Source organism: Streptomyces sp. NPDC086835 (assembly GCF_044745705.1).
GTDB lineage: Bacteria > Actinomycetota > Actinomycetes > Streptomycetales > Streptomycetaceae > Streptomyces.
Genome location: NZ_JBIVAU010000005.1, coordinates 1 through 57,006, shown reverse-complemented (window position 1 = coordinate 57,006; position 57,006 = coordinate 1). Strand labels below are relative to the sequence as shown.

Below are 57,006 nucleotides of genomic sequence, written 5' to 3'. Positions count from 1 at the left end.
CCCGCAAGGTCGGCGACGCCATGCTCGCGGCCGGCTTCACCGAGGACGACGTCGACCAGGTCCTGTGGCGCAACCCGGTCGCCTTCTACGGCCTCAGCGGCCGCCTCCAGCTCGACGTCCCGGAGCAGGAGGGCCTGCACGAGGGCAACTCCATCCTCCGCGGCGGGGAATGAGGGGAGCCGAGGATGCGCTTCCGTCACCCCGACGGCTCGACCGTCCACCTCTCCTACTGCACCAACGTCCACCCCGCGGAGACCCTGGAGGGCGTCCTCGCCCAACTGCGTGACCACTGCGAACCGGTGCGCAAGCGCCTCGGCCGCGACCGGCTCGGCATCGGCCTGTGGCTCGCCAAGGACGCCGCCCGCGCCCTGGTCACCGACCCGGCGGCACTGCGGGGACTGCGCGCCGAACTGGAGCGGCGCGGCCTCGAGGTCGTCACACTCAACGGGTTCCCCTACGAGGGCTTCGGCGCGGAAGAGGTCAAGTACCGCGTCTACACACCGGACTGGACCGACCCCGAACGCCTGACCCACACCACCGACCTCGCCCGCCTCCTTGCGGCGCTGCTGCCCGACGACGTCACCGAGGGCACCATCTCGACCCTCCCGCTCGCCTGGCGCACCGGCTTCGACGAGGAGGCAGCCGCCACCGCCCGCACCGCGCTCACCACCCTCGCCGAGCGGCTCGACGCCCTCGAGGAGCTGACCGGCAAGTCCGTCCGGATCGCCCTGGAACCGGAACCCGGCTGCACCGTGGAGACCACCGCCGACGCGATCGGACCGCTCACCGCCGTCCCGGGCGACCGGATCGGCGTCTGCGTCGACACCTGCCATCTCGCCACCTCCTTCGAGGACCCGGAATCCGCCCTCGCCGCCCTCGCCGCGGCCGGCGTCACCGTTCCGAAGGCGCAGCTGTCCGCCGCGCTGCACGCGGAGAACCCGCACCTGCCGGAAGTGCGCGAGGCGCTCGCCGCCTTCGCGGAGCCGCGGTTCCTGCACCAGACCCGTACCCTCACCGCCGCCGGTCTGCGCGGGACGGACGACCTGGACCAGGCCGTCGCCGGCGGCGCGCTCCCGGACGGCGGTCCCTGGCGGGCGCACTTCCACGTCCCCCTGCACGCCCCGCCCGCGGAGCCGCTCACCTCGACGCTGCCCGTCCTCCAGGACACCCTGACCCGGCTCGTGGGCGGCCCGGAGCCGCGGACCCGCCACCTCGAGGTCGAGACGTACACCTGGCAGGCCCTCCCGCCGGAGCTGCGGCCCCGTACCCGCGGTCAGCTCGCCGACGGCATCGCCGCCGAACTCATGCTGGCCCGCGACCTGCTGACCGACCTCGGCCTCAAGGAACTGCCATGAGCGACACGCGCCCCACCCCGCTGCTGGTCCTCGACGTGGTGGGCCTGACCCCCCGGCTGCTGGACCACATGCCCCGCCTGGGGGCGCTCGCCGCCTCCGGCTCGCAGGCCAACCTGACCACCGTGCTGCCGGCCGTCACCTGCGCGGCCCAGTCGACGTTCCTGACCGGTGTCCTCCCGTCCGAGCACGGCATCGTCGGCAACGGCTGGTACTTCCGCGAACTCGGCGACGTCCTGCTGTGGCGCCAGCACAACGGTCTGGTGGCGGGCGACAAGATCTGGGACGCGGCCCGCCGCGCCCACCCCGGCTACACCGTCGCCAACATCTGCTGGTGGTACGCGATGGGCGCCGACACGGACATCACCGTCACCCCGCGGCCCGTCTACTACGCCGACGGCCGCAAGGAACCGGACTGTTACACCCGCCCGCCGGCCCTCCACGACGAACTCACGGAGAAGTTCGGCACGTTTCCCCTTTTCCACTTCTGGGGGCCGGGCGCCGACATCGTCTCCAGCCGGTGGATCGCCGACGCCACCCGGCACATCATGCGCACCCGACGGCCGGACCTGACCCTGTGCTACCTGCCGCACCTGGACTACGACCTCCAGCGCTACGGCCCCGACGACCCCCGCTCGCTGCGGGCGGCCGCCGACCTCGACGCCGTCATCGGCCCGCTGCTCGACGACGCCGAGCGCGAGGGCCGCACGGTGGTCGCCCTGTCGGAGTACGGCATCACCCGGGTCAGCCGCCCCGTCGACATCAACCGCGCGCTGCGCCGGGCCGGTCTGCTGGAGGTCCACACCCAGGACGGCATGGAGTACCTGGACCCGATGACCTCCCGTGCGTTCGCCGTCGCCGACCACCAGCTCGCCCACGTCTACGTGCGCCGCCCCGAGGACCTGGACGCCGTCCGTGAAGCGCTCGACGGGCTGCCCGGCCTCGGGGAACTCCTCGACGACGAGGGGAAGAAGGCCCACGGTCTCGACCATCCCCGCTCCGGCGAGCTGGTCGCGGTCGCCGAACCCGACGCCTGGTTCACGTACTACTACTGGCTCGACGACGACCGCGCCCCCGACTTCGCGCAGCTCGTCGAGATCCACCGCAAGCCGGGCTACGACCCCGTCGAGCTGTTCATGGACCCGCACGACCCGTACGTACGGCTCAAGGCCGCCAAGGCCGTGGCCCGCAAGAAGCTCGGTATGCGCTACCGCCTCGCGGTCGTGCCGCTCGATCCGTCACCGATCCGCGGCAGCCACGGCCGCCTCCCCGCGAGCGACGAAGAAGGTCCGCTCCTCCTGTGCTCCACCCCCCGCGCCGTCACCGGCCGCGTCGCGGCCACCGATGTGAAGTCCCTGCTGCTGCGGCTCGCCGGCCTCGACTGAGGCGGCGACCGTCACGCGTCCGCACCCCCGTGAAGGAAAGAGAGATCATCGTGACCGCGTTCAACGACGATTCCGTCACCGGCGACAGCCTGCGCCGCTCGCTCGGCGTCAGCCGCCGCCGCTTCCTCAGCACCTGCACCGCCGCCGCTGCCGCTGCGATCGCCGCCCCCGTCTTCGGAGCCTCGCCGGCCCTGGCCGCGGACACGGCGGACGACAGAGCCGAGGACCACGGCCGTTCCGCTCTGATCCCGCCCCACAAGCGCGGCATCATCCTCTACACCGTCCGTGACGCGACCGGCCGCGACCCGCTGTCCACGGACCTGCCCTCCGGCTTCCGCGAGGTCTTCAAGCAGCTGTCCCGCTACGGCTACAAGCAGGTCGAGTTCGCCGGCTACCGCCAGCATGCGAACGCCCCGGGCGGCGCGAGCCTGGAGACCGTCGCGGGCGCGAAGCTCATGCGGTCCTGGCTGGACGAGTACGGGTTGACGGCGCAGGGCAACCACGGCTTCATCCCGGGCTCCTGGCCGCTGACCCCGTCCGACCTCGACACCTTCAAGCGTCATCTGGAGATCGCCAACATCCTCGGCATGGGTCACATGGGCACCGGCGGCGACCCCACCGGCAGCTCCTACCGGGCCGACTGGGACGTCGCCGCGGAGAAGTGGAACGCGCTGGGAGCCATCGCCCGTCGCGAGGGCATCAAGCTCTACACCCACAACCACGACTCGGCGTACGGGTTCCTGCTCGACGGCGGCCCGCTGGACGCCCAGGGCCGGCCGACCCGCAGTTCCGGCATCCGCAAGCTGGAGTACTTCCTGGAGGTGACCGACCCCCGCGCCGTCTGGCTGGAGATGGACATCTACTGGGCGCACGTGGCGCAGTACAAGTTCCACACGTACACCGCGCACGACGGCTCCACGGTGGAGCAGGTCTTCGACCCGGCCGGTCTGGTGGTCCGCCACAACGTGCGCTACCCGCTGTTCCACGCCAAGGACGGCACGGTCAACACCCAGAACGGCCAGGGCTACGACATGGTGACGTTCGGCGAGGGCGACATCGACTACCGCAGGTTCTTCAGGCGGGTGGGGGCGAAGAACTACCACAACCCGATGATCGAGCACGACGGCGCGCCCAGCGCCACGGTTCCGGGGCAGTCCCTCGAGGTCGCCCGCAAGAGCTACGACAACCTCGCGGCTCTGCGCGCCCGGCACTGACGGCACGTCATCGTTCCGCCGGCGCGCCCGGCGCCGGCGGAGCGGTGACGTCCGGAACCGCCGCAGAAAGACGCTACCGACCAGTAGTGAGAATGTCGTCTCCCGGCCATCATTAAGCGCGAGCATGTCAAACCGTCCGCCCTGTCAGGGCGGACGGCACTCCTCGAGCTGCCAGAAAACCCAGGAGACCCCCCATGCATGCACGCAGCACCCGCACGGCCGGCGCGGCCGCCGGCGCCCTCGCCCTGGCCTTCACCGTGGCCGTCCCCGCCGCGACCGCGCAGGCCGCCACGACCACCGCCGCACCCGCTCAGGCAGAGGTGCAGGCGCAGAGCGTCGACTACGACACCTGGCGGCGCGACGTCGCCGCGGTCGTCGCCCAGGCCCGCCCCTACATCGAGGACCGCACCGCCGACCCGGCCGGCGAGAAGCAGGCCATCGTCCTCGACATCGACAACACCTCGCTGGAGACGCACTTCCATCCGTTCTGGAAGCTGCCCACCCCCGCCATCCAGGAGATGCGTGAGCTCGCCCGCTACGCCGACTCCCGTGGCGTCGCCGTCTTCTTCGTGACCGCCCGCCCCGGCATCATCCACTCGCTCACCGACTGGAACCTGAAGCAGACGGGCTACCCGGTCGACGGACTCTACGTCCGCGACCTGCCGGACCTCTTCGGTGAGGTCAGCGCCTACAAGACGGAGAAGCGCGCGGAGATCGAGGCCAAGGGCTACACGATCATCGCCAACATCGGCAACAACACCACCGACCTCGTCGGCGGGCACGCGGAGCGGACCTTCAAGCTCCCCGACTACGGCGGCCGGCTGTCCTAAGGCCCTCGCAGTCACTCCGTACGACGGCCGGACGGCCGCGGTGACCGGTCTCCCGGCCGCCGCGGCCGCCCTGGCCGCACCGTCCCACCGTGGTCCGCTCAGCCCATGTCCCGGCTGATCGGCTGCGGATTGGCCGTGATCCGGCCCTTGCGCGGCCGCCCCGGCGGATGCAGGAACGTCGCCACGAAGCCCGCGAACAGCGAGATGGAACCGGCCAGGACGAACGCTCCCGCATAGTCCCAGGCGCCCACGACCACGGCGCCCATGCCGGAACCGAGCAGGCCCGACACCAGCTTCGAGCTGTAGACGAGGCCGTAGTTGGAGGCGTTGTTGTTCTCGCCGAAGTAGTCCGCCGTCATCGCCGCGAACATCGGGAAGATGGCGCCGCCGCCGAACCCCGAGATGCTGGAGAACAGCAGGAACAGCGGCAGGTTGTGGATGTTGCCCGACCACAGGATGCCGTACTGCGAGAGGCCGAGCACGATGCAGACGAAGATCAGGCACTGCTTGCGGCCGTAACGGTCGGAGAGCCAGCCGATCACGCCGCGCCCGGTGCCGTTCACGATCGCCTTGAGGGACATCGCCGTCGCCACGATGCCGCCCGCGAATCCGGCCTCGTCACCGAACGGCACCTGGAAGGCGATGCCGAAGATGTTCACACCGGACGTGCACAGCAGACAGAACCACATCAGCGCCACCCGGCCGGTCTGCCACGCCTCCCTCGGCGTGTACTGCTTCACCGCCGGCGGGTTCTTCTCCAACGCCCGGCGCGCCCGCGGGTCGTCGGGCTTGCGCAGCGGGTCGACCTCCGCCGGCCACCAGTTCTTCGGCGGGTCCTGGAAGAAGTAGCCCGCGACGGCGACCGTCGCGGCCAGGAACAGACCGACACAGACGAGCACCCAGCGGAAGTTCGTCAGGTCCATGTAGCCGGTGAAGATGAAGACGAACGGCACCGAACCGTAGGCGAAACCGCCGTTGACGAAGCCGGTCTTGCCGCCCTTGCGCTCCGGATACCACTTGCCGACCATGTTGACGCAGGTCGCGTAGACCATGCCCGCGCCCATGCCGCTGAACATGCCGAAGCCGATGTAGGCGACCACGACATGAGGGGCGAACGCCAGCGAGAGATACCCCAGCAGGGTGCCCACCGCGCCCAGCATCATCGCCCACCGGGCCGGCAGCTTGCCGCTCTCGCGCAGCTTGCCGGCCGGGAAGGCCACCGCCGCCTGGAAGAAGACCCACACGCCCAGCATCCAGAAGATGTGCGCACTGCTCCAGCTGTGCGCCGTGTGCAGGGTGTCCTCGGCGGACGCGAACGCGTACTCCGCCGAGCTGATGCCCATCATGCCCACCCACGGCAGGATGACCATCCACTTGCGCTTGCGGCCCATGATGTCGATATCGGTCTCGCCGATCCGGTACATGCGCCCGTTGGCGTCCGTCACCTCCCTGAAGGGGACGGATGTGGAGATGTCGGTTGTCGTCATGGTGATCGAACCCCTCGCGTGGAAGAAGTCTGGCCAGCGCCCCCTGTCCGTTTCTCTTCGCACCGGGGTCCGCGGCGAGCGGTCACCGCAGACCCCGTGGTTCGAGCCGTCGCTCAGGTCATCGACCGCCCCCCAACAGGCCCGCGGCCCGGGCCCAGGCGTACTTCGCGCCGAGCGCCGCGACCGGCTTCTCCGTCGTGTACGGGTAGGCGACGACACCGCGCTCGAAGAGGTACTGGCACGCCTCCTCGACCTCGACGTCCCCGGCGAGCGACGCCACCACCGGCTTCTCGATCCCGCGCGCCCTGAACTCCTCCACCACGCGCGCGGTGAGCTCCGCGAACACCATCGGAGGGGTGACGATCGTGTGCCAGTAGCCCAGCACCAGCGCGTGGATCCGGGGATCCTCCAGCCCCAGCCGGATCGTCGCCTCGTACGTCGAGGGCGGTTCGCCGCCGGTGATGTCGATCGGGTTCCCGGCAGCGCCGAACGGCGGGATGAAGGCCTTGAAGGAGGCGTCCAGGTCCGGCGGGATCTCCATGAGGGACATCCCGCCCGCGACGATCGCGTCGGAGAGCAGCACCCCCGAGCCGCCGGCCCCCGTGATGATCACGATGTTGTCGCCCTGCGGTACGGGGAGGACGGGCAGCGCCCGCGCGTACTCCAGCATCTCGTTGAGCCCCGGCGCGCGGATCACCCCCGCCTGCCGCAGCACGTCGTCGTAGACCGCGTCGTCGCCGGCCAGCGCGCCCGTGTGCGAGCCTGCCGCCTTCGCGCCCGCCGCCGTACGGCCCGCCTTGAGGACCACCACCGGCTTCTTCCGCACCGTCTCGCGTGCGGCCTCGACGAACGCCCGCCCGTCCTTGAGGTCCTCCAGGTGCATCGCGATGCACTGGGTGTTGGGGTCCTCACCGAACCAGGTGAGCAGGTCGTCCTCGTCCAGGTCCGACTTGTTGCCGAGACCCACGATCGCCGAGACACCCGTGCGAGTGGTCCGCGCGAAGCCGAGGATCGCCATGCCGATGCCGCCCGACTGCGAGGTGAGCGCCACACCGCCCTTGACGTCGTACGGCGTGCAGAACGTGGCGCACAGGTCCTGCCAGGTGGAGTAGTAGCCGTAGATGTTCGGCCCCAGCAGCCGCACGCCGTACCGCTCGGCGATCGCCACGATCTCCGCCTGGAGTTCGTGCTCGCCGGTCTCCGCGAAGCCGGACGGGATCAGCACCGCGTTGGGGATGCCCTTGCGGCCGACCTCCTCGAGAGCGGACGCCACGAACTTCGCGGGGATCGCGAAGACCGCCACATCGGGCTCGCCCGGAACATCCATCACGCTCTTGTACGCCTTACGGCCGAGTATGTCATCGGCCTTGGGGTTCACCGGGTGGATCTCGCCCGGGAATCCGCCGTCGATCAGGTTCCGCATGACCGAATTGCCGATCTTGCCCTGCTCGTTGGAGGCGCCGATCACCGTCACGGACCGGGGCTGCATCAGCCGCCGCATCGAGGTGAGAATCTCCTCGCGCGAGTACTTGCGGCGCTCGGCGGGGACCTCGGTGCTGAGCAGGATCCGTACGTCGGCGGCCATCGCCCCGTCCGCGGAGGCGAACACCGGGTTGAGGTCGACCTCCGCGATCTCGGGGAAGTCGGCGGCCAGTTCGGAGACGCGGACCACCACGTCGGCGAGTGCCTCCCGGTCCACGGCCGCACCTCCGCGCACCCCCCGCAGGATCTCCGCGGCGCGGATGCCGTCCATCATCGACAGCGCGTCGTCCCTCGACGCGGGCGCCAGCCGGAAGGTGACGTCCTTCAGCACCTCGACCAGGACACCGCCGAGGCCGAACGCCACCACCTTCCCGAACGTGGGGTCGGTGACGGTGCCGACCAGTACCTCGGTCCCGGCCGGCACCATCTGCTGCACCTGCACACCGAGGACGCGGGCCTCGGGGTCGTACGCCTTCGCGTTGGACACGATGGCGGTGAACGCGCCGCGCACCTCGGCGCAGGACGTCAGCCCGACCTGCACGCCGCCCGCGTCCGTCTTGTGCGGGATGTCGGGGGAGACGATCTTCATGGCGACCGGGAACCCGATCCGGTCCGCCAGCGCCACCGCCTCGTCCGCCGTCTCCGCGAGCCCCTCGGTCGGGGTAGGGATCCCGTACGCGTCGGTGACCGCCTTGCCCTCGGGGGCCGTGAGTGCCGTGCGGCCCTCGGCGAGCGCGCCCGCCAGGATCGCCCGTACCGCCGCCTGCCGCTCCGCGTGCTCCGCCACTAGATGACTCCGTTCGACTTGAGCAGGCTGAGCTCCTCGTCGCCGAGGCCCAGCTCGCCGACGTACACCTCTTCGTTGTGCTGACCGAGCAGCGGGGAGGTGACCACGTCCACGGGCGAGTCGGACAGCTTCAGCGGGCTGCCCACCGTGGTGAACGTGCCGCGCTCCGGATGGGCCACCTCGACGACCATCTCGTTGGCGACCAGCGACGGGTCCTCGATGATCTCCCGGGTCGAAAGGATCGGCCCGCAGGGGATGTTGTGGGCGTTGAGCTTCTCCAGCACCTCCCACTTGGGGAGCGTGGCGGACCACTCCTCGATCAGCTGGAACATCTTGCCCAGCTTCGGCAGCCGCGCCTCCGGGGTCGCCCACTCGGGGTCGTCCGCCAGCTCGGGCCGGCCGATGAGCTCCGAGAGCGGCCGCCAGCCGACCGGCTGCACGATGACGTACACATAGTCGTTGGGTCCGCCCGGCGAGCACTTGACCGCCCAGCCCGGCTGGCCGCCGCCGGAGGCGTTCCCGGAACGGGGCACCTCGTCGCCGAAGTCCTCGTTGGGGTACTCGGCCAGCGGGCCGTGCGCGAGCCGCTGCTGATCGCGCAGCTTCACCCGGCAGAGGTTGAGCACGGCGTGCTGCATCGCCACGTTGACCCGCTGGCCGCGCCCGGTGCTCTCGCGCTGGAACAGCGCGGCGAGTATCCCGGCGACGGCGTGGATGCCCGTGCCCGAGTCACCGATCTGGGCGCCCGTCGCCAGCGGCGGCCCGTCCTCGAAGCCGGTGGTCGACATGGACCCGCCCATCGCCTGCGCCACCACTTCGTACGCCTTGAAGTTGGTGTACGGGCCCTCCCCGAACCCCTTGATGGAGGCGTACACGATCCGGGGGTTGATCTCCTGGATCCGTTCCCAGGTGAAGCCCATCCGGTCCACGGCGCCGGGGCCGAAGTTCTCCACCATGACGTCGCTGCGGCGGATCAGCTCGGTGAGGATCTCCTTGCCGCGCTCCGACTTGGTGTTGAGGGTGATGCTGCGCTTGTTGCAGTTGAGCATCGTGAAGTAGAGCGAGTCGACGTCCGGGATGTCGCGCAGCTGCTTGCGTGTGATGTCGCCGCTCGGGGCCTCCAGCTTCACCACGTCCGCGCCGAGCCAGCCGAGCAGCTGCGTCGCGGAGGGCCCGGACTGGACGTGCGTCATGTCGAGGACGCGGACGCCCTCAAGAGCCTTGGTCATGGTCCTGGTCGTGTTCTGGGTCATGGCCGGCGCTCCTCACTTGTACATGGTCTGGTTCATGGTTCCGGGGGCGTACGCGTCGGGGTCCACCCACACGTTGATCAGCGACGGCAGTCCGGACTCGCGGGCGCGGCGCAGCGCGGGCGCGATGTCGGCGGGGTCGCGGACCTCCTCGCCGTAGCCGCCCAGCATCCGGGCGAACTCGTCGTAGCGGACGTCCCCGAGGGTGTTGCCGACGCGCTCGCGCTCCAGGCCGTACTTCTGCGCCTGGCCGTAACGGATCTGGTTCATGGAGGAGTTGTTGCCGACGATCCCGACGAAGGGGAGGTTGTAGCGGACGAGCGTCTCGAAGTCCCAGCCGGTCAGCGAGAACGCGCCGTCACCGAAGAGAGCCACCACCTCCTTGTCGGGGCGGGCCTTTTTGGCGGCCAGGACGAACGGGACACCGACGCCGAGGGTGCCGAGCGGTCCCGGGTCCATCCAGTGGCCGGGGGACTTGGGCTGGACGACCTGACCGGAGAAGGTGACGATGTCGCCGCCGTCGCCGATGTAGACAGAGTCCTCGGTGAGGAAGTCGTTGATCTCGCTGACCAGGCGGTACGGGTGGATGGGTGAGGCGTCGGAGCGCAGCTGCGGCAGTCGCTTGTCGAGCGCGGTCTGCTCGGCGGCGCGCAGCTCCTCGAGCCACGCCTTGCGCTTGACGGCGCCGCCGTTGAGGCGTCCGGAGACCGCTTCCGTGACGGACCTGAGGATCAGGCCGGCGTCACCGACGATCCCGAGGTCGATGTCCCGGTTCTTGCCCACCGTCCGGTAGTCCAGGTCGATCTGTACCACCGTGGCGTTTGGCGACAGCCGCTTGCCGTATCCCATCCGGAAGTCGAACGGGGTGCCGACGATGACGATGACGTCGGCGTTCGAGAAGGCGTAGCGGCGCGAGAGCTGGAAGTGGTGCGGGTCGCCGGGCGGCAGCGTGCCGCGTCCGGCGCCGTTCATGTACGCGGGCATGTTCAGGGTGCGCACCAGCTCGACGGCGGAGTCGGTGCCGCGGGTGGTCCACACCTGGCTGCCGAGCAGGATCGCCGGCTTCTCGGCGTGGACCAGAAGGTCGGCGAGCTTCTCCACGGCCTCCGGGTCGCCGGCGCTGCGCGTCGAGGCCCGGTAGTGGCCGGCCTTCGGGACGCGCGCCTTCTCGACGGGGACCTTGGCGTCGAGCACGTCGCGCGGGATCTCCAGGAAGGAGGGGCCGGGCGCGCCGTGGTAGCACTCGCGGAACGCCATCGAAACCATGTCGGCGGCGCGCGCCGTGTCCGGCACGGTGGCGGCGAACTTGGTGATCGGCGTCATCATGTCGACGTGCGGGAGGTCCTGCAGGGAGCCCATCTTGTGCTGGGTGTGCGCTCCCTGACCACCGATCAGCAGCATCGGTGACTCGGCGCGGAAGGCGTTGGCGACGCCGGTGACGGCGTCCGTGGTGCCCGGCCCCGCGGTGACGACCGCGCATCCCGGCTTGCCCGTGATGCGGGCGTAGCCGTCGGCGGCGTGGGCGGCGACCTGTTCGTGGCGTACGTCGACGACTTCGATGCCTTCGTCCACGCAGCCGTCGTAGATGTCGATGATGTGGCCGCCGCAGAGGGTGTAGATGACCTCCACGCCCTCGGCTTTGAGCGCCTTGGCCACCAGGTGTCCACCCGAGATGAGTTGTTGGCTGTTGTCGTCGGGCATGGCGAAGTCCTGTCCCTTCGTAGGGGAGTCGGTGTGCTGGTCAGGGGGCGCCGGTGCGCCGCCCTGGTGTGCTTCGCGGTAAATTGCATACAGTCGACGAATACTGTATGAAGCTTGTTATCCCGCATCCGGTGGGTGGTGTCCAGGGGGCGTGCGGCACTTTCATTCGTTTCGGACGAAGCACTGGGAGCCCGGCATGGATCTGTACGAGCACCAAGCAAGGGAACTCTTCGGGGAGTACGGCATCCCCGTACCGGAAGCAGAGACCGCACAGACCGCCGCGCAGGCCCGCGCGGCCGCTGAACGGCTCGGCGGCCGCGTCGTGGTCAAGGCCCAGGTGAAGACCGGAGGCAGGGGCAAGGCCGGCGGGGTGAAGCTCGCCGCCGACGCCGCGGCCGCGGAGGTGACCGCCCGCCAGATCCTCGGCATGGACATCAAGGGCCACACCGTGCGCACGGTGATGATCGCCCAGCCGGTCGACATCGAGGCCGAGTTCTACGTCTCCTACGTCCTCGACCGCGCCGCCGGCTCCTTCCTCGCCATCGCGTCCGCAGAGGGCGGCATGGACATCGAGGAGGTCGCCGCCACCCGGCCGGAAGCGGTCGCCCGCATCCCCGTCGCCCCCGCCGAGGGCGTCACGGCCGCCAAGGCCGCAGAGATCGCGGCGGCGGCCGGCCTGCCGCGGGAGACCGCGCCCGTACTTCAGGAGCTGTGGCAGGTCCTGGTCCGTGAGGACGCCCTCCTGGTCGAGGTCAACCCGCTCGTGCGCACCACGGCCGGCGACATCCTCGCCCTCGACGGCAAGGTCACCCTCGACGACAACGCCCGCTTCCGGCAGGCCCGCTGGGGCAACGACGACGCCACCCTGCACGAGGACCCGCTGGAGGCGGTGGCCGCCGCCAAGGGCCTCAATTACGTCAAGCTCGACGGAACCGTCGGCGTCATCGGCAACGGCGCCGGCCTGGTCATGTCCACCCTCGACGTCGTCGCCGGCTGCGGCGCCAGGCCCGCGAACTTCCTCGACATCGGCGGCGGAGCCTCCGCAGCGGTGATGGCCGACGGGCTCTCCGTCATCCTCTCCGACCGGGACGTGGGCAGCGTGCTCGTGAACGTCTTCGGCGGCATCACGGCCTGCGACGCCGTCGCCGAAGGCATCGTGCAGGCCCTCGACTCCGTACGCCTGACCAAGCCGCTCGTCGTGCGGCTCGACGGCAACAACGCCGCCCGTGGCCGCGCCATCCTCGAGGAACGCGCCCATCCCCTCGTCCAGCAGTCCACCACCATGGACGGCGCCGCCCGCCGGGCCGCCGACCTCGCCATCTGATCGGGCCGAAGGGGCGCGACGGTGTCGAAAAGGGAGTGCGGCCCCTCCCGGTGAACCACGATCGACCGTCGACGCCGACTTGGGCGCCCCGTGGGGGTCCCCCCGGCGAAGTCAGGGGGAGAGTCGAGCTGCAACAGAAAGGACCGGGAACCATGGCAGTGTTCCTCACCAAGGAGAGCAAGGTCCTCGTCCAGGGCATGACCGGCGCCGAGGGCATGAAGCACACCCGCCGGATGCTGGCGTCCGGCACCGACGTGGTCGCGGGGGTCAACCCGCGCAAGGCGGGCCAGGTCGTCGACTTCGACGAGCGTGTCGTCCCCGTCTTCGGGGGCGTCCGCGAGGCGATGACGGCCACCGGCGCGGACGTCGCCGTGGTCTTCGTACCGCCCCCGTTCGCCAAGGCCGCCGTCATGGAGGCCGCCGACGCCGGCATCGGGCTCGCGGTCGTCATCACCGAGGGCATCCCCGTCCATGACGCCGTCGCCTTCCAGGCGTACGCAGCCGAACGCGGCACCCGGATCATCGGGCCCAACTGCCCCGGCCTCATCAGCCCCGGCCAGTCGAACGCCGGCATCATCCCGGCGGACATCGCCCCCGAGCCCGGCCGTATCGGGCTCGTCTCCAAGTCCGGCACACTCACCTACCAACTCATGTACGAGCTGCGGGACATCGGCTTCTCCTCGGCGGTCGGCATCGGCGGCGACCCGGTGGTCGGCACCACCCACATCGACTGCCTCGCCGCCTTCGAGGCGGACCCCAACACCGAACTCATCGTGCTGATAGGCGAGATCGGCGGTGACGCGGAGGAACGCGCCGCCGCCTACATCACCGAGCACGTCACCAAGCCCGTCGTCGGCTACATCGCCGGCTTCACCGCCCCCGAGGGCAAGACCATGGGGCACGCCGGAGCGATCGTGTCGGGCTCCAGCGGGACCGCCGAGGCCAAGAAGCGGGCCCTCGAAGCGGCCGGCGTACGGGTCGGCTCCACACCGACCGAGACGTCACGCCTGGTGCGCGAGCGGCTCGCGGTGTCCGACGGCTGAGAGCTCACCCTCATTCACAGCCGATTGTGAGTAACCGGGTTACTTACGGGTAACCCATCCGCCGACCGGGATGCCCGGGCGGCCGGCGTGTGCGAGCCGGCCGCCCGTCCCCGTCGCCGAACGTCCTCCCGCCCCGTACGACACGTCACGAGCGGAGTTCCTTCATGGCAGCACCCACCCTCACCCTCAAGCCGGGCACGGCCTGGACCGACGCCTGGCAGCGCTGCGCCGCCGTCGCCCCCGAGGCGTTCCAGGACGACCGTGTCCTCAACCTCTGGGCCGCGCGGTGGCATGCGGACGGCCGAGCCCTCCCCGCCACCAGCCCCGTCGACCAGAGCCCCATAGCCGGCCCGCCCCGGCTGGACACGACCGCCGCCCGACACGCCGTCCGCGCCTCGCTCGACCAGCACCGCGCCTGGCGCCACATCCCCCTGCCCGAACGCCGCGCCCGCGTCGCCGCCACCCTCGACGCCCTCGCCGAGCACCGCGAACTGCTCGCCCTCCTCCTCGTCTGGGAGATCGGCAAGCCCTGGCGGCTCGCTCAGGCCGACGTCGACCGCGCCATCGACGGGGTCCGCTGGTACGTCGAGGGCGTCGAACCCATGCTGGACGGCCGCTCACCCCTCGCCGGCCCGGTCTCCAACATCGCCAGCTGGAACTACCCCATGTCCGTCCTCGTCCACGCCATGCTCGTCCAGGCGCTGGCCGGGAACGCGGTGATCGCCAAGGCCCCGACCGACGGCGGCGTCGCCTGCCTCACCCTCGCCTGCGCGCTCGCCGCCCGCGAAGGCGTGCCCCTGACCCTGGTCAGCGGCAGCGGCGGGGAGCTCTCCGAGGCGCTCGTCCGCTCCCCGGAGATCGGCTGCGTCTCCTTCGTCGGAGGGCGCGACACCGGCGCCCGCATCGCCACCGCCGTGGCCGACCTCGGCAAGCGCCACATCCTGGAGCAGGAGGGTCTCAACACCTGGGGTGTCTGGAACTACACCGACTTCGCCGCCCTCACCGCCGTCATCCCGAAACTCTTCGACTACGGCAAGCAGCGCTGCACCGCCTACCCCCGGTTCGTCGTCCAGCGCGAGTCCTTCGCCGACTTCCTCGCCGCCTACCTGCCCGCCGTACGCTCGATCCGCACCGGCCACCCCCTCGCCGTCGAACACCCCGACGACCCGCTGCCCACCCTCGACTTCGGGCCGCTCATCAACGCGGCCAAAGCCAAGGAACTGGCCGACCAGGTCGCCGAGGCCATCGACCGCGGGGCCGTACCCCTCCACCGGGGGACGCTCGCCGACGGCCGCTTCCTCCCCGGACAGGACACCTCCGCCTACCTCCCGCCCGTCACCCTCCTGGGCCCGCCCCCGTCCTCCCCGCTGCACCACGCCGAACCCTTCGGCCCGGTCGACACCATCGTCCTCGTCGACACGGAGGCGGAACTGCTCGCCGCGATGAACGCCTCGGGCGGCGCGCTCGTGGCGACCCTCTCCACGGACGACCCGGCGACCTTCCGGCGTCTCGCCCCGCAGATCCGCGCCTTCAAGACCGGCCACAACAAGCCCCGTTCACGCGGCGACCGCGACGAGCTGTTCGGCGGCTTCGGCGCCTCCTGGCGCGGCGCGTTCGTCGGCGGCGAGCTGCTGGTGCGAGCCGTGACGGAAGGCCCGGCGGGGGAGCGGCTGCCGGGCAACTTCCCCGACTACCAGCTCAACGCCTGACGGGGCGTCTGCTCCCCCTGGCAGGACGCTCGCACGTCCCGGTCCGCCCTCTTCGACGCGCCCGGGACGGGCGAGCCTTAGCCCGTTCGCACCTTTCACGTCGGCACGTTCGCCGCGGCATGTCCGACGCGGCGACCTGCGGCAGTGCCGGATGGAGACCGGATCCTGCGCCCTACCGGGTGACCCCCGTGCCGGGACCTCGCATTGCGATGATCACCGAGTGTGGGTTGCCTCGTACACGGAGCACAGCAGAGGAGCCGCGCAGAGGGCCGGACACTGCTCCGCTGGAGGAAGACATGCGCATCGCCCGTACCGGTCTCAAGGTCGCCGTGATCGTCGGCACCCTCGCACTCTCCGCGCCGGTCGCCGCGGCCGAGGGCGGCGACATCGAGATCAGCCCGCGTAACGCCCCGGGGACCACGGTCACGGTCACCACCACCGCCTGCGGCAAGGAGACCTACGGCAAGGGGGAGTCGGAGGCGGGTGGGAAGTTCCACCTCTTCGAGGGGGACCGGAAGGGCGTCCTGGTGGGCGAGTTCGAGCTGCCCGACGACGCCGCTCCGGGAACCGACACGGTGACCCTGAAGTGCCCTCCGCGTACCAAGGTCACCGGTACCCACCGGATCGGCGACCGCCCCAGCGGAGGGGTCGAGGCGGGCTTCGGTGACGCCACCGGCAAGAGCGCACAGCTCGCACTCGGCGGGCTGCTCCTCGCCGGAGCGGTCGCCGGCGGGGTGGTCAGGACGCGCCGCGGCTCCGGTGGCGTCCGGACCTGACGCCACCTCTCTGCCCACCGGCCCTCGGCCACCGTCACGGTGACCGGGGGCCGGCCGGGTCCCCCCGCACACCTCCGCCCCGCTGCCGAGCAAAGGCCCGCCCTCGATGGACGACACCCCGACGACCCGGACCACCGATGCGGCCCGCCTCCCCTCCTGCAAGCTGCTCGTCTGCGCCGGGATCGCCGGGGCCGTGCTGGTGGGCGGCGCGCTGCACGAGGACCGCCCACCGCAGCCGTCGCCGGCGCAGCAGCGCGCCGCCGCCGCGCGGCCCGCCCCGGAGCGCGCGGCGCCGCAACCCCCGGCCGTCGAGCCTCTCGCCCCCGCGGATCCCGTCCGCCTGCTGATCCCGGCCATCGGCGTGAACGCCCCGCTGACGCGCCTGGAGTTGAACAAGAAGGGTGCGCTGCAGCCACCGCCGGCCGGCGCGCCCGCTCTCGCCGGCTGGTACGGCGACGGTGCGACCCCGGGGGAGAGCGGCACGGCCGTGACCGCCGGACATGTGGACACCCCCGCCGGGCGGGGAGTCTTCTACCGGCTGGGGGCGCTCGGCAAGGGCGACACCATCGACGTCGTGCGCAAGGACCGGCGCACAGCCGTCTTCACCGTCGACGCGGTGGAGGTCCACGACAAGAACGACTTCCCGGACGAGAAGGTCTACGGCGATTCCGGCCGGCCCGAGCTGCGGGTGATCACGTGCGGCGGCGACCGGTCCGCGAAAGGCGGCTACGAGGGCAACGTCGTCGTCTATGCGACGCTCAGCGCCGTGAAGTAGCGATCCGCGCCCCGCCCGCCCGCCGGTCCGTGAGCCTTCCGAATGTCCTCATGGTCGGCGGCAGCGGCCGGCCGGCCGGACCTGCCTGTCCGCGCCCGAAGGCCCACCGGGTCCGCGCTCGAATGCCGGCCGGACCTGCCTGTCCGCGCCCGAAGGCCCACCGGGTCCGCGCTCGAATGCCGGCCGGACCTGGCTGTCCGCTCACGAAGGCCGGCCGACCAGGCCGGACCGCGACTGCCGGTCAGCCGATGCCCTGGCGGTCCGGTTCGAGGGCGAAGTCGCCTTCGGCCGGTTCCCGTACCGACTGCCGCACGGCGCGGACCAGCATGTCCCGGTGCCGTTCGAGCGGCGCGCGCCGCTCAGGAGGTACGAGCTGGAGCAGATCCTCGAACCCGGCCATCATGCGCCGCGTGACCTGAGGGTTGCCCACCGCGCAGCCCCGCAGCTCGGCGAAGCCGAGGTCGACCAGGTCCTCCCACTCGGACACGTGCTGGACCAGCCGCACCCGGCCCTTCCCGTCCTGGTGGTACACCGTGCCGAGCGGGCGCTGGGCGACGACGGCGAGATACTGCACGATCCGGTCCAGGCACTGCACGGCCGTGGTCGGGTCGTTCACGGACGACGACAGGGCCCGCAGCCCGATGTCGGTCAACTGCCGCAGTCCGAAGGTCAGGTCACGTCGGAACGTGCGCTCCACGCCGACCGACACGGCCGACTGCAGCGCACGCCGGGCCGCGAACGGCAGCGGCTGTCCCGCGCCGCCGTGGACCGTGAGCACGGGCGTCCCGGGTACGACGAAGTCCCCGACGCGGGGGATGAGTCGCAGCACCACGTCATGGCGCCGGGCCACCCGCACCAGCCGGGCGACCTCGACGTCCCGCAGGGCTCCCGACCGCCCCTGGTGACTGATGCGGACGGTCTCGTCCCCCAGCGGCTCCCCGGGCGCGTCGGACCTCGGCATACGCGCCAGTGCCCCGAACGCCTCCCGGGTGACCCGGTCCACCACGGGACCCACTTTCATCAGCTGAAGCGTCTGTGTCACGTAGGCGATGAACAGCAGCAGACTCAACGCGACCATGAGCAGCGTCAGGATGCTCTGCATCACCGGCACGGACGTCACCTCCCGTGGGTTGCGTTCGCTCTCGAAGGCCGTCAGCACCAGCAGCGACAGCAGGAACGTGGAGAGGAAGACGGAGAAGGTGAGCTTGCTGATACGGCTCCTGATGAAGATGCGCACCACGCGGGGGCTGAAGTTGCCGGCCGCCATCTGCACCGCGACGAGCGAGATGCTGAAGACCACACCGATGAAGGTCATCATCGCGGACGCGATCGTGGTGACGATGGTCTTGGCGTCGTCGGCGATCGCCATGAGCTCGCGAAGGCTCCGGAAGTCCTCTTCGTCCCGCAGTGTGTCGACGATCAGGGTGTCGACGGCGTCGGCGAGGGCCCAGACGACGAAGACGAGGACCAGCGCCACGGTGGGGGCGAACCAGAACGTCTCGCGCAGATGCTCGCGCAGCACGGACAGGGCGCGGGGCGGACGGTAGGTGCGACGTTGACTCACACGGCCGACGGTAACCAAACGCAGCGCGTCTGCTCGGATACACGCTGTAGCGTCTCTCTCCGCGTGCCGCTCGCACCCCACTGACCACGCAATATGCAGGTGAGAGGCACTGCGAACCCCTGGTATTGTTGTCCATGTCGCCGCGGGAGACCGGGGCGAATCACCTGAGTCCGGGTGGCGGAATGGCAGACGCGCTAGCTTGAGGTGCTAGTGCCCTTTATCGGGCGTGGGGGTTCAAGTCCCCCCTCGGACACCAGCGGGACCCCAGTTCATCTGGGGTCCTTTTGCTTTTCCGGGAGCATGTGACGGAGTCCGGCACGACCCGGAAGAGAGCCTTTACTGTGATCGCCGTGACCTCTCAGCGGCTCGGCGGATCCTCGCGCACCCGGATGGCCGCCGCCGCGGCCGCGGTCTTGACGGTCGTGGCGGGGCTCGCGGTCAGAGCCGTGGCGCAGGGGAGTGTCGCGAAGTACGCGGGGGACGCGCTGTACACCGTCCTGATCCTCGCTCTCGTCGTGCTCGTGGCTCCTCGGTCCCGGCCCCTCGCGGCCGCCGGGGCGGCGCTCGCGTTCAGCTGGGCGGTCGAGTTCCTGCAACTCACCGGCGTGCCGGCCGAGTTGTCGGGTCGGAGCGTCGTCGCCCGGCTCGTCCTGGGGTCCACCTTCAACGCGCCCGACCTTCTTTGGTACGCCGTGGGCGCCGCCCTGGGAGGGCTCGCCCACGCCTCGCTCGCACGCCGGTCCGGCCCGCCGTCCCCTCCGGTCTCCGCCCGCGCGCAGGTGTGAAGGCCGACGCCCGGCACCCGCCCCCGGCCCGTCAGCTCGTCTGAGCGCCCTCGTCACGATCTGATCTCGCCCGCCGCCGGGGCCTTGCCAACCCGGCCGTGTAAACGTTTCCATCTCTTCGTGTAAACGTTTCCATGCGACGCACCGCATGGGGTCGAAGGCTTTCGGGATCCACAAGGAGGTGGTCCGGACATGGCCGGCATCAAGGATGTGGCCGCCGCCGCGGGACTGTCCGTCGCGACGGTCTCACGGGCGCTCAACAACCATCCCTCCGTCAGCCCGGAGGCCAGGGCCCGCGTCCTCGCCGCCGTCGAGGCGCTCGGCTACCGGCCCAACGCGGTCGCCCGTTCACTGCGCACGGACCAGACCCGCACCATCGGTCTCGTCATCAGCGACGTCCTCAACCCGTACTTCACCGAGCTGGCCCGTTCCGTCGAGGAGGAGGCCCGCACCCGCGGCTACAGCGTCATCATCGGCAACGCCAACGAGCAGCCGGACCTCCAGGACCACCACGTCCGCACCCTGCTCGAGCGCAGGATCGACGGTCTGCTCGTCTCGCCCGCCGACGGGCGCTCCCCGCTGATGCTCGACGCGGCCGGCGGCGGCACCCCCATGGTCTTCGTCGACCGGTGGATCCCCGGCGTCGACGTCCCCGTCGTCCGCGCGGACGGCCGCGCCGCCGTCCGCGACCTCGTGGCCCACCTGCACGGTCTCGACCACCGGCGGCTCGCGATCATCGCAGGACCGGCGGCCACCACCACCGGGCAGGAGCGCGTCGACGCCTTCCGTGAGGCGCTGCACGCCTACGGACTGCCGCTGCCCGACGAGTACATCGGCCAGGGTGACTTCCAGGCCGACAGCGGACGCCGCGCCACCGAGCGCTTCCTCGACCTGCCCCGGCCGCCCGAGGTCGTCTTTGCCGCGGACAACCTGATGGCCCTCGGCGCACTCGACGCCATCCGCGCCCGCGGGCTGCGTGTCCCCGACGACATCGGACTCGCCGCCTTCGACGACATCCCGTGGTTCGTCCACACCGACCCGCCGATCACGGCGATCGCCCAGCCGACCGCCGACCTGGCCAGAGCGGCCGTACGGGCGCTGGTCGACCTGATCGAAGGCAGACCCCCGCAGTCCGTGACCCTCCCCGCCACCCTCGTCGTACGCCGTTCCTGCGGCGAGCCGCCGGCCCCCGCCCCCACCCCGACCCAGCAAAGGAGCAACTTGTGAGCAGCCCGGACGAGTTGCTGCGCATCGAAGGCATCCGCAAGACCTTCCCCGGTGTGGTCGCCCTCGACTCCGTCGACTTCGATCTGCGCCGCGGCGAGGTGCACGTCCTCCTCGGCGAGAACGGAGCCGGCAAGAGCACCCTCATCAAGATGCTCTCCGGCGCCTACCGGCCCGACAGCGGGCGCATCCTCGCCGAAGGGCGCGAGGTGCGCATCCACAGCGCCCAGGACGCGGAACGCCTCGGCATCGCCACCATCTACCAGGAGTTCAACCTGGTGCCCGACCTGACGGTCGCGGAGAACATCTTCCTCGGCCGCCAGCCACGGCGCTTCGGCATGATCGACCACTGGACGATGGAGGCCCGGGCGCAGAAGCTCCTCGACCGCGTCGGCGTCCAGGTGTCCCCGCGGGCCCGCGTACGCGAACTCGGCATCGCCCGCCTCCAGATGGTGGAGATCGCCAAGGCCCTCAGCCTCGACGCCCGCGTCCTGATCATGGACGAGCCGACCGCCGTGTTGACCACGGAGGAGGTCGACAAGCTCTTCCGTATCGTGCGCCAACTGCGCGAGGACGGCGTCGGCATCGTCTTCATCACCCACCACTTGGAGGAGATCGCCGCCCTCGGCGACCGCGTCACCGTCCTGCGCGACGGCCGCTCCGTCGACCAGGTGCCCGCCTCGACGCCCGAGGACGAACTCGTACGGCTCATGGTGGGCCGCTCCATCGAGCAGCAGTACCCGCGCGAACGACCTGAGGCCGGCGAGCCCTTGCTGTCCGTGCGCGGACTGACCCGCGACGGCGTCTTCCACGACGTCAGCTTCGAGGTGCGGGCCGGTGAGGTCGTCGGCCTCGCCGGGCTGGTCGGCGCCGGCCGCACCGAGGTCGCCCGCGCCGTCTTCGGCGCCGACCCCTACGACCGGGGCAGCGTCCAGGTCCTCGGCCGCACGCTGCCCACCCACGAAGTGGGCGCCGCGATGGGAGCCGGGATCGGACTCGTACCCGAGGACCGCAAGGGTCAGGGCCTGGTCCTCGACGCCTCCGTGCAGGAGAACCTCGGCCTGGTCACCCTGCGTTCGGCGACCCGCGCCGGACTCGTCGACCTCAAGGCGCAGCGCACGGCCGCCGCCCGCATCGCCGAGCAGCTCGGCGTCCGGATGGCGGGCCTCGGCCAGCATGTACGCACCCTGTCCGGCGGCAACCAGCAGAAGGTCGTCATCGGCAAGTGGCTGCTCGCCGACACCCGCGTGCTGATCCTCGACGAACCCACCCGAGGCATCGACGTCGGCGCCAAGGTCGAGATCTACCAGCTCGTCAACGAGCTCACCGCCTCCGGCCACGCCGTCCTGATGATCTCCAGCGACCTGCCGGAAGTGCTCGGCATGAGCGACCGGGTGCTGGTCATGGCCCAGGGCCGGATCGCCGGCGAACTCGACGCAGAACAAGCCACCCAGGACGCGGTGATGGCCCTCGCCGTCACCACCGCCACTCCTGCGAACGACCCCGCAGTGAACGAAGAGGAGAGCCCCCGTGGCCACTGACACGCTGAAGAACGACAGGGGCGCGAGCGGCGCCCCGGCGGGAGGCTCCGCGCTCCGTCGCATACTCCTCGACAACGGCGCCCTCACCGCTCTCGTCGTCCTGCTCGTCGCGATGTCGCTGCTCTCCGGCGACTTCCTGACGACGCAGAACCTGCTCAACGTCGGCGTCCAGGCCGCCGTGACCGCGATCCTCGCGTTCGGTGTCACCTTCGTCATCGTCTCCGCAGGCATCGACCTGTCCGTCGGCTCCGTCGCCGCGCTGTCCGCCACCGTGCTGGCCTGGACGGCGACCAGCGAGGGAGTGCCGGTGTGGCTGGCCGTGGTCCTCGCCGTCGCGACCGGCGCTGCCTGCGGCCTCGTCAACGGCGCGCTCGTCTCGTACGGCAAACTGCCGCCGTTCATCGCCACGCTCGCGATGCTGTCGATCGGCCGCGGACTGTCCCTCGTCATCTCCCAGGGCAGCCCCATCGCGTTCCCCGAATCCGTGTCCGGCCTCGGCGACACGCTCGGCGGCTGGCTCCCCGTCCCCGTCCTCGTGATGATCGCGATGGGCCTGCTCACCGCGCTGATCCTCGGCCGCACCTACATCGGCCGCTCCATGTACGCCATCGGCGGCAACGAGGAGGCCGCCCGCCTCTCCGGCCTGCGCGTCAAGCGGCAGAAGCTCGTCATCTACGCGCTGTCCGGTCTCTTCGCCGCCGTCGCCGGTGTCGTCCTCGCCTCCCGGCTCGCCTCCGCCCAGCCGCAGGCCGCGCAGGGCTACGAACTCGACGCCATCGCCGCCGTCGTCATCGGCGGCGCCAGCCTCGCCGGCGGCGTCGGCAAGGCGTCCGGCACCCTGATCGGCGCGCTGATCCTCGCCGTGCTGCGCAACGGCCTCAACCTCCTGTCCGTGTCCGCCTTCTGGCAGCAGGTCGTCATCGGTGTCGTCATCGCCCTCGCGGTGCTGCTGGACACGCTCCGCCGCCGCGCCGGCGCCACGGGAGGCGGTGCGGCCGCGGCCGGGACCGGAAGCCCCGGCGGGAAGAAGAAGGGCGCGGCGAAGTTCGCCGTCGCCGCGGCGATCGTCGCCGCCGTCGTCGGCGCGGTCTCGCTCCTCAACCCCGGCCCGTCGTCGACGAACACGAAGATCGGCATGTCGCTGTCCACGCTCAACAACCCCTTCTTCGTGCAGATGAAGGAAGGCGCGCAGGCGGAGGCCGAGGCCGCGGGCATCGACCTCACCGTCACCGACGCGCAGAACGACGCCTCCCAGCAGGCCAACCAGCTCCAGAACTTCACCAGCTCCGGAGTGAAGTCGGTCATCGTCAACCCGGTGGACTCCGACGCCGTCGGCCCGGCCGTGCGCGGCGCCAACAAGGCCGACATCCCGGTCATCGCCGCCGACCGCGGTGTGAACAAGGCCGAGACCACCGCCCTGGTGGCCTCCGACAACGTGGCCGGTGGCAAGCTCGCCGCGAAGACGCTGGCCGAGAAGCTCGGCGGCGAGGGCAGGATCGTGATCCTCCAGGGCACGGCCGGCACCTCCGCCAGCCGCGAGCGCGGCGCGGGCTTCGCCGAGGGCCTCAAGGCCTACCCGGGCATCCAGGTGCTCGCCAAGCAGCCCGCGGACTTCGACCGCACCAAGGGCCTCGACGTCATGACCAACCTGCTCCAGGCCAACTCCGGCATCAACGGCGTCTTCGCCGAGAACGACGAGATGGCACTGGGCGCGGTCAAGGCGCTGGGCAGCAAGGCCGGCAGCTCGGTCTCCGTCGTCGGCTTCGACGGCACACCCGACGGCCTGAAGGCGGTCGAGGCGGGCACGCTGTACGCGTCGATCGCCCAGCAGCCCGCGGAACTGGGGAAGATCGCCGTCCGGAACGCGGTCAGGGCGGCGCAGGGCAAGAGCGTCGAGAGCGTGGTGAAGGTGCCGGTCAAGGTCGTCACCCGCGAGAACGTCGCCGACTTCTCATGACGCCGCAGGAAGGTGGCCGGCCTCTCATGACGCCGCAGGGAGAGGGTCCCCGCATGGACGAGTACGCGGAGACGCACCCGCAGGAAGACGTTCGGCAGCGAACGGGCGACTACGACCTGCTGGTCGTGGGGTCGGCCAACGCCGACCTGGTCATCGGCGTCGAACGCCGCCCCGCCGCGGGCGAGACGGTCCTCGGCTCCGACCTGGCCGTCCACCCGGGCGGCAAGGGCGCCAACCAGGCCGTCGCCGCCGCCCGCCTCGGCGCCCGTACCGCGCTGCTGGCCAGGGTCGGCGACGACGCCCACGGGCGGCTGCTGGTCGACTCGCAGCGGGCGGCCGGCGTCGACACGGGTGGTGTCCTGGTCGGCGGGGCGCCCACCGGCGTCGCGCTGATCACGGTGGACCCGTCGGGCGACAACAGCATCGTCGTCTCACCGGGCGCCAACGGCCGGCTCACCCCCGGCGACATCCGGGCCGCGGGCGAACTGCTCGCCCGCGCCCGGGTGGTCTCCCTCCAGCTGGAGATCCCCCTGGACACGGTCGCCGAGGTGGCCCGCACGCTGCCGTCAGGGACCCGGCTCGTACTGAACCCGTCCCCGCCGGCGCCGCTGCCCGCGGACGTGCTCGCCGCGTGCGACCCGCTGGTCGTCAACGAGCACGAGGCGCGGTACGTGCTGGGTGAGGCGGGCGACCGCCCGGAGGACTGGGCGCGCGACCTGCTGGCCCTCGGCCCGCGCTCGGTCGTCGTGACGCTGGGCGCGCAGGGGGCGCTCGTCGCGGAGGCGGGCGGCTGCGTGCGCGTACCGAGCCCGAAGGTCGACGCGGTCGACACGACGGGTGCGGGTGACGCGTTCACGGCGGCCCTCGCCTGGCGGCTCGGACTCGGCGAAACCCTGGCCGAGGCGGCCGGTTTCGCGGTCCGGGTCGGCGCCGCGGCCGTCACCGGCAGGGGCGCGCAGGAGTCGTTCCCGAGCGCGGGGGACTTCCTGCCGGCCGTGGGGGAGCCCGTGCGGTCCGTCGAGGGGTCCGTGCAGTTGATGAAGGAGACCGGGGCACGGTGAAGAAGACCGGCATCCTCAACCGCCGTCTGGCGGGTGCGCTGGCCGAGTTGGGCCACGGCGACACCGTCCTCGTCTGCGACGTCGGCATGCCGGTCCCCTCTTCGGGCCCGCGCGTGGTCGATTTGGCCTTCCGGGCCGGCATCCCGTCCTTCGCCGACGTGCTCGACGGCCTGCTCGACGAGCTGGTGATCGAGTCCGCGACCGCCGCCCACGAGGTCCACGACGCCAACCCGCCCGCCGCCCGCCTGCTCGCGGACCGGCTCCCGGCACTGGACTTCGTCCCGCACGACGAGCTCAAGTCCCGCAGCCGGGACGCCCGCCTGGTGGTACGGACGGGGGAGGCGCGGCCGTACGCGAACGTGCTGCTGCGCTGCGGCGTCTTCTTCTGAAGCGGAACGCCGGTGCGGGCGTCCCCGTCCGGTCATCTGTGAGGAAACGGTGGTCGTCTCTTCACCGTGTGCTCCCACGCTGGACCGCGATGAATCCCGCGCGAGGGCTCCCAGCTTGCCGGGCCGCCGCCTTCGGTGCTTTCGGGCCACGCTTCCGGCAGACGGTCATCGTCGCGGATTTCGGCCCGCCGGCCCGTAGCGGAATTCCCGCTGCGCGGTGATTCACGGCGGAACGCAAAAGCGAGCCGGAGCGAGAAAGGGCATGCGAACGGGCCCCGGGACTGGAACATTCCGGGGCCCGTTCGGGCAATGCTCATGACCGACAGGACCGAAAGCGGTCCTTCTCGGTTGTCGCCGGCGTCAGATGCCGGTGGTCTGCACCGAGACGAGACCGGTGGCCGCGGCGACCGGCACGACGGAGGCGACGGACTGGACGGTGCCGACGACGTCACCGACGTTCACAGCGGCGCCGTAGCCGTTGACACCGGCGTGGGCGCTCGCGATACCGCCGGCAATGCCGTCCAGCTCGGTCTCGGAAATTTCGGCGGTCTCAATCGGGGTGAAGCCGTTACGCACTATCTCTCCCTTTCCGTACGGGGGGACTCCTGAACTGACGACGACCGTACGCGCGCCAATGGGAAACCGGTCGACGTGAACCGTCGCCTTGTGCCCGGAATGGGCATCCACAATCAGGACTCCGTTCCCGAGGATGAGATCACGCCAACAGGCCAACCGGCAACTGAGGTTCCGTTTCTGACGGGTGAATACTTCTTCACGACAACGCCAAATAGCGTGCACTTTTCGGCGGGCCGCGGGGGACGAATGGTGCCAACTGGAAGGTGAGGCGGTAGCGGCCTGGACCTGCTGTTCGTCACAGGGCGCCGAAGTCCCCGATCTCCTTCCGGATGTGATGCGGCCGGTCCCGCGTGCCTGCGGCTGAGGTCGTCGACGACGGCGGTGAAGGCGGTGACCGCCTCGGGGCTCCGGGTGTAGCGGCGGGCCGGCGAACTCCACTTCTTCAGCGGTGACCGACGGCGGCGATGTGCGCCTCCGTCGACCCGGGCGCGGGGGCTCTCCGCCGCCGTGCGGCCCTTCTGCGGACCCGACAGCGGCGGCCGTATCTCCGGCTTGCGGCGGCGGGCGGGTCTGACTTCGGTGAGCGGGGGCAGACGAGCCGTAAGCGAACACGACCGTGAGGGAGTAGTCAGATGCTGGGTTTGGCCGCTGCGGTGTTGTTCTTCATCGCGTTCCTCGTCAACGCCGCGGAGATCGACACGAACGAAGTCTTCGCGTCGACGAACGTGATGCTCTTGGGTCTGATGCTGCTCGCACTCCATGTCGCAGGCGTCGGCGCGTCCTGGAGGTCCGGCCGGGCAGGTCGGCGTTGAGAGCCTGACGGCCCGCGCCGATGCCTCGTGCCGTTGCTCGCACAGTCCGATCGGCCCGCACAGCCCGTTCGGCCCGGTCGGTGAATCGAACCGGAGGACATGATGGCCTTGATGACAACGGCGGCCGCGGATGCCGCGGCTGCTTCCGGATGGCAGCACGTGACGGTGATGGTGGTGGCGCTGGCCGTCCTTGTGCACAGCCTGGTCCGGCACAACCGCTGACACTACGACGGGGCGCCCCACGACCTCGGTGGGCACCGACCACCTGACGGGAACCGTTTCAGGTGATCAGGGACCTCCCGGAGGTCCGGCGCCCCTGACCCGAGAGGGCTTCTCTTCACCGCTGCGCAGGTCGGGAGCGAGCGCGGATCACGGCGGCGGGGGTCGGCGGGGCAGGGGATCGGCGGGGTCGGCCCGGTCGCGGGCAGGGGCCGAGGGCGGCAGCGCGGGAGACGGGCGCCGGACCCGGACCGGTGGCAGATCGGTCAGGAATCGAGAAGCGCGGTCACCGAGCTGTCCCTAGCCTGATCATCATGGACATCACCATTCACACGAGCTTCCTCCCGCACGACGACCCGGACGCGTCCCTCGCCTTCTACCGCGACGCCCTCGGCTTCGAGGTCCGCAGCGACGTCGGACAGGGCAAGATGCGCTGGATCACCGTCGGCCCCGTCGGTCAGCCCGGGACATCCATCCTCCTGGCGCCGCCGGCCGCCGACCCCGGGGTCACCGAGGACGAGCGCCGCACCATCACCGAGATGATGGCCAAGGGCACCTACGGCTGGATCCTGCTGGCCACCCCGGACCTCGACGGCACGTTCGAGAAGGTGCAGGCCCGCGACGCCGAGGTCGTCCAGGAGCCGACCGAGCAGCCGTACGGCATCCGTGACTGTGCCTTCCGCGACCCCGCGGGCAACCTCATCCGCATCCAGGAGCTCCGCTGACCGGTGCGCCCGACGCGATCCGCCCGTCGCAGTCCGCCCGTCGCGGTCCGTCCTCGCGGCCCGCTCGTCCAAGAAGAGAGGTTCTCCATGTGCCGTCCCGCATGGGCGCGCGCACTCACCGCTGCGCAGCGCCTGAGCGACCTCGCGCGACTGCGTCGCGTCCGTGACCGGATCGACCGGGAGTACGCGCAGCCGCTGAACGTCGAGGCGCTGGCCCGCGGCGCGAACATGCCCGCCCGGCACCTCAGCCGTCAGTTCCGGCTGGCGTACGGCCAGTCGCCGTACGCCTACCTGATGACACGCCGCATCGAGCGCGCCACGGCGCTGCTGCGCCGTGGCGACCTCAGCGTCACCGAGGTCTGCTACGCGGTCGGCTGCTCATCGCCGGGGACCTTCAGCACCCGCTTCACCGAGCTGGTCGGCATGCCGCCCAGTGCCTACCGGCGCCGCGCGACGGGCGCCGCGGAGGGCATGCCGCCGTGCGTGGTGAAGCAGGCGACAAGACCGGTCAGGAATCAAGAAGCGCCTGTCGCAGAGCCGCAACTAGCGTGAAGACCATGGAAACCATCGAATGCGTCACCCTCGAGGTGGCCGACCCCGCGGCCGCCGAAAGCTTCTACACCACCGCCTTCGATCTGGGCACACAGCTGCGCCTGCGGGCCTCGGAGGCGCCGACAACCGGCTTCCGCGGGTTCACGCTGTCGCTCGTGGTGTCCCAGCCGGCCGACGTCGACGCCTTCGTCGACGCCGCCGTGGCCGCCGGTGCCGCGACGCTGAAGCCCGCCTCCAAGTCGCTCTGGGGCTACGGGGGCGTCGTGCAGGCACCGGACGGGACGATCTGGCAGATCGCTTCGTCCTCGAAGAAGGACACCGGCCCGGCCACCCGGCAGTTCGACGAGCTCGTGCTCCTGCTGGGCGTCGAGGACGTGAAGGCCAGCAAGCAGTTCTACGTCGACCACGGCCTCGCCGTGGCGAAGAGCTTCGGCAGCAAGTACGTCGAGTTCGCCACCGGGACGGGCCCCGTCAAGCTGGCGCTGTACAAGCGACGTGGCCTGGCCAAGGTTGCCGGCGTCTCGCCCGACGGCACGGGATCGCACCGGCTCATGATCGGCGGCGACGCCGGATCCTTCACCGACCCTGACGGATTCGCGTGGGAGGCCGCGGCGCCGGCACCCACGCCATGACCGTGATCACCGACAGAGCCCCCTCCTCACAGGGGAGGGGGCTCTGCATGAACCGACCGACCGGAGGAAGCATGACGGGCGCACCGCCGCGTGGACGTGAGGAAAGGCTGCGGGACACTCGCGCGAGACTGGAGAGCGACGTCGATCTCTGGGTCGCGACAGCGGGCTCCCCGGGCGGCGCCCACCTCATCCCGCTCTCGTACCTCTGGGACGGGACCGCGTTCCTCATCTCGACGCCGCGCGCCTCGGTCACGAGCCGCAACCTGCTGGCGGACGGGCGGGTGCGCCTCAGCCTCGGGCCGACCCGCGACGTCGTCCTCGTGGACGGTGACGCCGAGCCGGTGGACGTCGACGGCCTCGCACCTGGGACGGGCGACGCGTTCGCGACGAGGACCGGTTTCGACCCGCGCGAGCTCGACGAGCCCTACCAGTACTTCCTGATCCGGCCGCGGCGCATACAGGCCTGGCGTGAGGCGAACGAGCTGCGGGGGCGCGAGCTGATGCGCGACGGCTGCTGGCTCGGCTGACCGTCACACGGCAACACGCCTCGTCCGACCGGTGAGTGGTGCGACCCCGCGTCTCGTCGCGGGATCGCTGACGGGCAAGGGTGCCCGTACCTCGGACAGGGCGCGGCGACGGCTCCGTACGGGCAGGACGGGCCTGCCGGTTCAATGCCCGGGTTCCGCGTGCGAGCCGTGGTCGCCGAGCTGTGCTTCGAACCAGTCGTGCAGGGCGGTCACCAGTGCGGGGTCCTCCGCGGCGTAGGTGAGGGTGGCCCCGTCCGCCCGTTCTGTGTAGAGCACGTCGAAACGGTCGTGGCCTTCGCGGAGTTCGGCGAGGCCGGGCATGCCGGTTCCGTGGATCCGGGCGGGATCGGAGAAGTCCCCGCGACGGAACGCCTTGGCCTCCTCGTGCAGATGGGCGCGTATCAGGTCGATCTGTTCCGCGTCGCCACGCTGGTCGGCCACGACGTCCTGAGTGCCGCCCGTCGCCGTGGGAGTGAAGCGGTGAGTGGTCTGTTCAAGGTCGAAGGGCATCACGGCCCTGCCGCGCTCCGCCACCGTCGTCTGGCGCTCGCCCGGACCTTCGCCGGGGTCCTGCTGCGAGTCCCGGGCCATCAGGGTGATCGCCGTCGCCGCGGCGGCGAGGGTCAGGCCCGCGCCGGCAGCGAGCGTGCGTCGCCGGGTTCTATTCATCCAGTGCCTCCGCCATCACGTCCAGGGCGTGCAGCACGCCCGCTCTCTCATGGGCCGGGATCGATTCGAGCAGTCGGGAGAACCGCTCCCGTCGTGCCTGGGCAAGGTTCTGTGCGGCCCGCCGGCCCGCGGGGGTGAGCCGCAGGACCACGCCGCGTCCGTCGTCGGGGGCCGGCGCGCGCTCCACCCAGCCACGGGTGGACAGTTGGGTGACCAGGCGGCTCACGGTGCTCTTCTGCAGTCGCAGCCGACGCGTCAGTTCGACCTGCCGCAGCTCCCCCTCTTGCCCCAACTCGCCGAGGGCGTGCGCCTCGGAGACCGAGAGCGGCTGTCCGCAGGGGGTCGTCTCGGGCTGGTGCAGCCCGAAGGCGCGAACGAAGTTCCCCAGTGCCTCCTGGAGAGCGGCTGGATCATCAGCGGTGCGGTCCCTCGACATGGTTCGACCGTACAACCAACTGGTTCGACAGTACAACCGGTTTCGGATGCGACGTGGCCGGGCCGCCCCCGGCGTCGGCGTTCACGGGGCGGAGGGGTCCGGGGGAGCGCACGCGTTGACGGGGACGAGCAGGGCGGTGACGTTGTCGTGTCCGCCCGCGTCCAGTGCGTAGCGGACCAACTCCCGTACGTGCGGCAGCAGATCGGCGCCCTCGGCCGACGCCCGGGGCAGGCGGGTGAGCGCGTCCCGCAGGGCCTCGACGTCGGGCAGGTAGCGCCACAGCCCGTCCGTGCAGAGCAGCAGGCGACCGGGCGCGGAGGGCCGGTAGCTCCGGACGCGTGCTTCCGTATGCTCCGCGTCCGCGCCCAGCCAGGCGGCGAGGGCGTCGTGTTCCCCGATGTCGTCCTCGGTGAGGGTCATGCCGGTGCCCTCGTCCGGCAGCCAGTAGGCCCTGCTGTCACCGATCGACGCGCTCCAGATTCCCGTCGGGCCGGCCACGCCGGCGACGAACGTGCAGGCCGGTGCCATGTCGCGGGCCGTGGTCGCCACCGTGGCCGCAGGGGCGGCCAGGGCGGCGACCGCCTGTGCCGCGCGGGCAGCCGACTCGCGCAGCGCTGTCTCCGGCAGCACGCCCACCGCCAGCCGCGCCGCCAGCACACGCGCCCCCACCTCGGCCGCGACCTGCGCGGCGCGCTCCGACCGGGGTGACATGGAGACGCCGTCGCAGACGACGCCGATCGTCCAGTCGCCGCGCCGGGTCAGGGCCATGGCGTCCGCGTTGACGCCGCGTCGCTTGCCGCGGTCGCTGACGCCCGCCGCGCCGTCCGGGGCCGTGACCTCGACGTGCGACCGGAAGGCCGGCTGTGCGTGGCCGCATTCCCAGCAATGGCCGTCCGGTGCGACGATCCCGCCGCACCGGACGCAGATCTCGTTCTCGCTCATCAGGAGGGATCCTGGCAGACCGGATCGGCACGGACTCCTGTCCGTGAACCACGCTGCAACGTAGCCACCCCGGCTCCTGACGGCCTCGTCACGGAGGAGTTCCCGCAGGCAGCGGTCGACCACGTGGCATCGTCCGGCGACGCTCCCACTGCCTGTGACCCACGTCACATGCGGTTCCTGTCAGCAATCAGGGTGCTGCTCCGCTCAACTCACCGAGAGCAAGCGAACCGACAGGAGCAGCACATGAAGCACCGCATCGTCGTCCTCGGCGCCGGCTATGCCGGGGCCTTCGGGGCCGGGAACCTGGCCCGCAGGCTGTCCCCGGCGGACACCGAGATCACCGTGGTCAACGCTGAGCCGGAATTCGTCCAGCGGCTGCGGCTGCACCAGCTCGCGGCCGGCCAAGAGATCGAGGCTCCGAAGCTCGCCGACGTCTTCGCGGGCACCGGGATACGGCTGCGCCTGGCCCGCGTCACCGCCGTCGACCCCGAGCGCCAGGTCGTCACCGTGGCCGACGCCGAGGGCGGCGGCGAACTCGGCTACGACACGCTTCTCTACGCGCTCGGCAGCCACGTCGCCGACCACGGCGTCCCCGGCGTGGCCGAGCACGCCTTCGACGTCGCCGGACGGCCCTCGGCGCTGCGCCTGCGCGAGCGCCTGGACAGCCTGGGCAGGCGGGGCGAAGGCGGGAGGGTGCTGGTCGTCGGCGACGGGCTGACCGGCATCGAGACGGCCACCGAGATCGCCGAATCCCGGCCCGGTCTGTCGGTGACGCTGGTCGCCCACGGCGAGCTGGGCGCACACCTCTCCGCCGGAGCCCGCGGCCACCTGCGCCGGGCCTGCGACCGACTGGGCGTCACCGTCCTGGAGCACACCGGCGTCGAAGCCGTCGAAGCGACGCGGGTGCTGTGCGCCGACGGCACCGTCCTGGCCTCCGACGCGACCGTGTGGACGGCCGGGTTCGCGGTCCACCCCATCGCCGCCACCAGCGGGCTGGAGGTCACCGAGAACGGTCTGATCGTCGTCGATCGCACCATGCGGTCGGTCTCGCACCCGAACGTCTACGCCGCCGGCGACAGCGCCTACGTCATCGCCGACAACGGACGGCCGCTGCCGATGTCCTGCGCTTCGGCCGGCTCCACCGGCCAGCAGGCCACGGCGGCGATCGTGGGACGCCTGACCGGCCGTGAGGTCGCGAACGTCAAGCTGTTCTACCTGGGCAACCACATCAGCCTCGGCCGGCGGGACGGGATCCTGCAGATGGTCGACGACGAAGCGCAGGCAAAGCCGAAGTACATGGGCGGCCGGAAGGCCGCGCGGATCAAGGCGGGCATCGTCAAGATGTCGCTGTGGGGCATCCGGCACCCGACCTTCGGCATGCCCCGGCGCAAGCGCCGGCCGGCCGCCGCACCGATTACGTCCGCCCAGTCCCGCGTAGCCGCTTAGGGTGTTTCGCGTGGACAACAGCGCCGCCACTGATCGCTTCGACACCAGCCGGTTCGAGGCCGGCCGGAACCGGCTGGCCTCGCTGGCGTACCGGCTGCTGGGCTCCGCCACCGACGCCGAAGACGCCGTGCAGGAAGCGTTCCTGCACTGGCAGGCCGCCGACCGGCAGCGGATCAAGGTGCCGGAAGCATGGCTGACCAAGGTCGTCACCAACCTGTGCCTCGACCGGCTCCGCTCGGCACAGGCCCGCCGCGAACGCACCGTCGGCGCCTGGCTGCCCGAACCGCTCCTCGACGGCGACCCGATGCTCGGCCCGGCCGACACCTTCGAGCAGCGCGAATCGGTCTCCCTGGCCGTGCTGACTCTCATGGAGCGCCTGTCACCTTTCGAGCGGGCCGTCTACGTCCTGCGCGAAGCGTTCTCCTACAGTCACGCCGAGATCGCCGAGATCCTCGGCATCACCGAGTCCGCGAGTCAGCAGCACCTCCACCGGGCCCGGCGCCGTATCACCGCCGCGCGCCGCCGCGGCGGCGAAGTCGACCCGGCATCCGCCCGGAGGATCGTCGAGGAATTCCTCGCCGCTGCCTCCTCGGGCCGCACCGGACGGCTGGTGGCGCTGCTCACCGACGACGCCACCGCGATCTCCGACGGCGCCGGCCTGGCCAAGACGCTGCTGCGGTACGAAACTCCGCAGCGCATCGCCGCCATCGCACGGGCCGGCTTCAAACCCACACCCGCGAAACGGCGACTTGCCGGCGGTACGCCCGCCGTCCACTACGCGCTCGTGAACGGCGCCCCCGCCATCCTCTTCGTGCTCGGCGATCAGGTCGTCGGCGCGGTGACGTTCGACGTCACCAACGGCAGGATCGCCACCGTGCGCGGCATCGCCGCCCCCACCCGCCTCGTCCGCCTCACCGAGGCCTGGCGGCAGCACGAACCGGACACGCCGCTCATCACCCGGTGGTGACCCGACGACGACGAGCCGGTGAACGGGGGCACGGTCGGCCACGACTCCCTTTTCCGGAGCCGGTTTCGCTGTCACCGTGACCGTGATGGTGACGGCCTCTGCGCGAGGCGGACCGCCCGGCTGCATCCGGCGGCGGCTCGCATGAAGAGCCCGCGCGCGCCACCGTGTGGGGCGGTGGCGCGCGCGGGGGTCGTGTGCGGTCCGGTTCGGTCGGGTCAGGCGCGGAGGGGGCCCTCGCAGGTGTAGTCCGACGTGCCCGCGCGTCCGCCGGACCAGATGTCCACGGCGGCGAACGAGCAGTTCATGTCGGTGAGGTTGTTGTCGCCGCTCGCGGCGCGGTCGAGGAGGAAGTGGTCGACCGTCTCGGACATGTCCTTGAAGACGAGGTCGGCGTCGCCGGCGTCGGTCAGGTTGGCGGTGATGCGGCCGGTGCAGACGAATCGCGGGCGCTCGGCCGTGCCGCTGCCACGGCATGCCGGGGCGCTGCCGGTCGTAGCGGTGAAGGAGGCGCGAACCTCGTCGGCCGAGCCGTCGCGCAGCTGGTCCAGCGGGACATAGGCCGTGTCGGGCACGAACAGTTCGTCGACATGGGCGATCTGCGTGTCGAGGAAGGCGTCGTACGCGCTCTGGAGCCCCGCGTCCCTGCCGAGCCGGTCGCGCCAGGCGTCGAACGCGGCCGGGTCGTCGGCGCGCAGGGTGCGGTACATCTCCCGCAGCAGGGAGGGGCGCTGGGTCCAGAGGAACTCGAAGAAGGTGCCCGCGTAGTCGTAGAAGCGGAAGCCGTCGCCGTCGTACGTGGCGTGCAGCAGCTGGTCCACCGTCATGCGCGGTCCGCCGTTCGCCGTGTCGTCGATGACGCCCTGGACGAGCGACTTGCGGACCTTGACGCCGTCGCTGCGGCTGGCGCCGGCGAAGAACTCGGCGGTGCCCTCGTCCATGGCCGTGGTCCGGTCGCCGTCGTACCAGGGGCCCTCGCCGAAGAAGCCGGGCACCGCCCAGCGGCCGTTGAGGTAGTGCCCGTACTCGTGGCGGAACAACTCCTCCAGGGTCAGCGACGAGTCCTGCGGCACTCGGCGCTGGTACGTGTAGAAGGTCGCCCCCTTCTCGATGTAGATGCCGCCGTTGTCGGTGCCCATACCGGTCAGGAGCGGGTGGAAGTTCTCGTACTCCTTGCGGGAGGAGTAGAGCACGATGTTCAGGGCGGAGTTGGGGTCGCCCGCGAGGGGCGCCTCACTGCCGACCACGCGGTGGAACTGTGCCTTGACCTGCTTGCTCGCGTAGTACAACTGGTCGACGGTGGCCCGGTCGAGACCGGTGCGGACCCTGATGCGGTCGGTGCCGTCGACGCCGTAGACGTACGTGTGCGGGAACAGGCGCTTCTCGATGTCGGACGCGCACACGTGGTACCGGGCGCAGGCCTCGTACACCCCCAGCCAGGTGGCGACCTTCGCCCAGGGGGCACTGCTGTCACCGAAGGTGCGTGCCGTGACGCCCAGGAGCGTGCCGAGGTCCGAGACGATCCCGGTGCGCAGCCCGTCGATCTGGCCGAAGCGGCCGTACTCGTTCAGCGCGTCCCGCACGACCCAGGCGTTGGGCCGGTCCTTGAGATGCGTGTGCCGGGCGAAGGCCCGGAAGGCGGCACGGTAGGACGGGGAGGCCTTCGCCGCGGCGTGGAAGGCGGTGTCCTGGTTGCCGGGGTAGACGCCGAGGTAGTTCAGGCTGAGCGCGGCGAGGGCGGCCCCGGCCCACGAGGTGTCCTGGGCGGTGTCGGGGTGCCGGGCGTCCATGGCGGCCAGCACCCTCTTGACCAGCGCGAGTTGGTACTGACGCAGGCCGGGTGCCGAGGCCGCGTAGAGAGCTTCGCGCAGGGTCTCCGCGTTGGTCCGGGTGGCGTCGAAGGTGCGGGACGCCGAGCCGAAGCGGGCGACGGCACGGCGCATGGTGGTCAGGGTCGGCGTGTCCGTGACGTCGATCTCGTCGCGCGAGAAGTCGTGGTAGGCGACGGCGTGGAGATACGTGAACATCTCCAGCAGGTGGCTGCCGTTCCTGCCGTCGTGGGCGTCGGCGAGGCCGGTGATGCGGCGGGAGACGGCCTGGACGTGCGCGTCCGACATGACCGGGACGAGGCGCTGGTCCCAGGTCCACAGGATGGAGCGAAGGCAGCCGTCGGCGGTGACGGCGGGGTCGGCGAGGAAGTCCGCGAACTGCCCAGGGGTGAGGCCCGTGACGCCGTCGAGCGTGCAGGGCGCATGCGCCTCGCCGGCCTCGGCCTTGCCCTTCTGTTCCGGGGTACGAGGTCCGGGGACGCGGCCGCCGGTGATACCGCCCGGGGCAGGCAGCGGACGGGCGGCTCGGGGGTCCGGGGCCTCGGCCAGGCGGTCGACCTTGTCGGTCGGGTCCGTCTGGGATGCCGCCCGTATCGCGGAGGGCGCTACGGGCGGCGTGGCGGCGGGCTCGGCCGCGGGGGCGGGCTGGACGGCCGTCACGCAGAGCGTGAGTGCTGTCGCGGCGGTGAGCAGGACTGCGCGCAGGGATCTGCGCGCGACGGGGCGCGGACGTGGGCGTGGGCTTCTCGGCTGGAACACATCGGCTCCTGTGTGGGAGGTGGCAAGAGGTGCGCGGTGCGGCGGAAGGCGCCTCGGGCGTCAACTGCCTTGGCGCGGGCGCCAGTTGAAGGTGCGGCGCTATGTGATGCGTAACGTAGTAATGTGAAATGGCACTGTAAAGAGCTGTGCACCGCCGATCGCGGTTCGCGCCCCGGTCAGGGGGTCTCGGGGAAGTGGCAGGCCACCTGACGGACCTCGCCGGCCGCCGGAGGCCCGAGCTCCGGCGTCTCCGTCCGGCAGATCTGCCGCGCCTTCGGGCAGCGGGGGTGGAAGGTGCAGCCCGGCGGGGGAGAGGCCGGACTCGGCGGATCGCCGAGCAGCGTGATCCGCTCGCGGGCCCGCTCACGCACCGGGTCGGGCAGCGGTACGGCGGACAGCAGGGACCGCGTATAGGGGTGGGCCGGGGCGTCGTACACCCGCTCCTTGGGGCCGATCTCGACGATGCGGCCCAGATACATCACCGCGACCCGGTCGCACACCCGCTTGACCACCGAGAGGTCGTGGGCGATGAAGAGGTGGGCGAAGGAGAGCTCCCGCTGAAGACGTCCCATCAGATTGACGATCTGCGCCTGTACGGAGACGTCGAGGGCCGAGACCGGCTCGTCCGCGACGATCAGGCGCGGGCCCGTGGCCAGCGCGCGGGCGATGCCGATGCGCTGCGCCTGCCCGCCGGAGAACTCGTGCGGACAGCGGTCGATGTGCTCGGGAATGAGCCCGACGAGCTCCATCAGCTCGGCGGCCCTGCGGCGCGCTTCGGCGGCCGTACGGCCCTGCACGAGTAGGGGTTCGGCGATGATCCGGGCCACGGTCCGGCGCGGGTTGAGGGAGGAGTGCGGATCCTGGAACACCATCTGGATCTCCTGCCGCAGCGGCCTCAGCTCGCGCTGGGAGAGATGACTGATGTCGCGACCGTCGTACGTGACCGAGCCGCCGGTCGGCTCCAGAAGCCGCACGATCATCCTGCCCGTGGTGGACTTTCCGCAGCCGGATTCCCCCACCAGGCCGAGGGTCTCGCCCCTCGCCACATCGAAGCCGACGTTGTCGACGGCCCGCACGGGCCCGGCCGAGCGGCCCCGCCCGCCGGGGAACGTCATGGTCAGATCCCGTACGGACAGCAGAGGTCCGTGAACGGGCCGTGCGGGGCCCGGACGTGTCGTGTCGTCGTTCGTCATGGGGTGGCCTCACTGGACGGGGCGTACGGGGCCGCGTCGGGTCCGAGTGGAAGATGGCAGGCGACCATGTGCCCGGCGACAGCGACCGGGCCGGGTTCGACGAGCTCGCATCGCTGCCGCGCCTCGGCGCCGGCCGAGGCGGCCCGTCCGCAGCGCGGCGCGAACGCGCACCCGGGCGCCGGGGCGAGAAGCGACGGCGGGCTGCCGGGGATCGCCCGCAACGGGGCGTCGTCGGCGTCGTCGAGCCGGGGCAGGGAGTCGAGCAGGCCCCGTGTGTAGGGGTGGGCGGGAGCGGCGAACACCGCCTCCACCGACGCCTGTTCGGCCGCCCTTCCGCCGTACATGACCAGGACCTCGTGGGCGACGCGTGCCACGACGCCGAGGTCATGGGTGATCAGGACGACGGCGAGGTCGCGCTCCTGCTGGATCCGGTCGATCAGTTCCAGGATCTGGGCCTGCACGGTGACGTCCAGAGCGGTGGTCGGCTCGTCCGCGATCAGCAGGTCCGGCTCGCAGGCCAGCGCCATGGCGATCATCACCCGCTGGCGCATGCCACCGGAGAACCGGTGCGGGTACTCCCCGGCCCGGCGCCGCGGTTCCGGAATCCCGACCTCGGCGAGCATCTCGACGGCGCGCCGCCGGGAGGCCGCGCGGCGGGACCCGAAGTGGACCCGGTGGTGCTCGGCTATCTGCTCGCCCACCGTGTAGTACGGGTGCAGGCTGGAGAGCGGGTCCTGGAAGATCATCGCCATCTTCCGGCCGCGCAGCCGGTTCAGGTCGCGCTCGGCGAGGCCGACCAGTTCCCGGCCCTCCAGGGTGATGGAGCCGCCGACGTCGGCGCCGCTGTGCAGGCCCATCACGGCCATCGAGGTGACGGACTTGCCGGAGCCGGACTCGCCGACGATGCCGAGGGTCCGTCCGCGTTCGACGTCGAAGGAGAGAGAATCGACCGCGCGCACCGGGCCGCCGTCGGTCGCAAAGGTGACGGTCAGGTCCCGGACGGACAGCAGGGGTTCGACAGCCATCACAGCCTCACTCGCGGGTCGACGACGGCGTAGAGCAGGTCGACGGCCAGATTGGCGACGACGATGAAGGCGGCCGCGAGCAGGGTCACGCCCAGGATCACCGGCTGGTCGCCGGCGGACAGGGCCCCGTAGAACAGCCGCCCGACGCCCGGGAGTCCGAAGATGGACTCGGTGATCACCGCGCCGGCGAGCAGCCCGCCGAGGTCCATGCCGAAGAGGGTCAGGACCGGCGTCATGCCGGCGCGCAGGCCGTGCTTGACGACGACGGTGCGGCGCGGCAGGCCCTTGGCGCGGGCGGTGCGGATGTACGGCTCCGCCATCGTCTCGATCATCGAACTCCGGCTCTGGCGCGCGTACATGGCCGCGTACAGAACGGCGAGTGCCAGCCAGGGCAGCAGCAGGTTCGACGCCCAGCGTCCCGGGTCGTCGCCGAAGGGTACGTACTGGGGGTAGGGGAGCAGACCTGCCACCCGGACGACGCCGTAGATCAGCATCATCGCCGTGAAGTAGACCGGCAACGAGGCCGCGCCGACCGCGCCGACCATCAGGACGCGGTCCGTGAGCGTGCCCCTGCGCAGGGCCGCGACCGTGCCGGCGCTCAGACCGAGCGTCAGCCACAGCACCGCGGCGCCGACCGCGAGCGAGGCGGAGACGGGAAGGCGGTCCGTCAGCAGGTCCCAGACGGCCTCGCTGTTCTCGTACGAGTAGCCGAGGCAGGGGAAGCGGCAGTGCAGGGCGTACTGGCCGCTGCCCACCGTGCGGCCGGTGAAGATGCCGCTGACGAAGTCCCAGAACTGCCGCCACAACGGCTCATCGAGCCCCATGTGGGCGCGGATCGCGGCCAGCCGCTCGGCGCTGCACGCCTTTCCGCAGGCCGCGGCCGCGGGGTCGGAGGGCAGGACGTAGAAGATGGTGAAGGTGACGGCGGCCACGGCGGTCAGTACGCCGATGACGGCGGCCAGCCGCCGCAGCGTGTAGCGGATCATGCGCGGCCGCTCCTCGGGTCGAGGACGTCCCTCAGGGCGTCGCCGAGCAGGGTGAACGCCAGCACGGTCAGGAACAGGCAGGTGCTCGGGACGATGAAGTACATGGGGTCCGTGTCGTAGAAGGAGACACTTTCGGCGATCATCTGGCCCCAGGACGGCGTGGGCGGACGGACGCCGACGCCCAGATAGCTCAGGGCCGCCTCGGTGGCGATCATCCCGGGGATGATCAGGGTGGTGTACGCGATGACGGGTCCCGCCACACCCGGCAGGATCTCGCCGGTGAGAATGCGCCAGGGTCCGGCGCCGCCGACGCGGGCGGCGTCGACGTACTCGCGGTGCTTGAGCGAGAGCGTCTGCCCGCGCACGACGCGGGCGAGTCCGGGCCAGCCGAAGAGGCCGATGACCGCGGTCAGCAGCACGATCCGGTCGACGTCGCGGGCCACGGACATCATCGCGATCATGAAGATGAGGGACGGGAAGGACATGGTCAGGTCCATCAGCCGGGAGAGCAGGGCGTCGGTGGTACCGCCGAAGTAGCCGGCCGCGGTGCCGGCCGCGACACCCGTGACGACCACGACGGCGGTGGCGGCGAAGGCGATGAGCAGCGAGACCCGGGCACCGTGCACGACGCGGGCGAACAGGTCCCGGCCGGTGACGGGCTCGACACCGAGCCAGTGCTCGGCCGAGACGCCGCCGAGCGGTCCGAGGGGCTGTCCGCCGAGATAGGGGTCGACGGCGCTCCTGTCGAACTCCTCGGGGCCCCAGCCGCCCAGTGCGCTGAGCAGGGGGGCGGCCACCGCCATGAAGACGAAGAGGGCCACCACGGCGAGGGAGATTTTCACGGAGGTCCGGCGGCGCAGTTCCGCACGGGCGAGCTGCCAGGGCCCGCTGCCCGGGGGCGCGGTCCGGGTGTCGGTGGCTTCCATGGCGGCCGGTCCTCAGCGGCCGCTTCGGGAGGGATCCTTGAGGCCGACGGTGGCGTAGTCGATCTGGCCTCCGAAGGAGGTGTGGCCGAAGGCGCCCGCGATGTTGGTGCCGAGCAGCAGCGGCATGCGCTCGATGACGGCGGGTGCGGTGGGGGCCTTGGCGAGGATCCGGCCGTCCAGGTCCTGCCAGGCCTTGGCGGCCTGTCGGGCGTCGGTCAGGGCGGCGATCTCGTCCATCCGGTTCATGGTCGCCCGGTCGCGGAAGAGCGAGTGGTTGCCGGAGTTGCCCTTCTCCTTGATGTAGCGGCCGTCGAAGACGAAGGGCAGGAAGGTGGAGCCCGACGGATAGTCCGGGCACCAGCCCGTGTAGACGAGGTCGGTGCGGTTCCCGGTGTCGCCGATGCTGTCGTAGAAGGCGGACGGGTCGACGGTCTCGATGGTGACCTTGATCCCGGCCCGGCCGAGCGACTGCTGGATGGCCTCGCCCACGCCCTTGTCGCCGGCTGAGACGGTGATGGCGGTGGCGAAGCCGTCCGGGTGGCCTGCCTCCTTCAGAAGCTGCTTCGCCCTCGCGACGTCACCGGTGAGGGGTATCTTCAGGGTGTCGGGCTGCTTGCCGCCGAAGAGGGAGCCCGGCATGAGGGCCGTGGCCGGGTCGCCCACCGCCGGACCGCCCGACGCGGTCAGGACGGCCTCGCGGTCGAGGGCGTACTGCACGGCCTGACGCACCTTCACCTGATCGAAGGGCGCACGGCCCGTGTGCATCTGGAGCATCTCGGTGCAGTTGGTCGACTCGGCGAGCAGCCGTTTTCTGACGTCGGTCTCGGTGAGCACCTTGGCGATGCTCTCCGGGCGCAGCTTCCCCCAGGGAACGGCGGAGGCGTCGGCGCCGGAGGAGGCGATGAGGCGGTCGTCGATCTGGTTGCCCTTCAGACCCATCGTCACGACGATCCTGTCCGGGTACGCCTTGCGCACGGTGTCGGATTCCGGGTCCCAGTGAGGATTGCGGACCAGCACCAGCTGCTTGTCCCTGGCGTACGTCTCGATCCTGTACGGGCCCGAGGAGAAGGGGCGGTTGTCGTACCGGGGGCCCTTGTCCCGTGCCTTCGGGACCGGGGCGAAGGTCGGCAGCACGGTGGCGTAGGGGAACTCGGCGAAGGGCTTGCGCAGTTCGAACGTGATCGTGTGGTCGTCGGGCACCTTGACGGAGTCGAGGTGCTTGCCCTGGGCCGGGCCCTGGTAGCCCTCGGCGCCGGCGAGGTAGCGGGCCGCGTAGTCGGGACCGCCGGGCAGATCGGGTGAGAAGGACCGCTCCACGTTGTACTTGATGTCGTGGGCGGTGATGGGAGACCCGTCCTCGTACTTCAGCCCCTTCTTGAGCCTGAACGTCCAGGTCCTGGCCCCGTTGGAGGAGATGCCGAGGTCCTCCGCCAGGTCGGGTGCCAGCCTCCCGCCGGCGGCGCCCGGCTCGGCCCGGTACGTCACGAGGGTGCGGTAGAGCAACCGGGTGCCGAAGTCCATGTCGCCCATGACCCAGTTGCGGGCGGGGTCGAGGTGGGTGAAGTCCTGGTTGGACAGGACGGTGAGGGTGCCGCCCTTCACGGGGGTGCCGCCTATGACAGCGCCCTGGTTGGCGAGGACGGGGTTCTTGCCGCGGCCTCTGCCGTCCGTGGAGTACGTGTCGCCGGAGCAGCCCGCTGCGCCGAGGGCCAGGGTCGCCACCAGCGAGGAGGCGAGGGCGGTACAGGTGCGCTTGTTCATCAGTGGTCACTCCGTGAACAGTCGGACAGCCCGAGCGGCTGGGATGTGACCGGTAACATAGTAATGTGAAATTGTACTGCACAAGAGGCGTGCGCGAATCAGGGAGGAAGCATGAAGGAATCCGTGGTCGGCGCCCACCGGACGGTCAGTCACGACCTGCCGGTGTCCGCAGAGTTGGAGCAGTTCATGACGGGGGAATGGGTGACGTCCCCGCCCCCCGGCCCCGTCCGGCTTCCCGTCGCCCGTCTCACGCCCGCCCGCCGCAGCCGGTTGTCGGCCCGCTTCCCCGGTGAGCGGTTGATCGTCCCCGCCGGGGAGCTCAGGGTCCGGTCGAACGACTGCGACCACCGCTTCCGGCCGCACAGCGCGTACGCCTGGCTCACCGGCCTGACCGGCGAGGAGCAGGCCGGGCATGTGCTGGTCATGGAGCCGGACGGGCCGCACGGGCACGAGCCGGTGCTGTACGTGCGGCCGCGCTCACCGCGCACCGACGACGGCTTCTACCGGGACCGCCGCTACGGCGAGTTCTGGGTCGGCCGGCGCCCCGACCTCGCGGAGGCCGAGCGCATGACCGGAATCCGCTGTGCCGATCTGGCGGCGCAGCGGGCACTGCCGCCGGGCCGGAACGCCTCCACGGACGCAGAACTCGCCTCGGTTCTCAGCGAGTTGCGGCTCGTGAAGGACGCCTGGGAGGTGCAGCAGCTCCAACTCGCCGTGGACCACACCACCGCGGGCTTCGAGGACGTCATGCGCTCCCTGCCGCGAGCCCTCGCCCATCCGCGTGGCGAGCGCTGGATCGAGGGCGTCTTCGGCCTGCGTGCCCGCGCCGAGGGCAACGGCACCGGCTACGAGACCATCGCCGCGGCCGGCGCCCACGCCTGCGTCCTGCACTGGACACGCAACGACGGCCCCCTTGACGCGCGACAACTGCTGCTCCTGGACGCGGGCGTGGAGACGGACAGCCTGTACACCGCGGACATCACGCGCACCGTCCCGCTCTCCGGGCGGTTCTCGCCCGTGCAGCGGCAGGTCTACGAACTCGTACTCGCCGCCCAGGACGCGGGCATCGCCGCGCTCAGGCCCGGGGCGCGATTCCGTGACTTCCACCGCGCCGCGATGCGGGTGATCGCGGAGGGGCTCACGGAGTGGGGCGTCCTTTCGAGCCCGGAGGGCGACTTCCACCGGCGGTACACCCTGTGCAGCAGCGGCCACATGCTCGGGCTCGATGTCCATGACTGCGCGCAGGCGCGGGCGGACGTCTATCTCGACGGCGTCCTGGAACAGGGGCAGGTGCTCACGGTCGAGCCCGGCCTCTACCTCCAGCCCGACGACGGGACGCTCCCGGCCGAACTGCGTGGGATCGGCGTGCGCATCGAGGACGATCTCGTCATCACGGCCGAGGGGGCGCGGCTGATGTCCGATGCGCTGCCGCGCACCCCGGACGCGGTCGAGGCGTGGATGGCGGCGCTGATGGAGGGGTGCTGATCAATCGTCAGGGTCCGAGGTCCGTCGACGACGGACCTCTTCCCACACGCAGTGCAATGTGAAATATTACAGCCGTGTCCACGAGGAACTCACCGGATCTCATCGTCGTCGGAGCGGGTGTGGTCGGTGCCGCCTGTGCCTACTACGCGGCCCGCTCCGGCCTCTCCGTCATCGTGATCGACCGCGGCCCCGTCGCGGGCGGCACCACGGGAGCCGGAGAGGGCAACCTCCTGGTCTCCGACAAGGAGCCCGGCCCCGAACTCGAACTGGCCCTGCTGTCCGCACGGTTGTGGCGCGAGCTGTCCGACGTGCTGCCGTCCCGTGTCGAGTACGAGGCGAAGGGCGGCCTGGTCGTCGCCTCCGGCGAGGCGTCCCTGACGGTCCTGCGTGACCTCGCCGCCCGGCAGGAGTGGGCGGGCGTGAAGAACCAGGAGGTCGCCGGCGACGGGCTCCGCGACCTGGAGCCCCACCTGTCCCCGGACCTGGCGGGCGGCTTCCATTATCCGCAGGACGCCCAGGTGCAGCCCGCACTCGCCGCGGCGCACCTGCTGCGCGCCGGGCAGGACTCCGGCCGGGTCCTCCTGCGGCTGGGGGAGGAGGTCACCGGCGTGCTCAAGAGCCGGAGCGGCGAGGTACGGGGCGTACGGACGGCGAGCGGTGATCTGCACGCCCCCTGGGTGGTGAACGCCGCCGGCACCTGGGGCGGGCGGCTCGCCGGGCTCGCGGGAGTGGACCTGCCGGTGCTTCCCCGCCGGGGATTCGTCCTCGTCACCGAGCCGCTGCCGCGCGTGGTGCGGCACAAGGTCTACACGGCGGACTACGTCGCCGATGTCGCCAGCGGCTCGGCGGCGCTCCAGACCTCCGCCGTCGTCGAGGGCACCCCGGCAGGCCCCGTCCTGATCGGCGCGAGCCGGGAACGGGTCGGCTTCGACCGCACCCTGTCGGTGGAGGCACTGCGCCGCCTCGCGGCCCAGGCGACCCGCCTGTTCCCGGTGCTCTCCCGGGTACGGGCGATACGGACGTACGCGGGATTCCGCCCCTACCTGCCGGACCATCTGCCCGCGATCGGACCCGACCCGCGCGTCCCCGGCCTGCTGCACGCCTGCGGGCACGAAGGCGCGGGGATAGGACTCGCCCCGGCCACCGGCATGATCGTCGCCCGGATCCTGTCCGGCGGCGAACTCCCCATGGACATCGCGCCGTTCAGACCGGACCGCTTCAAGCAGGCCTCGCCCGGAACGCCCCGGACACCTTGACACCCCGGACACCCAGGAAGGAGACGCACCATGGCGCGTGACCGCACCCCCGCCGAACTCGTCGGCGCGGCACCCGAACAGCCCTCGTTCGAGATCACCTTCGACGGGCGCCCGATCACCACCCTCCCCGGACAGTCCGTCGCCGCCGCCCTCTGGTCGGCCGGCGTCCTCGCCTGGCGCACCACGCGCCAGGGCGGCCGCCCGCGCGGAGCCTTCTGCGGCATCGGTCACTGCTACGACTGCCTCGCCACCATCAACGGGCGACCCAACAGGAGGGCCTGTCTCGTGCCCGCCCGTCCCGGGGACACGATCACCACTCAGGAAGGACACGGCCATGCCGAACTCGCCGTCTGACCGGGCGGCCGGCGACCCGTACGGCAGGGTGTACGACCTCGCGGTGATCGGAGCGGGCTGCGCGGGCCTCGCGGGCGCCGTCACCGCGTCCGAACGGGGGCTCTCGGTCGCACTGCTGGACACGGCGGGCCGGATCGGCGGCCAGTTCTACCGCCACCCCGACCCGGCCGTCGGCGCGGTGCGCCCGGAGGCCCTGCACCACGACTGGTCCGCCTTCGCCGGTCTGCGCCGCCGCCTCGAGGCCGGTGACGTCGTCCATCTCGCCGGTCACCACGTCTGGACCGTGGAGCGGCAGGACGGGGCGGACACGCGGTGGACGGTGCACGCGGTCACCGGAGCGGACGGCGACGGCGAGCACCCCGTGCGCGTACAGGCCCGCGCCGTCCTGCTCGCGACCGGCGCGTACGAACGCCAACTGCCCTTCCCCGGCTGGACGCTGCCGGGCGTCGTGGGTGCGGCAGGGGCGCAGGCGATGCTGAAGGCCGGACTCGTCCTGCCCGGCAGACGCGTCGTCGTCGCGGGCAGCGGCCCGCTGCTGCTCGCCGTCGCCGCCTCGCTCGCCACCGCCGGGGCGCGCGTGCCCGCGGTGGTGGAGGCAGCCGGCTACCTCGGATACGCGCGCCGGCCGGCCGTCCTCGCCGCCGACCCGCAGAAGCTCGCCGAGGCCGTGGTCCACGGTGCGGCCCTGCTGGGGCACGGCGTGCGGCTGCGTACCCGAAGCGCGGTGACCCAGGTCCACGGCACGGACCGGGTGGAGGCGGTCACCGTCTCCCGGGTCGACCGGGACTGGCGGCCCGTACGGGGGACGGGCCGCCGGATCGCCTGCGACGCCCTGGCGGTGGGGCACGGTCTCGTCCCGCAGATCGAACTCGCCACAAGCCTCGGGTGCGCCACGCGGCGGACGGAGGACGGGACGCATGCCCTGGCACTGGACGCATTTCAGCGGACCTCGGTGCCGGGACTGTGGGCGGCGGGCGAGACCGGTGGCATCGGCGGCGCCCAACTCGCCCGGGTGGAAGGCGAGATCGCGGGCATCGCGGTGGCCGCCCAGGTTCGCGGCGAGCCCGGACCGGCGCGTGACGGGCGGGTGCGGGAGCTTCGACGGAGGCGTGAGCGTCTGCGTGCCTTCGCCGGTGCCATGGCCGCCGTGCACGCGCCGGGGAGAGGCTGGGCCGAGTGGCTGGACGACGCGACGGAAGTGTGCCGCTGCGAGGAGGTGACGGCGGGCGCCGTCCGCGAGGCGGTCGACGCCTACGGCGCCCGTGACGCCCGCACGGTCAAGCTCCTCACCCGCGCGGGCATGGGCTGGTGCCAGGGCCGGACGTGCGGGGCGGCCGTGGCCTGCCTCGCGGCGGGAGAAGGCCACCTGTCCCCGCCGCCTTCTCCCGAGCGCCGGCCGCTCGCGGGGCCCGTGCCGCTGGGCGTGCTCGGAGCCCTCGACCCGAGCGAGCCGTCCGCCACCCCCGCCGGCCCGGCCGAACAGCCCGACACCGACCGTCCGGACGGCAACGCCGGACCCCGCGACTGAGGGACCCGCCCTCGCGCGTCCCGGCACGGCTCAACGACATGACACCCCTACAAAATGAGGTCCCCGCATGACCGCCACCCGAGCCACCCCCACCTGGACCACCGACCGCCCATGGCGCGGCATCATGGTCGCCACCGCTCTCCCCCTGCGCGACGACCTCTCCGTCGACCTCGACGCCTACGCCGAGCACGTTCGCCGACTCATCGACGAGGGCTGCGACGGCGTCGTGCCCAACGGCTCGCTCGGCGAGTACCAGACCCTCACCGACGACGAGCGTGCCCGTGTGGTCCGCACCGCCGTCGAGGCCGCGGGCGACGGCGCCCGCGTGATGCCCGGTGTCGCCGCCTACGGCAGCGCGGAGTCCCGCCGCTGGGCGGAACAGGCCGCAGAGGAGGGCTGCGGAAGCGTGCTGCTGCTGCCGCCGAACGCCTATCGCGCCGACGAGCGGGCGGTGCGCGCCCACTACGCGGAGGTCGCCCGCGTGGGGCTGCCCGTGGTGGGCTACAACAATCCCGTCGACACCAGGGTCGACCTCACCCCCGACCTCTTGGCCCGGCTGCACGGCGACGGCAGCATCGTGGCCGTCAAGGAGTTCAGCGGCGATGTACGCAGGGCCTACGAGATCGGTGAACTCGCCCCGGACCTCGATCTGCTGATCGGCGCGGACGACGTGCTGCTCGAACTCGCCCTCGCGGGTGCGGTCGGCTGGATCGCCGGCTATCCGAACGCCTTCCCCGCCACCTGCGCCGAGCTCTACCACGCCGCCGTCGCCGGTCAGCTCGACACCGCGGTGCCCCTCTACAAGTCTCTGCATCCGCTGCTGCGCTGGGACTCCAGGACCGAGTTCGTCCAGGCCATCAAGGTGTCCATGGACGTCGTCGGCCGTCGCGGCGGCCCCACCCGTCCGCCGCGCACGCCGCTGCCGGCCGCGGTGGGGGCCGCGGTGCGCGCGGCGACCGAGAAGGCCGTCGCCGACGGCCACCACTGACCCCGATCCGCTTCCCAGGAAGGGACGTTCGTGCGGACCCGTCATGTCTTCCACGCCGTCGACTCACACACCGAGGGCATGCCCACGCGCGTGATCACCGGAGGCGTCGGGGTGGTCCCCGGCGCCACGATGGCCGAGCGCAGGCTCCACTTCATCGAGCACCTGGACCATCTGCGCACGCTCCTGATGTACGAGCCGCGCGGTCACGCCTCGATGAGCGGCGCGATACTCCAGCCGCCGACCCGCCCCGACGCCGACTACGGCGTGCTGTACATCGAGGTCTCCGGCCTGCTGCCGATGTGCGGGCACGGCACCATCGGCGTGGCCACCGTCCTCGTCGAGACCGGCATGGTCACGGTCACCGAACCCGTCACCACCGTCCGCCTCGACACCCCCGCCGGGCTCGTCTCCGTCGACGTGCAGGTCGAGGACGGCGCGGCCAAGGCGGTCACGCTCACCAACGTCCCCGCCTTCTGTGTCGGCCTGGACCGCAAGGTGGACGTGCCGGGGTACGGGACGGTGACGTACGACCTCGCGTTCGGCGGGAACTTCTACGCCTTTGTCGAACTGGACTCGCTGGGGCTGCCGTTCGACCGGTCCCGCAAGGACGAACTGCTCGCGGCCGGCCTCGCCTTGATGGAGGCGATCAACGCGTCCCCGGACCGCCCCGTCCACCCGGAGCAAGGCGAGATCGCGGGGGTCAAGCACGTGTATCTCGCCGCCCCCGGCTCGGACGCGCACCGCTCACGCCATGCCATGGCCATCCACCCCGGTTGGTTCGACCGCTCACCGTGCGGCACCGGCACGTCCGCGCGCATGGCGCAGCTGCACGCTCGTGGCGCCTTGCCGCTGCACCGCGACTTCGTCAACGAGTCCTTCATCGGTACCGAGTTCACCGGACGTCTCGTGGCGGAGACCGAGGTCGGCGGGGTGCCGGCAGTCGTACCCCGTATCACCGGACGCGCCTGGATCACGGGCACCGCGCAGTACTTCCTCGACCCGGACGATCCCTTCCCCGCGGGATTCCTCCTGTGACCACCGCCGCGGCCAACACGACCCGGCCCATCCTTCCGACGTCCTCGCGCGGCTGCTCGACGGTCTCGGCACCTGCCTGTCCTTCAACGTCCCTTTTGCGCCGCACCGGTGCCCCCTCACGGGCCGCCCACCCATAGCCACCTGCGAAAACAACGTGACATTGTACGCTGGTGATCCTCTCTCGGCCACGAGGGCACAGGGCGAAGGGAACACCACCACCATGGGCCACCTGAAGCAGCGCAACCTCATCACCGCCAGGGAGCGGCTGCGTGACCAGGTCGCCCACGCCCTGCGCGCCGCGCTCATCTCCGGCGAACTGCGTCCCGGCGAGGTCTACTCGGCGCCGGGCCTCGCCGAGGACTTCGGGATCTCCGCGACACCGGTGCGCGAGGCGATGCTCGACCTGGCCCGGGAGGGCCTCGTCGAACCGGTCCGCAACAAGGGCTTCCGTGTCACCGAGGTCAACGAGCGCGATCTCGACCAGTACACCGAGATCCGCCTCCTGATCGAGGTCCCCATGGTCCGCCGCATCACCCGCAGCGCCTCCCGTGAAGACCTGGAGGCGCTGCGGCCGGTCGCCGAGGAGATCGTGCGCGCCGCGCGCGAGCACGACCTCATCGGTTACCTCGAGGCCGACCGCCGGTTCCATCTCTCCCTGCTCGCGCTCGCAGGCAACGACCGGCTCGTCGAGACCGTCGGCGATCTGCGCAAGCGTTCGCGGCTGTACGGGCTGACCGCACTGGACGAGCGGGACCAGCTGATCCCGTCCGCCGAGGAGCACATCGAGCTGCTCGACCTGATGGTGGCGGGTGACGCGAGGGGAGCCGAGAAGTGCATGGCCCGCCACCTCGGACATGTGCGCTCGCTCTGGGCCGAGGGCGCGCAGGAGAAGGAGCGGCAGTCCGCCGCGCGCGGTCCCAGAAGGCAGCTGGGCACGGCCCGCTGAGGCGCCCCGGTCCACCTGCGGACCGCCGGCCCCGCCCGGCTCTTCGCGGCCGGGTGACGCCCCCGGCCCCGAGTGTCCCGGCCGGGGGCGTCATGACCGAACGTCCCCCTGTTCACACGCGACCGCGCCGGCCCGCCTCCACACGGGCGACTTCAGGGGCTCGAGGTCAGCGAAGCGCCTTCACGCGGCTCAGCGCGGCCACGCCCACCGCGGCGAGTGCGATCTGGAACAGCCACTCGACCCAGTCGACGCCGTCGGTGTCGGCCACGCCGAACGCGGCGGCGAGAGCGGTGCCGAGGAAGGCCGCGGCGATCCCGACGACGATGGTCCACAGGACGCCGATGTGCTGCCGGCCGGGTACCACCAGCCGTCCGAGCACGCCGATCAGGGTGCCGATGAGGATCGCGCTGATGATGCCGGAAATCTCCATGACCGTACCCTTCCTGTTGTTCTGTGTCGTGAATACGGGTGCCCCCCATGGCCCGGGGCACGCCTGTTCCCTGGCGGGCGCGTCGGCAGCACCGGGCGTTGACAACCTGACGATCCGTCAGTCACGGTGTGGGGCATGGCGAAGATGCGTGCGCGTCTGCTCGTTCTCCTGGCCGCGGTTCTTGTGAGTGCCTCGCTGACGAGCGCCGAAGCGTCCCAGGCCACGGCCACCCCCGCCGACCGGCTGCCCGGCGCCCTCTGGTTCGACGAGCGGGCCGCCGCCGCCCTCACCGTCGAGGACGGCCGCTTCACCGACGGGCTCGGCCGCGAGGTCGTGCTGCGCGGCTACAACGTCTCCGGCGGGACCAAGCTCGACGAGAACGGCGGCCTGCCCTTCGCCTCCGTCGCCGACGCCGAGAAGTCGGCGGCCGCGATGCGCGGACTCGGCGGCGCCAACACCGCGAGGTTCCTGCTCTCCTGGGCGTACGCGGAACCGGTCCGCGGCCACGTCGACGAGCGTTACCTCGCCGCCGCCACCGAGCAGCTGCGCGCCTTCCTCCGGGCCGGGATCCGCGTCTATCCCGACTTCCACCAGGACCTCTACTCCCGCCACCTCTTCCACCAGGACAGCTGGTACACCGGCGACGGAGCCCCCGCCTGGGCCGTGGCGCAGGGGAACTACCCGCGTGAATCCTGCGGAGTCTGCTTGTTCTGGGGCCAGAACATCACGCAGAACAAGGCCGTCACCCAGGCTACGTACGACTTCTGGCACAACAGGGGCGGCGTCCAGGACGCCTTCCTCACCACCGCCCGGTCGGTGATGGAGTACCTCGCCGAGCATCTCACCCCCGGCGAGTTCGCGGGCATCGCCGGATTCGACCCGTACAACGAACCGCACGCGGGGACCTACGATCCGGGCCAGAGCAGCCGCGCCTGGGAAGGGGACGTGCTCTGGCCGTTCTACGAGAAGTTCCGCGCCCGGATGGACGAGGCGGGCTGGCGCGACAAACCCGCCTTCGTCGAACCCAACCTCTTCTGGAACGCCAATCTCGACTTCCAGCGGCAGGAAGGCGGCCTCCTGGACGCCGGCTCCGCCCTCGGCCCCCGCTATGTCTTCAACACACACTTCTACGACCAGAAGGCCATCTCCGGCGTCTTCATGTGGGGCAAGGCGAAGAACGGCCAGTACGCGGGCGACTTCGCCACGGTCCGCGACCGGGCGGCCGGCGCCGGTACGGCGGGCATCGTCAGCGAGTTCGGCCACCCACTGGCGGGGGCGGTCGCCGACAAGGCCCCGAGCGTGCTGAAGGCGATGTACCAGGCCCTCGACTCACGGCTGCCGGGCGGTACTTGGTGGTCGCGGCCGCAGGACTCCGGCCACGTCCTCTCGGGTACGCAGTGGCAGTGGGACATCTACAACGGCCGCCACCACGAGCTCATGAACGGCAACCCCGACAAGGTCCTGACCGAGGGCGACGCCTGGAACGACGAGGACCTGTCCGCCGTCCGCCTCGACGACTCGGGCGCCGCCGTGCTCCGCCAGGACGCACGGCTCCTCGACCGCCTCTATCCGAGCGCGACGGCGGGCCGCGTCGTCGGATTCAGCTACGAGGACCGCTCCCGCGACGGCTCCACCACGCTCACCTGGAACCCGGTCCCGGCCTCGATGCCACGCCTCGCGGAGCTGGTCGGCACCGGCCGGTACGGGGTGCTGCTGTGGCGCCCGGACGGCACGTCCGCCCCGACGGAGCTCCACCTCCCGGCGTCGTTCGACCCGGCCCGTACGACGGTCGTCTCCGACCTGGGGGCGCTGCACGGCCTGCCCTCGTACGAACCCGGCACGCCGGTGGCGGTGGCCCCCGAACCGGGCGGCACGGGCAGCCGTCGCCTCCTGCTCTCGTCGCAGGGCGGCGACCGGGGCCTCCACGTCGCCCTGGTGACGGACGGCGCGACGGCGCCCTCCGGCGACCTGCTGCGGGCGGCACGTGCGGAACTGACGCAGTGGGCCGGTCGGGCGGGCTGAGTCGGGCATCGGGACGTTCGGCCGGGACGGCGGCGGTACGGCGGCGGGTGGCCCGGAACCGGGACGCGTACGAGCGGCGACGGTGGGTATTTTGTGTCGATGAATTCGGCACGTGCGGAAGCAGAACGGGCGGATTCGGAACCGACGGGCGGCGTGCGGGCGGACGGCGTACCGACGGGCGGGGTACCGGCCGGCTCGGGGCGGGACGACGCGGTACGCGTCAGGCTCATGAGGGAAGACGACCTCCCGTCGGCGGAGCGCGCCTCGGGGATCGTCTTCCTCGAAGGCGACAGAAGCACCCGCAGGGTCGGCGACCCGGAGCCGGAACCGCGTTCCGCCGCCGCGTCCGCACAGTGGATCGACCGTATGCGTCACTTCCTGAACGTGGACCCGGGAGGCTGCTGGGCAGCGGTCGAGGGCGACGGCGAGGAGGTGGTCGTCGGGTTCGCGATGTCGCAGAACCGCGACCGGCTCTGGTACCTGGCCACCTACGGCGTGCTGCCGGGGCGTCAGGGCTCCGGCATCGGCAAGCGGCTGATGGACGCCGTCCTGGCCCACGCCGACGGCCGTCAGGGCATCTTCTCCTCCACCGTGCACGCCGCTGCGACCCGCCGGTACCGGATGGCGGGCTTCTCGCTGCACCCGCAGATGCGCATGGTGGGAACGGTCGACCGTGCCACCCTCCCCGCCACCGCCACCGCGGCCGTCGCCGGGCTCGCTGAGGGGCATGCCGGCGACCTGGAGTGGATGGACCGGCTGGACCAGGACCTGCGCGGCGCCGGCCACGGCCCCGACCACGTCTACCTGATCGACACCCTGCGGCTCGTCGTCTCCCGGGCGAACGGCCGCCCGGGCTATGTCTACATCGACGACCGGGGCCGGGCGGCCCTGCTGGCCGCCGCGCATCCACAGACCGCGCAGCACCTGCTGTGGGAGGCGCTGGCGTCCGCGAAGGACTACGATCGGTCGGCGGCCGGTTGGCTTCCTCGCCGGTGCTCCGAGGGCGGGTGGCTGTCGCGAAACTCCGCGAAGGACCCAGCCTCTTCAGACCCACCGGGTAGGCGGTTCAACCCGGCGCGGGCACTTTCCCTGGCAGGACGAGTCCGCGCGGTTCGCGCGGACTCGTCCCGACCCTTCTCAGCTGACGGCGTCGAGCAGCAGCTTCGCGGCCGTCATCGCCCCGTCGGTGCGGACCGTGCCGGCCACAGCCTTCGCCCGGGCGCCGGTTTCGGGGGCCAGGGCCGTCTTGAGCGCGTTCGACAGGGACTCGACGGTCGGCACGGGACCGTCGTGGGCTACGCCGATGCCCAGCTCGGCCACCCGACCGGCCCAGTACGGCTGGTCCGCCAACTGGGGCACCACCACCTGGGGAGCGCCGGCCCGAGCGGCCGTCGTGGTCGTACCCGCGCCACCGTGGTGCACGACGGTGGCCACCCGCCCGAACAACTGCTGGTGGTTGACCTCGCCGACGGCGAAGCAGTCGTCCCGGTCGTCGACGAGGCCCAGATCCGCCCAGCCACGCCCGACGAGTACCCGGCGGCCGTTCGCGCGCACCGCCTCGATAGCCACCCGGGCCGCGTCTTCCCCTGCGCGCACGGCCATGCTGCCGAAGCCCACGTACACAGGTGGCGCGCCGGCATCCAGGAAGGCCACCAGCTCCGCCGGGAGCGGCCGCTCATCGGGCAGCGTCCACGCGCCGGTCTGTACGACGTCGAGGTCCGGCGTCTCCAGCCACGGGTCCAGCACCGGGTCCGTCGCCAGCCACGGCCGGTCACCGAAGGCGTAGTCACGGACGTTGTCCACCGCGGGCAGGCCGATAGACGCCCGGTTGGTGTTGAGCGCCTCACCGAACAGCGCATTGATGCTCTGGGCGTCCAGGTCCCACAGTGCCCGGTTGTCGGTCACCTCCGGCGGGAACGACCGCCCCGGGTACGCCAGCGGCGGGCGCTGCGGCGAGGGCAGGGTCAGCTGCTGGAAGATCGCGGATACGTACCCGATGCCCAGCTTCTCGGCCACCGACCGCGCCCCGGCGATGGCCGGCATCGCGCCCGTCGCCACCAGCACGTCGCACCCCTCGGCCGCCGCGGGTATGACCTGCAACTGACCGGCTATCAATTCCGCCGCGCGCTGCGGCAGATTGGTCTTCGACGGCGGCGGCGCCGCAGTCGTCAGCGCGCGTGCCGACTGCCCGACGCCCACCATGGACACGCCGACCCCGGCCAGCCGCTCCGCGAAGTCCTCGTCCGGTGGCGCACACACCCGCACCTCCGCGCCGAGTTCCCGCAACCGCACGGCCAGCCCCACCAGCGGTTCGACGTCCCCACGCGACCCATAGGTCGACAACAGCACACGCACTTCGTGAATCTCCCGTTTTCTTGGTTTCTTGGCCAGGCCGACCCATCCCGGGTACGGCCGGGTTCTGCCACGCGCCACGCGTGGCAGAGAGCGCTCAGCTGCTGGCGCGCGCGTAGGTGAGGAACACCGCGCCGCTCTTGAGAACGGTGTGGTCCTGGAGTGTCCAGGTGCGCGGGTCGAAGACGGCCTTGTGGGAGAACAGCGGGATCCCCTCGCCGATGGTCAGCGGGCCGACCTTGAGGATCAGCGTGTCGATCTCGGCGTACAGGGAGCCCGCAAGCTCGGCGCCGCCGAGTAGCCAGATGTCCTTGCCGGCCTGCTGCTTGAGCTCGCGCACGGTGGCCACCGGGTCGTCGGCGACCAGTTCGACGGCCGGGTCCGGGCTCTCGGTCAGTGTCCGGGAAAATACCAGGTGACGCAGGTGGGGGTAGGCGTCGGTGAGACCGGCCGCAAGACCGATCTCGTAGCTGCGCCGCCCCTCGAGCACAGTGTCGAAGTGCGTGCCCTCCGCCGTGACGGACAGTGCCTGCCGAGCCTGGACGGGCAGCGTCTCCGGGTACTCGGACACGAGGTGCTGGATGTAGTCCTCCGGTATGGGCCAGAAGCCGTTCGGACCGGTGGGGTCACTGCCGTCCGGGCCCGCGATGAAGCCATCGAGGGTGGTGGCGATGTAATAGGTCAGCTTTCGCATCGACTGTCGATTCTGTGAGAAGGATGAGGTTGCGGGTCGGACTGCGGGCACGTCAAGTTGGAATGCGCGCGTGCGCGCCGTAGGAGCGGACGCCCAACTCCCGTTCCACCGCGAGCATATGGACGTTGCTCTCGCCGCAGGACCGCGACCCCGACTGTGACGCCGTCCGCCCCGGTGGCCGGCCGGGCAGCCGACGGCTGTCCTGAGCGGGTCCGGAGCTGGACTTGGATCAGCCCGAGGGCCGACGCCGGCACTCCGGGCAGGTCGTGGGCCCTCGAGGCGACGACGACCTGTCCCACGTCACGGGCAAGGATCGGGTCGTACAGGTCGATCAAAGGCCGGGACGCCTTCGCCACCCACCGCAGAGCCAACCGGTCCTGCGGCGCGCAGCATCAGGGCATCCGGCTCGGCAACCGACGAACGCTCAAGGCTCAGATGAGAACACCTCCATGGGATCGCCGATCGCGGAGAAGTAGGAACCTTCTCGATGTAGGGCAGACACGCGCAATTGTCTTCCGGGCAGCAGCACGAGCAGGATGAGCGGCGATCTCACGTCCATGCTTGCCTGCCCGCCTGGCGTCGCGGAGCCTTGCGAATGGTCCTCGATCTCAATGCGATCAGCGTCTTCGCCGACCAGAACTGTCAGCGCGCGTACGGGCTCGTATCCGTCCTCGGCCTCGCGACGGCCCGTATGGAGAAGCGCCTCAGACTCGGACACCACCGCAAGAGAGGAGCCACCTGGAACATTCTTGAGCGCCTCAGACATCTGGGGGGCGAGTCCCAAAATGGATCCGCTGACGTGCTCGCAGCTCAGCCAATCGCCATCGTCGTTCCGCATGGAGTAATAGAGCTCCTCAGAGACGAAGCCATCACCACGTCGGTGGACGACAAGCACGAATCCGAGGGAACCGTCGATCCAGACATCGGCGACGACAGGTTGTCCTTCTACGAGTGACGGGAGCAGGTTGTGTCGGGATCCGGGCCGCAGTTGGGAGGCGCCGGCCCGCAGTGCATCCAGTGCGATGTCCGCCATGCTTTGTCTCATTACTCTGAGCGTTCCTTAATTGAGCTTGCGCTTCGGAGTGCGCATTATCAGCAGGCCTATACGGTTGTGCAGTGGGGCGCCCCACAAGGAGGGCGCCACACTGCACAATGTCCGGGCCCTCAAAGGGGGCTCACACCGGACCTTCGCCGGTCGACCGTGCACGTCCGGGCAGCAAGCACCTCCTAATGCTGTTGTCAAGCCGCCGCGGTGACGGAGAGTTGATGTTGGAAGCGCTGTCCGTCACGGATGAGAGCCC

Annotated in this window: 50 protein-coding genes, 1 tRNA gene and 1 pseudogene (1 of these 52 only partly in view); 33 read left to right on the top strand and 19 right to left on the bottom strand. The window is 71.2% G+C overall.

The window, feature by feature from the left end:
- The 5 genes from ACIPJI_RS18120 to ACIPJI_RS18100 form a co-directional block, all read left to right on the top strand.
- Nucleotides 1-173: the 3' portion of a TatD family hydrolase gene (locus ACIPJI_RS18120; protein WP_402247257.1), read on the top strand. The gene continues 676 nt to the left of window position 1, outside the view; 173 of the gene's 849 nt are visible here — the last part of the coding sequence; its start codon lies off the left edge, out of view; its stop codon occupies nt 171-173.
- A gap of 12 nt (nt 174-185) precedes the next feature.
- Nucleotides 186-1,355 carry a metabolite traffic protein EboE gene (gene eboE, locus ACIPJI_RS18115; protein WP_402247256.1) on the top strand — a complete coding sequence of 390 codons (1,170 nt, stop codon included), beginning with the start codon at nt 186-188 and terminating at the stop codon, nt 1,353-1,355.
- Nucleotides 1,352-2,737 carry a nucleotide pyrophosphatase/phosphodiesterase family protein gene (locus tag ACIPJI_RS18110; protein WP_402247254.1) on the top strand — a complete coding sequence of 462 codons (1,386 nt, stop codon included), beginning with the start codon at nt 1,352-1,354 and terminating at the stop codon, nt 2,735-2,737. The genes eboE and ACIPJI_RS18110 overlap by 4 nt, the downstream gene beginning before the upstream one ends.
- Nucleotides 2,738-2,787: 50 nt before the next feature.
- Nucleotides 2,788-3,951, top strand: coding sequence for a sugar phosphate isomerase/epimerase family protein (locus tag ACIPJI_RS18105; RefSeq protein WP_402247252.1), 1,164 nt, complete (start codon nt 2,788-2,790; stop codon nt 3,949-3,951).
- Nucleotides 3,952-4,145: 194 nt separating this feature from the next.
- A complete protein-coding gene (locus ACIPJI_RS18100; RefSeq protein ID WP_356619956.1) occupies nt 4,146-4,781 on the top strand; it encodes an HAD family acid phosphatase in 636 nt (211 codons plus the stop codon).
- Between the two features lie 98 nt (nt 4,782-4,879).
- Here the strand turns inward: ACIPJI_RS18100 and ACIPJI_RS18095 are convergent, their stop codons facing one another.
- From ACIPJI_RS18095 to ACIPJI_RS18080, 4 genes are all read right to left on the bottom strand, one after another.
- On the bottom strand, nt 4,880-6,268 hold the full coding sequence (locus ACIPJI_RS18095) for an OFA family MFS transporter (RefSeq protein ID WP_356619954.1): 1,389 nt from the start codon (nt 6,266-6,268) through the stop codon (nt 4,880-4,882).
- A gap of 118 nt (nt 6,269-6,386) precedes the next feature.
- A complete protein-coding gene (locus tag ACIPJI_RS18090) occupies nt 6,387-8,537 on the bottom strand; it encodes an acetate--CoA ligase family protein (RefSeq protein WP_402247250.1) in 2,151 nt (716 codons plus the stop codon).
- Entirely contained in the window at nt 8,537-9,766 is a 1,230-nt protein-coding gene (gene frc, locus ACIPJI_RS18085; protein WP_356620145.1) for a formyl-CoA transferase, read from the bottom strand. Before frc ends, ACIPJI_RS18090 begins: the two co-directional genes overlap by 1 nt.
- Before the next feature lie 36 nt (nt 9,767-9,802).
- Complete coding sequence (locus ACIPJI_RS18080; RefSeq protein ID WP_356619950.1) at nt 9,803-11,488, bottom strand: thiamine pyrophosphate-binding protein; 1,686 nt, start codon at nt 11,486-11,488, stop codon at nt 9,803-9,805.
- 196 nt (nt 11,489-11,684) lie between these two features.
- Here ACIPJI_RS18080 and sucC point away from each other — a divergent pair, with 196 nt between their 5' ends.
- The 5 genes from sucC to ACIPJI_RS18055 all read left to right on the top strand — a co-directional run bounded on the left by sucC (nt 11,685) and on the right by ACIPJI_RS18055 (nt 17,115).
- A complete protein-coding gene (gene sucC, locus ACIPJI_RS18075; protein ID WP_356619948.1) occupies nt 11,685-12,812 on the top strand; it encodes an ADP-forming succinate--CoA ligase subunit beta in 1,128 nt (375 codons plus the stop codon).
- 152 nt (nt 12,813-12,964) lie between these two features.
- Nucleotides 12,965-13,855: a succinate--CoA ligase subunit alpha gene (gene sucD, locus ACIPJI_RS18070; protein WP_402247248.1), complete on the top strand. Its 891-nt coding sequence runs from the start codon at nt 12,965-12,967 to the stop codon at nt 13,853-13,855.
- Between the two features lie 164 nt (nt 13,856-14,019).
- Nucleotides 14,020-15,564 (top strand): aldehyde dehydrogenase family protein, encoded by a 1,545-nt coding sequence (locus tag ACIPJI_RS18065; protein WP_402247246.1) that lies wholly within the window; start codon nt 14,020-14,022, stop codon nt 15,562-15,564.
- A 296-nt stretch (nt 15,565-15,860) separates the two neighbouring features.
- Nucleotides 15,861-16,340: a sortase gene (locus tag ACIPJI_RS18060; RefSeq protein WP_356619942.1), complete on the top strand. Its 480-nt coding sequence runs from the start codon at nt 15,861-15,863 to the stop codon at nt 16,338-16,340.
- A gap of 106 nt (nt 16,341-16,446) precedes the next feature.
- The gene (locus ACIPJI_RS18055; RefSeq protein ID WP_402247244.1) at nt 16,447-17,115 is read left to right on the top strand and encodes a class F sortase; all 669 of its coding nucleotides are present in this window, start codon (nt 16,447-16,449) and stop codon (nt 17,113-17,115) included.
- Between the two features lie 241 nt (nt 17,116-17,356).
- On the opposite strand, the gene ACIPJI_RS18050 is transcribed toward ACIPJI_RS18055, so the two are convergent.
- Nucleotides 17,357-18,679 (bottom strand): DUF2254 domain-containing protein, encoded by a 1,323-nt coding sequence (locus tag ACIPJI_RS18050; protein WP_402247243.1) that lies wholly within the window; start codon nt 18,677-18,679, stop codon nt 17,357-17,359.
- Nucleotides 18,680-18,847: 168 nt separating this feature from the next.
- Between ACIPJI_RS18050 and ACIPJI_RS18045 the strand changes: the two genes are divergently transcribed.
- The 7 genes from ACIPJI_RS18045 to rbsD all read left to right on the top strand — a co-directional run bounded on the left by ACIPJI_RS18045 (nt 18,848) and on the right by rbsD (nt 25,636).
- Nucleotides 18,848-18,935 (top strand) — tRNA-Leu (locus ACIPJI_RS18045).
- Between the two features lie 133 nt (nt 18,936-19,068).
- Entirely contained in the window at nt 19,069-19,464 is a 396-nt protein-coding gene (locus tag ACIPJI_RS18040; protein WP_402247703.1) for a DUF2809 domain-containing protein, read from the top strand.
- A gap of 192 nt (nt 19,465-19,656) precedes the next feature.
- A complete protein-coding gene (locus ACIPJI_RS18035) occupies nt 19,657-20,691 on the top strand; it encodes a LacI family DNA-binding transcriptional regulator (protein WP_402247241.1) in 1,035 nt (344 codons plus the stop codon).
- On the top strand, nt 20,688-22,229 hold the full coding sequence (locus ACIPJI_RS18030; RefSeq protein ID WP_402247239.1) for a sugar ABC transporter ATP-binding protein: 1,542 nt from the start codon (nt 20,688-20,690) through the stop codon (nt 22,227-22,229). Before ACIPJI_RS18035 ends, ACIPJI_RS18030 begins: the two co-directional genes overlap by 4 nt.
- Nucleotides 22,219-24,186, top strand: coding sequence for a substrate-binding domain-containing protein (locus tag ACIPJI_RS18025; RefSeq protein WP_356619933.1), 1,968 nt, complete (start codon nt 22,219-22,221; stop codon nt 24,184-24,186). Before ACIPJI_RS18030 ends, ACIPJI_RS18025 begins: the two co-directional genes overlap by 11 nt.
- Before the next feature lie 53 nt (nt 24,187-24,239).
- Entirely contained in the window at nt 24,240-25,247 is a 1,008-nt protein-coding gene (locus ACIPJI_RS18020; RefSeq protein WP_402247701.1) for a ribokinase, read from the top strand.
- Complete coding sequence (gene rbsD / locus ACIPJI_RS18015; protein WP_356619931.1) at nt 25,244-25,636, top strand: D-ribose pyranase; 393 nt, start codon at nt 25,244-25,246, stop codon at nt 25,634-25,636. Before ACIPJI_RS18020 ends, rbsD begins: the two co-directional genes overlap by 4 nt.
- Before the next feature lie 360 nt (nt 25,637-25,996).
- On the opposite strand, the gene ACIPJI_RS18010 is transcribed toward rbsD, so the two are convergent.
- Nucleotides 25,997-26,212 (bottom strand): hypothetical protein, encoded by a 216-nt coding sequence (locus ACIPJI_RS18010; RefSeq protein WP_356619929.1) that lies wholly within the window; start codon nt 26,210-26,212, stop codon nt 25,997-25,999.
- A 632-nt stretch (nt 26,213-26,844) separates the two neighbouring features.
- On the opposite strand from ACIPJI_RS18010, the gene ACIPJI_RS18005 reads away from it, so the two are divergent.
- The 5 genes from ACIPJI_RS18005 (at nt 26,845) to ACIPJI_RS17985 (ending at nt 29,679) form a co-directional block, all read left to right on the top strand.
- Nucleotides 26,845-27,024, top strand: coding sequence for a hypothetical protein (locus ACIPJI_RS18005; RefSeq protein WP_307709364.1), 180 nt, complete (start codon nt 26,845-26,847; stop codon nt 27,022-27,024).
- A 533-nt stretch (nt 27,025-27,557) separates the two neighbouring features.
- Nucleotides 27,558-27,968, top strand: a complete 411-nt coding sequence (locus ACIPJI_RS18000; RefSeq protein WP_307709365.1) for a VOC family protein — start codon at nt 27,558-27,560, stop codon at nt 27,966-27,968.
- Between the two features lie 87 nt (nt 27,969-28,055).
- Nucleotides 28,056-28,520, top strand: a complete 465-nt coding sequence (locus ACIPJI_RS17995) for a helix-turn-helix domain-containing protein (RefSeq protein WP_402247236.1) — start codon at nt 28,056-28,058, stop codon at nt 28,518-28,520.
- A 5-nt stretch (nt 28,521-28,525) separates the two neighbouring features.
- Nucleotides 28,526-29,152 (top strand): glyoxalase, encoded by a 627-nt coding sequence (locus ACIPJI_RS17990; RefSeq protein WP_402247234.1) that lies wholly within the window; start codon nt 28,526-28,528, stop codon nt 29,150-29,152.
- Between the two features lie 71 nt (nt 29,153-29,223).
- Nucleotides 29,224-29,679 carry a pyridoxamine 5'-phosphate oxidase family protein gene (locus ACIPJI_RS17985; RefSeq protein ID WP_402247699.1) on the top strand — a complete coding sequence of 152 codons (456 nt, stop codon included), beginning with the start codon at nt 29,224-29,226 and terminating at the stop codon, nt 29,677-29,679.
- Between the two features lie 141 nt (nt 29,680-29,820).
- Here the strand turns inward: ACIPJI_RS17985 and ACIPJI_RS17980 are convergent, their stop codons facing one another.
- From ACIPJI_RS17980 to ACIPJI_RS17970, 3 genes are all read right to left on the bottom strand, one after another.
- A complete protein-coding gene (locus tag ACIPJI_RS17980; protein WP_402247231.1) occupies nt 29,821-30,348 on the bottom strand; it encodes an aspartate carbamoyltransferase in 528 nt (175 codons plus the stop codon).
- Nucleotides 30,341-30,784, bottom strand: a complete 444-nt coding sequence (locus tag ACIPJI_RS17975) for a MarR family winged helix-turn-helix transcriptional regulator (RefSeq protein WP_307709370.1) — start codon at nt 30,782-30,784, stop codon at nt 30,341-30,343. The genes ACIPJI_RS17980 and ACIPJI_RS17975 overlap by 8 nt, the downstream gene beginning before the upstream one ends.
- An 81-nt stretch (nt 30,785-30,865) precedes the next feature.
- On the bottom strand, nt 30,866-31,726 hold the full coding sequence (locus ACIPJI_RS17970; RefSeq protein ID WP_402247229.1) for a PP2C family protein-serine/threonine phosphatase: 861 nt from the start codon (nt 31,724-31,726) through the stop codon (nt 30,866-30,868).
- A gap of 243 nt (nt 31,727-31,969) precedes the next feature.
- Here ACIPJI_RS17970 and ACIPJI_RS17965 point away from each other — a divergent pair, with 243 nt between their 5' ends.
- Together ACIPJI_RS17965 and ACIPJI_RS17960 are read left to right on the top strand one after the other, a co-directional pair.
- Nucleotides 31,970-33,172: an NAD(P)/FAD-dependent oxidoreductase gene (locus ACIPJI_RS17965; protein WP_402247227.1), complete on the top strand. Its 1,203-nt coding sequence runs from the start codon at nt 31,970-31,972 to the stop codon at nt 33,170-33,172.
- A gap of 1 nt (nt 33,173) precedes the next feature.
- The gene (locus ACIPJI_RS17960) at nt 33,174-34,139 is read left to right on the top strand and encodes a sigma-70 family RNA polymerase sigma factor (protein ID WP_402247226.1); all 966 of its coding nucleotides are present in this window, start codon (nt 33,174-33,176) and stop codon (nt 34,137-34,139) included.
- A 215-nt stretch (nt 34,140-34,354) separates the two neighbouring features.
- Here the strand turns inward: ACIPJI_RS17960 and ACIPJI_RS17955 are convergent, their stop codons facing one another.
- The 6 genes from ACIPJI_RS17955 to ACIPJI_RS17930 all read right to left on the bottom strand — a co-directional run bounded on the left by ACIPJI_RS17955 (nt 34,355) and on the right by ACIPJI_RS17930 (nt 42,615).
- Nucleotides 34,355-36,724, bottom strand: a complete 2,370-nt coding sequence (locus ACIPJI_RS17955) for a collagenase (protein WP_402247224.1) — start codon at nt 36,722-36,724, stop codon at nt 34,355-34,357.
- 176 nt (nt 36,725-36,900) lie between these two features.
- Nucleotides 36,901-37,917 carry an ABC transporter ATP-binding protein gene (locus ACIPJI_RS17950; RefSeq protein ID WP_402247222.1) on the bottom strand — a complete coding sequence of 339 codons (1,017 nt, stop codon included), beginning with the start codon at nt 37,915-37,917 and terminating at the stop codon, nt 36,901-36,903.
- Nucleotides 37,914-38,942, bottom strand: a complete 1,029-nt coding sequence (locus ACIPJI_RS17945) for an ABC transporter ATP-binding protein (protein ID WP_402247220.1) — start codon at nt 38,940-38,942, stop codon at nt 37,914-37,916. Before ACIPJI_RS17945 ends, ACIPJI_RS17950 begins: the two co-directional genes overlap by 4 nt.
- Nucleotides 38,942-39,928 (bottom strand): ABC transporter permease, encoded by a 987-nt coding sequence (locus tag ACIPJI_RS17940; RefSeq protein WP_307709377.1) that lies wholly within the window; start codon nt 39,926-39,928, stop codon nt 38,942-38,944. Before ACIPJI_RS17940 ends, ACIPJI_RS17945 begins: the two co-directional genes overlap by 1 nt.
- Nucleotides 39,925-40,854 (bottom strand): ABC transporter permease, encoded by a 930-nt coding sequence (locus tag ACIPJI_RS17935; protein ID WP_402247218.1) that lies wholly within the window; start codon nt 40,852-40,854, stop codon nt 39,925-39,927. The genes ACIPJI_RS17940 and ACIPJI_RS17935 overlap by 4 nt, the downstream gene beginning before the upstream one ends.
- A 12-nt stretch (nt 40,855-40,866) precedes the next feature.
- Nucleotides 40,867-42,615, bottom strand: a complete 1,749-nt coding sequence (locus tag ACIPJI_RS17930; RefSeq protein ID WP_402247215.1) for an ABC transporter substrate-binding protein — start codon at nt 42,613-42,615, stop codon at nt 40,867-40,869.
- 111 nt (nt 42,616-42,726) lie between these two features.
- On the opposite strand from ACIPJI_RS17930, the gene ACIPJI_RS17925 reads away from it, so the two are divergent.
- From ACIPJI_RS17925 to ACIPJI_RS17895, 7 genes are all read left to right on the top strand, one after another.
- Entirely contained in the window at nt 42,727-44,100 is a 1,374-nt protein-coding gene (locus ACIPJI_RS17925) for an aminopeptidase P family protein (RefSeq protein ID WP_402247212.1), read from the top strand.
- Nucleotides 44,101-44,174: 74 nt separating this feature from the next.
- Nucleotides 44,175-45,356 (top strand): NAD(P)/FAD-dependent oxidoreductase, encoded by a 1,182-nt coding sequence (locus ACIPJI_RS17920; RefSeq protein ID WP_402247209.1) that lies wholly within the window; start codon nt 44,175-44,177, stop codon nt 45,354-45,356.
- A 30-nt stretch (nt 45,357-45,386) separates the two neighbouring features.
- Nucleotides 45,387-45,710 (top strand): (2Fe-2S)-binding protein, encoded by a 324-nt coding sequence (locus ACIPJI_RS17915; protein WP_307709382.1) that lies wholly within the window; start codon nt 45,387-45,389, stop codon nt 45,708-45,710.
- Nucleotides 45,691-47,238, top strand: coding sequence for an NAD(P)/FAD-dependent oxidoreductase (locus tag ACIPJI_RS17910; protein ID WP_402247207.1), 1,548 nt, complete (start codon nt 45,691-45,693; stop codon nt 47,236-47,238). Before ACIPJI_RS17915 ends, ACIPJI_RS17910 begins: the two co-directional genes overlap by 20 nt.
- Before the next feature lie 67 nt (nt 47,239-47,305).
- Nucleotides 47,306-48,226 (top strand): dihydrodipicolinate synthase family protein, encoded by a 921-nt coding sequence (locus tag ACIPJI_RS17905; protein ID WP_356619897.1) that lies wholly within the window; start codon nt 47,306-47,308, stop codon nt 48,224-48,226.
- A 30-nt stretch (nt 48,227-48,256) separates the two neighbouring features.
- Nucleotides 48,257-49,261 carry a proline racemase family protein gene (locus ACIPJI_RS17900; RefSeq protein ID WP_402247205.1) on the top strand — a complete coding sequence of 335 codons (1,005 nt, stop codon included), beginning with the start codon at nt 48,257-48,259 and terminating at the stop codon, nt 49,259-49,261.
- Between the two features lie 220 nt (nt 49,262-49,481).
- A complete protein-coding gene (locus ACIPJI_RS17895; protein ID WP_307709386.1) occupies nt 49,482-50,207 on the top strand; it encodes a GntR family transcriptional regulator in 726 nt (241 codons plus the stop codon).
- Nucleotides 50,208-50,373: 166 nt separating this feature from the next.
- Here ACIPJI_RS17895 and ACIPJI_RS17890 read toward each other — a convergent pair whose 3' ends face one another.
- A complete protein-coding gene (locus ACIPJI_RS17890) occupies nt 50,374-50,637 on the bottom strand; it encodes a GlsB/YeaQ/YmgE family stress response membrane protein (RefSeq protein ID WP_189464586.1) in 264 nt (87 codons plus the stop codon).
- 135 nt (nt 50,638-50,772) lie between these two features.
- On the opposite strand from ACIPJI_RS17890, the gene ACIPJI_RS17885 reads away from it, so the two are divergent.
- On the top strand, nt 50,773-52,659 hold the full coding sequence (locus ACIPJI_RS17885) for an endoglycosylceramidase (protein WP_402247203.1): 1,887 nt from the start codon (nt 50,773-50,775) through the stop codon (nt 52,657-52,659).
- A 99-nt stretch (nt 52,660-52,758) separates the two neighbouring features.
- A pseudogene (locus tag ACIPJI_RS17880) lies at nt 52,759-53,283 on the top strand (GNAT family N-acetyltransferase); the annotation flags it as partial.
- A gap of 513 nt (nt 53,284-53,796) precedes the next feature.
- Here the strand turns inward: ACIPJI_RS17880 and ACIPJI_RS17875 are convergent.
- The 3 genes from ACIPJI_RS17875 to ACIPJI_RS17865 all read right to left on the bottom strand — a co-directional run bounded on the left by ACIPJI_RS17875 (nt 53,797) and on the right by ACIPJI_RS17865 (nt 56,738).
- The gene (locus tag ACIPJI_RS17875; protein ID WP_356619888.1) at nt 53,797-55,014 is read right to left on the bottom strand and encodes a glycosyltransferase; all 1,218 of its coding nucleotides are present in this window, start codon (nt 55,012-55,014) and stop codon (nt 53,797-53,799) included.
- 94 nt (nt 55,015-55,108) lie between these two features.
- Nucleotides 55,109-55,705 (bottom strand): dihydrofolate reductase family protein, encoded by a 597-nt coding sequence (locus ACIPJI_RS17870; protein ID WP_356619886.1) that lies wholly within the window; start codon nt 55,703-55,705, stop codon nt 55,109-55,111.
- A gap of 424 nt (nt 55,706-56,129) precedes the next feature.
- Complete coding sequence (locus ACIPJI_RS17865; protein WP_402247201.1) at nt 56,130-56,738, bottom strand: hypothetical protein; 609 nt, start codon at nt 56,736-56,738, stop codon at nt 56,130-56,132.
- Nucleotides 56,739-57,006 lie beyond the last annotated feature (268 nt).

Bases quoted from the DNA above. Each gene is read 5' to 3' on its own strand.
- ACIPJI_RS17935 (WP_402247218.1), bottom strand. From the start codon at position 40,854: ATGGAAGCCACCGACACCCGGACCGCGCCCCCGGGCAGCGGGCCCTGG.
- ACIPJI_RS17890 (WP_189464586.1), bottom strand. From the start codon at position 50,637: ATGGAGATTTCCGGCATCATCAGCGCGATCCTCATCGGCACCCTGATC.
- ACIPJI_RS18035 (WP_402247241.1), top strand. From the start codon at position 19,657: ATGGCCGGCATCAAGGATGTGGCCGCCGCCGCGGGACTGTCCGTCGCG.
- ACIPJI_RS18095 (WP_356619954.1), bottom strand. From the start codon at position 6,268: ATGACGACAACCGACATCTCCACATCCGTCCCCTTCAGGGAGGTGACG.
- ACIPJI_RS17870 (WP_356619886.1), bottom strand. From the start codon at position 55,705: ATGCGAAAGCTGACCTATTACATCGCCACCACCCTCGATGGCTTCATC.
- ACIPJI_RS18055 (WP_402247244.1), top strand. From the start codon at position 16,447: ATGGACGACACCCCGACGACCCGGACCACCGATGCGGCCCGCCTCCCC.
- ACIPJI_RS17905 (WP_356619897.1), top strand. From the start codon at position 47,306: ATGACCGCCACCCGAGCCACCCCCACCTGGACCACCGACCGCCCATGG.
- frc (WP_356620145.1), bottom strand. From the start codon at position 9,766: ATGACCAAGGCTCTTGAGGGCGTCCGCGTCCTCGACATGACGCACGTC.
- ACIPJI_RS18080 (WP_356619950.1), bottom strand. From the start codon at position 11,488: ATGCCCGACGACAACAGCCAACAACTCATCTCGGGTGGACACCTGGTG.
- ACIPJI_RS17995 (WP_402247236.1), top strand. From the start codon at position 28,056: ATGTGCCGTCCCGCATGGGCGCGCGCACTCACCGCTGCGCAGCGCCTG.
- eboE (WP_402247256.1), top strand. From the start codon at position 186: ATGCGCTTCCGTCACCCCGACGGCTCGACCGTCCACCTCTCCTACTGC.
- ACIPJI_RS18020 (WP_402247701.1), top strand. From the start codon at position 24,240: ATGGACGAGTACGCGGAGACGCACCCGCAGGAAGACGTTCGGCAGCGA.
- ACIPJI_RS17895 (WP_307709386.1), top strand. From the start codon at position 49,482: ATGGGCCACCTGAAGCAGCGCAACCTCATCACCGCCAGGGAGCGGCTG.
- ACIPJI_RS18040 (WP_402247703.1), top strand. From the start codon at position 19,069: ATGGCCGCCGCCGCGGCCGCGGTCTTGACGGTCGTGGCGGGGCTCGCG.
- sucD (WP_402247248.1), top strand. From the start codon at position 12,965: ATGGCAGTGTTCCTCACCAAGGAGAGCAAGGTCCTCGTCCAGGGCATG.
- ACIPJI_RS17985 (WP_402247699.1), top strand. From the start codon at position 29,224: ATGACGGGCGCACCGCCGCGTGGACGTGAGGAAAGGCTGCGGGACACT.
- ACIPJI_RS18060 (WP_356619942.1), top strand. From the start codon at position 15,861: ATGCGCATCGCCCGTACCGGTCTCAAGGTCGCCGTGATCGTCGGCACC.
- ACIPJI_RS17940 (WP_307709377.1), bottom strand. From the start codon at position 39,928: ATGATCCGCTACACGCTGCGGCGGCTGGCCGCCGTCATCGGCGTACTG.
- ACIPJI_RS17885 (WP_402247203.1), top strand. From the start codon at position 50,773: ATGGCGAAGATGCGTGCGCGTCTGCTCGTTCTCCTGGCCGCGGTTCTT.
- ACIPJI_RS18065 (WP_402247246.1), top strand. From the start codon at position 14,020: ATGGCAGCACCCACCCTCACCCTCAAGCCGGGCACGGCCTGGACCGAC.
- sucC (WP_356619948.1), top strand. From the start codon at position 11,685: ATGGATCTGTACGAGCACCAAGCAAGGGAACTCTTCGGGGAGTACGGC.
- ACIPJI_RS17945 (WP_402247220.1), bottom strand. From the start codon at position 38,942: ATGGCTGTCGAACCCCTGCTGTCCGTCCGGGACCTGACCGTCACCTTT.
- ACIPJI_RS17990 (WP_402247234.1), top strand. From the start codon at position 28,526: ATGGAAACCATCGAATGCGTCACCCTCGAGGTGGCCGACCCCGCGGCC.
- ACIPJI_RS17865 (WP_402247201.1), bottom strand. From the start codon at position 56,738: ATGGCGGACATCGCACTGGATGCACTGCGGGCCGGCGCCTCCCAACTG.
- ACIPJI_RS18000 (WP_307709365.1), top strand. From the start codon at position 27,558: ATGGACATCACCATTCACACGAGCTTCCTCCCGCACGACGACCCGGAC.
- ACIPJI_RS17980 (WP_402247231.1), bottom strand. From the start codon at position 30,348: ATGAATAGAACCCGGCGACGCACGCTCGCTGCCGGCGCGGGCCTGACC.
- ACIPJI_RS18110 (WP_402247254.1), top strand. From the start codon at position 1,352: ATGAGCGACACGCGCCCCACCCCGCTGCTGGTCCTCGACGTGGTGGGC.
- ACIPJI_RS17950 (WP_402247222.1), bottom strand. From the start codon at position 37,917: ATGACGAACGACGACACGACACGTCCGGGCCCCGCACGGCCCGTTCAC.
- ACIPJI_RS18100 (WP_356619956.1), top strand. From the start codon at position 4,146: ATGCATGCACGCAGCACCCGCACGGCCGGCGCGGCCGCCGGCGCCCTC.
- ACIPJI_RS17975 (WP_307709370.1), bottom strand. From the start codon at position 30,784: ATGTCGAGGGACCGCACCGCTGATGATCCAGCCGCTCTCCAGGAGGCA.
- ACIPJI_RS18005 (WP_307709364.1), top strand. From the start codon at position 26,845: ATGCTGGGTTTGGCCGCTGCGGTGTTGTTCTTCATCGCGTTCCTCGTC.
- ACIPJI_RS17965 (WP_402247227.1), top strand. From the start codon at position 31,970: ATGAAGCACCGCATCGTCGTCCTCGGCGCCGGCTATGCCGGGGCCTTC.
- ACIPJI_RS17910 (WP_402247207.1), top strand. From the start codon at position 45,691: ATGCCGAACTCGCCGTCTGACCGGGCGGCCGGCGACCCGTACGGCAGG.
- ACIPJI_RS17930 (WP_402247215.1), bottom strand. From the start codon at position 42,615: ATGAACAAGCGCACCTGTACCGCCCTCGCCTCCTCGCTGGTGGCGACC.
- ACIPJI_RS17925 (WP_402247212.1), top strand. From the start codon at position 42,727: ATGAAGGAATCCGTGGTCGGCGCCCACCGGACGGTCAGTCACGACCTG.
- ACIPJI_RS17915 (WP_307709382.1), top strand. From the start codon at position 45,387: ATGGCGCGTGACCGCACCCCCGCCGAACTCGTCGGCGCGGCACCCGAA.
- ACIPJI_RS17970 (WP_402247229.1), bottom strand. From the start codon at position 31,726: ATGAGCGAGAACGAGATCTGCGTCCGGTGCGGCGGGATCGTCGCACCG.